Here is a 57,671-nt window from a genome sequence, read left to right on the forward strand (position 1 = left end):
AGCAGGCGGCCAGCGCGCAGTTTGGGTCACCCTCGGGAGCGGCGCCGAGGTCGCCGTCCGCGCCGATGCCGCCCGCGCCGCTCCAGGCGTCCGCGCCGTCCCAGGCCGCGACGCCGTCCATGCCGCCGCCTGCCGCGATGTCGTCGGCGGGGATGCCGGGTCCGCCTCTGCCCGGGCCGCCGCCGCCCGTGTCGCTGTGGGGAGCGGGGCCGGGGTCGGCTCCGCATCCCGGGCTGGGGGGGGCCGGCTGGGTCGCGGGGCCCGGCGGCGCCCGCCCGGGCCGCTGCCGCCGATGGTGAACCCGCCGACCGCGGGCGCCGGGCTACCCGTCGTGCCGAGGCCGGGGGCACAGACCCAGCCCGGCCAGGAGCCCCCCCGGCCACCGGCACCGTCGCCCCAGTCGCCCCCGCCCTCGTCAACGCCCGAGGCGGGCGGGTGGCCGGGCGCGGCGGGCTGGGCGAGCCCGCCAGCTCCGGCTCAGGGCCCGCCAGCCTCGGCTCAGGGCCCGGCGGGCCCGGCCACCCTTCCGCCGTGGATTCCCGCGGCTCCGGCGGACACGGCTGGCCTGGACGGGCACTTTCCGGCGCTCGCCCTGCCCGCCTGGCATCCGCCCGCGAACGGCCCGGCGCCGGGCCCGCGGCCCGGGTGGACGTTGCCGGCGATGCACGGCGGCCTGTTCGCCCCGGCCGGCCCGGACGGCCAGCAAGGTGACGGTGCCGGGTCGTCGAGTCGCGGCGAGTACCAGGACAATCTGGCCGTCTCGCCGCCGGCCGAGCTCACGGACCCCGCCACCGCGCCGCCGGCCGCCGGCCATCCCGGCGACGAGTTCGACGACGGTGTGGAGATGGCCGCGGAACCCGACGAGGACGCGGACGACGATCTGGCCGACGAGCCGCCCGAGGGCGGCTCGGGGGAGCCCTGGGTCGCCTACTCGGTGGCGCGGGCCGGCTGGCGGCGGCGCGTCCTGCGGGTCAGGGTCCGCAGCGGGGGCGCCGTGCCCGAGCTGGTGCTCGTCGCCCGCCCCGGGACCCTTCCGCCAGCCGAGCTCGCCGAGGGTCAGGCGCTCGCCCGGCTCGCGCCGTCGACCGAGCGGGGCACCCGGACGATGGAGGTCCGTCTCGACGGTGCTCTGTTGCCCTGGGGCATCAGGGTGCTGCCTGTGACCGACGGCACGGAGGACCCGGTCGTGGTGGAGCATCCAGCGGACGACGCGCTCGTGGTGGGCTAAGGGCCTTCACCGCGTCAGCGTCGACGCGCTGGCCGAGGACCGCTGGCCGAGGACCGCTGGTCCGTGTCCCCTGCCAGCAGAGCCCGCCGGCAGGGGCCGCCGACCAGCGGGCCGGTCGGCGGGCGTGCTCCTTGAGTGGGGGTACCAACGGCCTAGTCGTTGTGTCCTGGTAGATCGAATGTAGGTCGCGCGGCGTTCTCTGGCGGCGGTTGGCGCCTATTTGTCGGAATCGCGACGCACATGCGGACAGGCGTCCCAGAATGTCCGGAAGTGTTTCCCGGTGGGCGCTGTCGCTGGCCTCGGCGCGGCGATTACCATGCATCTGATCAAGTAATGCCGTGTATCCGAGGGTGCGCCGGTATTCGGCACGTCGTCCAGGGCACGGTGGCGGGCGCCGTTTGGGAGGGCCGTTACGGCCACTCCGGAGGGGACGGAGCCGCGCGCCGCCGCCCCCGACGTGCGCCGACACCTCCCGGATGCTTCACGCCCACGGCGGAAGGACGGGCCGGCCCACGCGGTCGCCGACTCGCCCGCCACAACCGAAAGGCAGCGCGTCCGCATGGCCTTGGCAGACAACGGCCGCCCGTCCCCTCCGGCGAGCCGTCCGGTTCAGCGAGCCGTCGATTTCATGCCCGCCGTGTCGGCGGGCGGACCCATCCGGCGTCCCTACCGTCGGCGGCGCTCCCGCCGACGCGCGCTCGCCGCGCTGGCGAGCCTGTTCGCCGTCGCGTTGCTGGCGGTGCTGGTGCCCGGCGTGACGGCCGCCTCGGCGGCCACCACGCCGGCGGAGACCACGCCGGCGGCCACGCCGTCAGCGGCCGCGACGCCGCTCGACCAGGGCGGGCAGAGCAGCGCCGTGCCCGGCGTGCCGGCGCTGGCGATCGTGCTGTTCGACACCGACATCGTGCTCGTCGGGGGTCGGGGCTTCCTGCCCTCCCAAGACGTGAAGATCGACGCCGTCACCGACCAGCTCGGCGGCTCCGCCACCATGAAGACCGGCGGCGAGGGTCGTTTCCTGCTCGGGTTCCAGGTGCCGGCCGGCTTCGCCGGAAACGTGTCGGTGACCGCCTCGCAGGGCGAGCGGAAGGCCACCGGCCAGCTGGCCGTGGGTGAGCCGGTGCCGGCTCCGACGGTCACGCCATCGACCGCTCCCGCCCCCCAGGCGCCGGCGGACACGAGCAAGCTGGACACCGCCGGCAAGCTGTCCGGCCTTCCGTGGATGTCGGGCGTCCACCCGGCGAACGAGATGCAGCCCTACCTGGACTTTGGCAGCTGGCGAGGCCGGCAGGTCGACCTCGCCCATGTGTTCACGGTCCGTGAGCAGGGTTGGGACCCGATCGTCGAGCCGAGCTGGCCGGTCAACGACTTCGCCAACTTCCCCGGCAAGCTGGTGATCAGCCAGCCGTTGTACCCGGAGGGGGTCGGCAACAACGCGGAGTGCGCGACCGGGGCCTACAACGATCAGTGGAAGCGGTTCGGCACCTTCCTGGTGAACCACAACCGTGGCGACTCGATCGTGCGGATCGGCTGGGAGTTCAACGGCGACTTCATGTACTGGCACGTCGACGCCGACCCGACGAACTGGGTGAAGTGCTTCCAGAACGTCGCCACCGCGATCCGGTCCACCGACCCGAACATAAAGATCGACTGGACCTTCAACGCGCACAACTCGCCGGTCCCGAACGGGGGCACGCCCTGGCCGGCCTACCCGGGTGACGAGTACGTCGACTACATCGGGATCGACCCGTACGACATGTTCCCGCCGTCGCCCGACGAGGCCACGTTCGACCGGCAGTGCAACGACCCGAACGGGCTCTGCTACGCGGCCAAGATGGCCAGGGACCACGGCAAGAAGCTCTCCGTCGGTGAGTGGGGCGTCACGTCCTGCTCCGGTAACCCCGGCGGCGACAACCCGCTCTACATCAAGAAGATGTGGGAGACGTTCGTCGCGAACAAGGACGTCATGGGCTACGAGTCCTACTACGACGACCCGATGCCGGGGAACGTCTGCTCCACGATCCTGAACGGTGGGCAGAACCCCAACTCGGCCGCCGAGTACAAGAAGCTCTGGGACGGCGGGGTCTAGCCGCCGTTCCGCTCCGCGAGCCGGCCCGTCCGCGACGGGCCGGCTCGCGGGGTTCTGGCGGAGGCGCGGGGGGCTGTGACGGGATCGCGCCGTCGCGGAAAGTAGCCATTGATGATCGATGTGTTGTGGCGGAGGGCGGCTGGGCGCATGCCGATCGGGTCCGTAACCGGTTGAACCGGCCCGGTATGGAACGTGGGCATTACGGACAAATGTCTGAAAGGCGTCAGTAGGACGTTTCCCAGCGATCTACCCCTTCTGGAAGGTACGGTCCGACGCGTCGGACGTTCTCGCAGGTCCGGCGGCGCGTGAGCGCGTCCCGGCGGGCAGTCGCCGAGCCGCGCGCCCAGAGGCGAGGCCCGTCGAGATAGAAGGAGCCGCTGCGGTGCGACACTTCGCCTTCCTCGACTCGGCGGTCAGTGGTGCGTTGTTCCATCTGCCGCCGACCGAGATCGCCCGGGACGGCGACCGCCGGATGGTCGCGACGGCGCTCGGCGCGACGCTGTACGCCCCCGGGACCCGGCCGCGGCTCGCGGACGACGTGCGCCGGCAGGCGGCGGCCGGCGTCGCCTCGATGGTGCTCTGCCTCGAGGACGCGGTGGCCGACCACGAGGTGGCGGCGGCGCAGGCCAACGTGGTGCGCGCCCTCAACGAGCTGGGCGACGAGCCGCCGAGCGTCGGTGGCGACTCCGGCCTGCTGTTCGTGCGGGTGCGCGCGGCCGAGCAGATCCCCGCGCTGGTGGCCGGGCTCTCACCGGCGGCGGCGGACGTGCTCGCCGGCTTCGTGCTGCCGAAGTTCGTCGAGGACAGCGGCGAGCTGGCGCTCGAGGCGGTGCTGCGGGCCGGCGACACGATCGGCCGTCCCCTGTGGGCCATGCCCGTGCTGGAAAGCCCCGAGGTCATCTACCGGGAGACCCGGCTGGACACGCTGCGTGGGGTGCGCCGTCTCGTCGACAAGCACGCCGACCATGTGCTGGCGGTGCGGCTGGGCGCCACCGACCTGTCCGGGCTCTACGGGCTGCGCCGCGACCGCGACCTGACCATCTACGACATAGCCGTGGTGCGGGACTGCATCGCCGACATCGTCAACGTCTGCGCGCGCGGTGGTGACCACGTCGTCACCGGGCCGGTCTGGGAGTACTTCGCCCAGCCCGAGCGGCTGTTCCTCAGCACCCTGCGGGTCACCCCGTTCGCCACGGCGGACCTCGCGGACTCGGACGTCCAGGGCCCCGCGCTGCGCCAGGATCTCGTCTCCGCCGACCTCGACCGCCTGATCAAGGAAGTCGTGCTGGACAAGGCGAACGGCCTGATCGGCAAGACCGTCATCCATCCCAGTCACGTCTCCGCCGTCCACGCCCTCTACGTCGTCACCCACGAGGAGTACGAGGACGCGCAGATAGTGCTCGCCGGCGATGCGGGCGGCGTCCAGCCCAGCCGTTACGCGAACAAGATGAACGAGCTGCGCCCGCACCGGATCTGGGCGCAGACGGTGACCAGGCGCGCCGCCGCCTTCGGAGTGCTTCGCGAGGGTCACACCTTCGTCGACGTGCTCGCGGCCAGCCAGACGGTCGCGGCTTGATGCCGCCGGTACCCGCCGACCTGGCGGCCGGGTCTCCCGTGGAGGAGTGGCTGCCGGCCGGGGGCGGCGGGGACGACGACGGCTGGCTGTGGGAGGCGCTGGGCCTCGCGGCCGAGGTGACCGAGGACGTCACCGGCGCCGGGCTGCGCGCCGTCGTGGGCCTGGCGCTGCGGCGCAACCCGCGCCGGGCGCACCTGCTGGTAAGCCGGGTGCTCGGCAAGCACCTGCCGGTCCCGGCCGAGGTCGCCCTCGGCGCCGCCGCCGCGCTCGCCGCCAGGGCGCGCGACATCTCGGCCGTCGGCCGCGCCGGCGACGCGCCGTTCGTCCTCGGCTACTGCGAGACGGCGACCGCCCTCGGGCACGCGGTGGCCGACGGCTTCGCCGGCGCCGACTACCTGCACACCACGCGCCGCGCGGTCGCCGGGATGCGCTCCGAGCTGGAGCTCGCCGAGGCGCACTCGCACGCCGTGCACCACTGGCTGCTGCCCGCCGACCCGCGGCTGCTGACCGACCCCCGCCCGCTGCTGCTCGTCGACGACGAGCTGTCCACCGGCAACACGGCGCTCGGCACCATCCGGGCGATGCACGCGCTCGCCTGGCGCCCCGCCTACACGGTGGCCACGCTGCTGGACGCGCGGCCGGCGGCGGCGCGGGCGCGCTTCGACGAGCTGGCGGCCGAGCTGGGCGTGCCCGTCGACGTGGTCTCGCTCGTGTCCGCGACCGTCGCGGTGCCGCCCGACGTGGCAGACCGGGCCCGGGCGCTGCGCGAACGCCATGGCGCGCCTGAGCGCGGTGAGCCTGAACGCGGTGGGCCTGAGCGTGACGCGCCTGGACACCTCGCGGCGGCACCGCCGGGCCCGCCAGGACCGGTGACGTGGCTGCGCCCGCCTTGGCCGGCCCAGCTGCCCGACGGCGGGCGGCATGGCTGGGCGCCGCGCCATCGGGGACTGCTCGACCAGACGGTCGGAGAGGTGGCCGCCGCGATCGCGGACCGGCTGGCAGAGCCGGGCGGGCGGACGCTCGTGCTGGGGACGGAGGAGCTCATGTACACCCCGATGCGGCTTGCCGCGGCGCTCGGCCGGGCGACCGGCGGCGACGTGCGCTACCAGTCGACCACCCGCTCACCGGTGCACCCGCTCGACGTGCCCGGCTACGCGATCCGGTGCGCGCTGGAGTTCCCGGCGCCGGACGACCCCGGCCGCGTCAGCCAGGTCTACAACGTCGCGCCCGGCCGCTACGACGACATCGTCGTGGTCGTCGACGACGGCACCGACGACGGCGCCGGCGCGCAGGGGGCGGCACGGCCCGCCGGCCTGGTCGAGGCGCTGCGGCGCTGCGCGCCGGTCACCGTCGTCACGCTGCCGTCCTTCGTACCGGCGGCCGCCCGATGACCGCCAGCACCTCGACGACGCCCGCCGCCGGCTGGCCCGCGGCCGGCCCGGTCCCACCGGACGCGCTGCCCGGCGCCGGCCTGCCCGGCACGATCGGCTCCGGCTCCTACCACCCCGCGGACGTCACGTTCCTGCTCAAGGACCTCTCCGCCGTCGCCCTCGAGCGGCCCACCGAGGACCGTGAGGAGGACATGCAGCGCGGCCGGCACTACTCGGAGGACCTGCCGGTCGAGTACCAGCCGGACGAGGGCTACCTGGCGCTCTACCGCCAGGCCCTGGAGCGCTCGGCGACCCGGGTGGCGCTCGCCGCCGGCCTGGTCTCCGAGCTGGTCCGGGTCGCCAAGCCCGCGCCGGTGCTGGTCTCGATCGCCCGGGCCGGCACGCCGATCGGCATCCTGATGCGCCGCTGGTACGCCTTCCGCTACGGCCTCGACGTGCCGCACTACGCGATTTCGGTGATCAAGGACAGGGGGGTCGACCTCAACGCGGTCCGCCACCTCACCGACCGCCACGACCCGGCCGCGCTGCAGTTCGTCGACGGCTGGACGGGCAAGGGCGTGATGACCCGGGTGCTCACCGAGACAGTCGTCCCGCTAGGCCTCGACGACACCCTGGCGGTGCTCGCGGACCCCGCCAGGTGCGTGCCGCTCTACGGCACCCGCGACGACTTCCTCATCCCCAGCGCCTGCCTGAACTCCACGGTCAGTGGGCTGGTCAGCCGGACGGTGCTGAACGCCGAGCACATCGGCCCCGACGACTTCCACGGCGCGAAGTACTACCGCGAGCTGGAACCGCACGATCTGTCCCGCCACTTCGTCGAGACGGTCGTCGCCCGGTTCGCCGACGTCGCCGACGAGGTCGCCGAGACCTGGCCGCGGCTGTGGGCCGGCGACCGGACGCCGACCTGGGAGGGCTGGGCCGCCGTCGAGCGGATCGCGCAGCGGTACGACATCCCCGACGTGGCGATGGTGAAGCCGGGCGTCGGCGAGGCGACCCGGGTGCTGCTGCGCCGGGTGCCGTGGCGGGTGCTGATCGCCCCGGGCCGGGCCGACGAGCTCGCGCACGTGCTGGCCCTCGCCGAGGCGCGCGGGGTGCCGGTCGAGGAGATGCCCGGCCTGCCGTTCTCCTGCGTCGGCCTCGTCCGCCCGGTACGCGCCGACGGGGAGACCCCGGAGTTCCACACCCCGCAGTCCCGGTACCGCCCGGCCACCGAAGCTGGCCAGTGACGCTCCCGGAGGCCGCGGCCGGCGAGGCCGCGCCGGCGCCGCGGTGGCTGGTGGCGTGCGACCTCGACCAGACGCTGATCTTCTCGCGGCGCTCGTTCCGGCTGCCCGAGGGCGCCGCCGAGCCGCCCCTGGTCACCGTCGAGCACCTCGACGGCGAACCGGCGGCGTTCATGACCGAGGCGGCGTTCGCCAGCGTCGCCGAGCTCGCCGGCCGCGCCGTGCTGGTGCCGGTGACGACCCGCACGCTCGGCCAGTACCGCCGGGTCGACCTCGGGGTCGCGCCGGCCTACGCCGTCGCGGCGAACGGCGGTCACCTGCTCGTCGACGGCGAACCCGACCCGGCCTGGGCCGCCACGGTGGCGGAGAGGCTGCGCGCCGGGGCGCCGCTCGCCGCGATGCTCGACGTCGCCGGGCGGCTCGCCACCGGTGGCTGGTGCCGGCTGACCAGGGTCGCCGACGACGTGTTCGTCTACCTGGTCGCCTACGACCGCGACGGCATCCCCGACCTCACCGAGGTGACCGCCGAGGTCGAGGCCGAAGGCTGGACCGTCTCCGTGCAGGGCCGCAAGGTCTACCTCGTCCCGGCCGCGCTCACCAAGCAGGCCGCGCTCGCCGAGGTGGCCCGCCGCGCCGGCGCCGACCGGGTCGCCGCCGCCGGCGACTCGCTGCTGGACGCCCCGATGCTGCTCGCGGCCGACACCGCCGTCCGCCCCGCCCACGGCGAGCTCCACGACCGCGACTGGACCGCCCCCAACCTGCACGTCACGGCGGCGCCCGGTCTCCTCGCCGGCGAGGAGCTGCTCGCCCACCTCGCTGGCCTCGTCGACGGTCTCCCCGCCCTACCCGTGCCCCAGCCATGACCGCTTGCCGCGCGGGTGGTACCGCCTGGCACCGTGTTGGTCCGCCGTCGACCGGACCTGTGCCGCTGGCCGCCTGGCCCGTGCCGCCCGGCGCACTGGCGATCGACGCGACGTTCACCGCCGTGGTAGAGACGGACCGGGCCGGAACGGGCGGTCCGACTCCCTCGACGACGTAGGAGGACGCGTGAGCACCACCGACGAGACCGACACCAGGCCGGCGAGGGTCGCGGGCACGCTCGAGGCGGAGCTGGAGCGGCTGCTCGCGGTGGAGAACTTCGATCCGCCGGCCGGCTTCACCCGTCGCCATCCGGTCGGCGCCGACGTGGCCGCCGCCGCGGATGACCCGGTCGCCTTCTGGGCCACCAAGGCGCGCGAGCTGCTGAACTGGGACCGGCCGTTCACCGAGGTCCTCGACGACACGAACCCGCCGTTCTACAAGTGGTTCGAGGACGGGGAGCTCAACGTCTCGGCGAACTGCCTGGACCGGCACGTCGCCGCGGGCCACGGCGGCCGGGTCGCGTTCCACTGGGCCGGCGAGGAGGGCGAGCGGCGCGCGATCACCTACGCCGACCTGCTCGACGAGACGCAGCGGGTCGCGAACGGGCTGCGCTCGCTCGGCGTCGGCCGGGGCGACGTCGTCGGCATCTTCCTGCCGATGATCCCGCAGGTCGCCGCGGCGATGCTCGCCTGCGCCCGGATCGGCGCGGTGCACAACGTCGTCTTCGGCGGGTTCGCCCCGTCGGCGGTGAAGGAGCGGATGGAGGTCTCCGACGCGAAGGTGCTCATCACCGTCGACGGCGCGCGCCGCAAGGGCCGCACCGCGCCGGTGAAGGCGGGCGTCGACGCGGAGATGGGCGACCTGGCGAGCCTGGAGCACATCATCGTCGTGGAGGCGGTGGGCGCGGCGGGCCTCGGTGGCGAGCGCGCGCCGATGACGCCCGGCCGGGACGTCTGGTATGAGGAGCTGGTCGCCGCGGCGGACCCGGTCTGCCCGCCGGAGCCGATGCCGGCCGAGGCGCCGTTGTTCATCCTCTACAGCTCGGGCTCGACGGCGAAGCCGAAGGGCATCCTGCACAGCACGGCCGGCTACCTGCTCGGCGCGACCTACACGTACCGCACGGTCTTCGACATCGACCCGGCGACCGAGATCTACTGGTGCTCCGCCGACGTCGGCTGGATCACCGGCCACTCCTACATCGTCTACGGCCCGCTGTCGAACGGCGCTACCAGCGTGATGTATGAGGGCGCGCCGGACTACCCGGACTTCGATGTCTGGTGGAAGCTGATCGACGAATACAAGGTGACCGTCTTCTATACGGCGCCGACCGCGATCCGCGCGTGCATGAAATGGGGCGCCGAGTACCCCGACCGGCACGACCTGAGCTCGCTGCGCCTGCTCGGCACCGTCGGCGAGCCGATCAACCCGAAGGCGTGGCTCTGGTATCACAAGGTGATCGGTGGCGGGCGCTGCCCGGTCGTCGACACGTGGTGGCAGACCGAGACAGGCGCCATCATGATCTCCCCGGTCCCGGGCGTCACCCCGACGAAGCCGGGCTCCGCGACCAGGCCGCTGCCCGGCTACAGCCCGGCGTTGCTGTCCGAGGACGGCCGGCCCATCTCCGAGGGCACCGGGGTCCTGGTCGTCACCAAACCGTGGCCGTCGATGCTGCGCACCCTCTACAAGGACGACGAGCGATTCGTCGAGACGTACTTCTCCCGGTTCGGCCCGACCGTCTACCTCGTCGGCGACGCGGCTCGGCTCGACCAGGACGGCTATTTCTGGATCATCGGCCGGATCGACGACGTCATCAACGTCTCCGGGCACCGGCTGTCCACCGCCGAGGTCGAGTCGGCGATCGTGGCGCACGAGGCGGTCGCCGAGTCGGCGGTCGTCGCCCAGGCCGACGAGCAGACCGGCCAGGCGATCGTGGCGTTCGTGACGCTCGCCGGCGACCGGGTCGGCGACGACGCCATGGTCGCCGAGCTGCGTGACCACGTCGCCACCCGGATCGGCAAGCTCGCCCGGCCGAAGCGGATCATCTGGGCCGACGACCTGCCGAAGACCCGGTCCGGAAAGATCATGCGTCGGCTCCTCCGGGACGTCGCGGAGGGCCGTGCGCTCGGTGACGTGACGACGCTGCGTGACCCCGCCGTGATGGCGGCCCTCGCGACGAAGGTCGCCGAGGCCGACGCGGACGAGAAGTAGGACGGGAGCGGGTCGAGGCGAGCGGCGCCTCGGCCCGCTCCCCGCCGCGCCCCCGCTCCGCCGCTGACACGCGTCGCCGCGAGCGGCGACGGGCCGGCGGTGCCGCGCGATGGCTCGAAGGTGTAAATGTCAACACGGTCTGGAATGGGGCACTATCGGAGCATCGGTGTCCCATTTCACCCGTGATGTCGAAGGGTTTTCTTGTTGGTAACCCAAGGGTGAGACCCGGGCGTGGCCAGTTCACGAGCACTGTCTAGGCTGACGTCTTCGTGAGAGCACTCCGACGGTTCACCGTCCGCGCGCAGCTTCCCGAGCAGCTGGCTCCGCTCGCCGACCTTGTCATGAACCTCCGCTGGTCGTGGCACCCGGAGACGCTTGACCTTTTCGAGTCTGTTGATCCCGAGCTATGGCGGGCTACGAAGGGTGACCCGGTCCGCCTGCTCGGCGAGGTCGACCACGGCCGACTGGTCGCGCTCGCCGGTGACCGCCGCTTCCTGCGCCGGCTCACCGACGCCTTCGACGAGCTTCAGGAGTACCTGAACGCTCGGCTGTGGTACCAGGAGCGGAATCTTCCCGGCGCCCCGTCGGCGATCGGTTACTTCTCGCCGGAGTTCGGCATCACCGAGGTGCTGCCGCAGTACTCCGGCGGCCTGGGCATCCTCGCCGGCGACCACCTCAAGACCGCGAGCGACCTCGGCGTGCCGATCATCGGCGTCGGGCTGCTCTACCGCGCCGGCTACTTCGTCCAGTCGTTGTCCCGGGACGGCTGGCAGCAGGAGCGCTACCCGGGCATCGACCCGCACGGCCTGCCGCTCACCCAGCTCACCGACGCCGACGGCGTCCCGCAGAAGGTGGCCGTCGGGCTGCCCGAGGGCCGCACCCTGCACGCCCAGATCTGGAAGGCGCAGGTCGGCCGGGTCCCGCTGCTGCTGCTCGACTCGGACGTCGAGGACAACCAGCCAGCCGAGCGGGGCGTCACCGACCGGCTCTACGGCGGTGGCACCGACCACCGGCTGCTGCAGGAGATGCTGCTCGGCATCGGTGGGGTCCGGGCGCTGCGGGTGTTCTCCGAGGTCACCGGCGCGCCGACGCCCGACGTCTACCACACCAACGAGGGCCACGCGGGCTTCCTGGGGCTGGAGCGGATCCGCGAGCTGGCCGCCGGCGGGCTGAGCTTCGACGAGGCCCTGGAGGCCACCCGCGCGGGCACGCTCTTCACGACGCACACGCCGGTCCCGGCTGGCATCGACCGGTTCCCGAAGGACATGGTCGCCCGGCACTTCGGCGGCGACAACGCCTGGGACGGCGTGCCCGTCGAGCGGGTGCTCGCGCTGGGCGCCGAGCCCGACCCGAACATGTTCAACATGGCGCACATGGGCCTGCGCCTCGCGCAGCGCTCCAACGGCGTGAGCGCGCTGCACGGCATCGTCAGCCGGGAGATGTTCAACGGCCTGTGGTCCGGGTTCGACCCGGCCGCCGTGCCGATCGGCTCGGTCACCAACGGCGTGCACGCGCCGACCTGGGTCTCGCGGACGCTCATCGAGCTGGCCGACCGCGACTCGGAGCCGCCGCTGCTCTCCCCGGACGGCCAGGGCTTCGCGAAGATCGACAAGATCTCCGACGAGGTGCTGTGGTCGACGCGCCGGGAGCTGCGCGAGGGGCTGGTCGCCGAGGTGCGCCGCCGGCTGCGTGCCTCGTGGCTCGCCCGCGGCGCCGCCGCCGGCGAGCTCGACTGGGTGGACAACGTCTTCGACCCGGACATCCTGACCATCGGCTTCGCCCGCCGGGTGCCGTCCTACAAGCGGCTCACGCTCATGCTGCACGACCGCGACCGGCTCACCCGGCTGCTGCTGCACGCCGAGCGGCCGATCCAGATGGTCATCGCGGGCAAGGCCCACCCGGCCGACGACGGCGGCAAGCAGCTCGTCCAGCAGATCGTCCAGTTCACCGACGACCCGGCCGTGCGCCGCCGGATCGTCTTCCTGCCGGACTACGACATCGGCATGGCCCGCTACCTCTACTCGGGCTGTGACGTGTGGCTGAACAACCCGCTGCGCCCGCTGGAGGCCTGCGGCACGTCCGGGATGAAGTCGGCGCTCAACGGCGGCCTGAACCTGTCCATCCGGGACGGCTGGTGGGACGAGATGTTCGACGGCCAGAACGGCTGGGCGATCCCGACCGCCGACGGCGTCGAGGACCCGGACCGGCGCGACAGCATCGAGTCGGCCGCGCTGTACGACCTGCTGGAGAACGCCGTCGCCGCCCGGTTCTACGACCGCGCGGACGGCGTGCCGCGCCGCTGGACCGCCATGGTGCGCCACACCCTGTCGACCCTTGGGCCGAAGGTGCTCGCGACCCGGATGGTCCAGGAGTACGTCGAGAAGTACTACGTCCCCGCCGGGGTGTCCGCGCGAGCGGCGGCGGCCGACGGTTTCGGCGGCGCCAGGGGCCTGTCGGGCTGGAAGGCGAAGGTGCGCTCGGCCTGGTCGGGCGTGCGGGTCGTCAACGTCGACTCGACCGGCCTCGGCGACACCCCGCAGGTCGGCCAGGAGCTCGTCGTGCGCGCCACGGTCGAGCTCGGCCAGCTGGCGGCGTCCGACGTCGTCGTGCGGGCGTCCTACGGCCGCGTCGACGAGACCGACCGGCTGCTCGACCCGGCGACGCTCGACCTGCACCCCGCCGGCGACGCCGAGGGCGGCGGCCACCGCTTCGAGGGCACCATCCCGCTCTCGCGCACCGGCCCGTTCGGCTACACCGTCAACGTCCTGCCCGCCCACCCCCTCCTCGCCAGCTCCGCCGAGGTCGGCCTGATCACCACTCCTTGATCACCGCCACCTGACCGCCGAGTCACGTTCCCGTGCCCGGGCCGACCATGTCGGCCCGGGCACGGTCGTTTCCGCGGGGTGCCCGCCGGATCGGGCACTGCCCGTCGTGCGGCGGACACCGCTCGTCCGGACGCGGCGTCATCTCCACGACTGCGCATGCCCGAGATCCGCGTCGAGAATTCCCGCACGGTGGCTGGGACGTCACAAGGGGCGATGACGTGGATATGCAAGGTGCTGAGCTGTTCGGGCGGGATCTCGCCGGTGTCGACTGGACCGGCGCGGACCTGCGGGACGCGCGGCTGATCCACACGACGCTCGCCGGGGCCACCCTGCGCGGGGCAGTCCTGGCCGGCGCGGTGCTCGACCGCGTCTCTCTCGCCCGCGCGGACCTGACCGGAGCGGACCTGAGCGGGGCGCGGCTGATCCACACCGACCTGACGGGGGCGTCGCTCACCGGGGCGCGGCTCCGCCGGGCGGCGCTGCTGTCGTGCACGCTCGACCCGGCCATGCTGGTCAGCCGCGAGCTGGCCGACGCGGCGGTCGCCGGCCGCGACCAGATCCGGCTCGTCACTGCGGGGGCACCCGCGATGCTGGAGACGGTCGTCTTCTCCCCGGATGGCGCCGTGCTCGCCACCTCCGGTGGCGGGGCGGCACAGCTGTGGGATGTGGCCAGCGGGCGGGAACTGAGCCAGCTCGTCTGCGACGACTCCCTCGCGTGTGGGGTGGCGTTCTCGCCGGACGGTGCGCTGGTCGCCGTGGCGGGGCCCGACGCGACGGTCAGCCTGCGGGACGTGACCAGCGGGCGCGAGATCCGCCGGTTCACCGGTCACCGGCGATCCGTGCAGGCGGTGGTGTTCTCGCCGGATGGCACCCGTCTCGCCTCCGCCGGCGACGACGGCACGGCGCGGCTGTGGGAGGTCGTCAGCGGGTGGCAGGCGCATGAGCTCACCGGCCACACCGGCTCGGTGGTGTCGGTCGCGTTCTCGCCGGACGGGGCCGTGGTCGCGGCCGCCGGGTACGACGGGACGGCGCGGCTGTGGAAGACGGCCGACGGGCGGCGGCTGCACGTGCTCGGTGACGGCGGCTTCGCGGTGCGGTCGGTCGCGTTCTCGCCGGACGGCGCCCAGATCGTCACCGGAGGGGACGAGGGGACGGTTCGGCTGTGGGAGGTCGCAAGCGGCCGCGAGGTCCGCCGGCTGACGGGCCACCCCTCCGGCGTCACCGCTGTCGCGTTCTCGCCGGATGGCACCCTCCTCGCGTCCGCCGGAGACGAGGACGGGACGGCTCGGCTGTGGGACGCGGCCGGCGGACGAGAGATCCGCGAGCTCGCGACCCAGTCCGAGGAGACGTCCGCCGTGGCGTTCTCGCCGGACGGCATGACGATCGCGACCGTCGGGGACGACGGGACGGCTCGGCTGTGGGAGGTGGCCACCGGCCGACTACTGCGTACGTTCACCCCTCACAACGGCGCAGTCCTGGCGGTGTCGCTCTTCCCGCGCGGCGACCGCCTCATCGCCGCCGGGGACGACGGCACCGTGCGGCTGTGGGACCTCGCCAGCGGGCATCAGCTACATCGGCTGGCCGGCCACACAGGCGCCGTGCGCGACGCGGCGTTGTCCTCCGACGGGACCCTGGCCGCCTCCGCCGGATCCGACGGCACGATGCGCGTCTGGGACACGGCGAGCGGCCGGGAGCGGTACCACCTCGACGGTGGCCCCGGCGGGGTCGGCACGCTCGCGTTCTCGCCGGACGGCGCCTGCGTCGCCACGAACGGGTCCGACGCGACGGCGCGGCTGTGGGACGTGGCGAGCGGTCGGCTGCTGCGGACGCTCGTGAGCCGCGGCGATTTCAGTGTGTGGGACGTGGCGTTCTCGCCGGACGGCACCCGCCTCGCCGCCGGGTGCAGCGATGGGAAGGCGCGGCTGTGGGAGGTGGCGAGCGGTCGGCTGCTGCGGAGGCTCAAAGGCTTCGAGTGGCCGGTATGGGCGTTGGCGTTCTCGCCGGACGGAGCTCGCCTCGCCGCCGCGGGCGACAACGGGACCGTGCGGCTGTGGGACACGGCGCGTGGCCGGGCGTTGCGCACCCTCCCGGGCCGGGACGATTCGAGGGTGCGCGCGCTGGCGTTCTCGCCGGACGGCATCCGCCTCGCGACCGCCGGGAGCGACGGTACGGTGCGGCTGTGGGACGCGGCGGACGGGCGGGAACTGCGCCAGCTGTCCGGGCACACCGGCTCGGTGGGGTCGGTCGCCTTCTGCCCCGGCGGCACCCGCGTCGTCTCCGCGGGGGACGACGGGACGATCCGGCTGTGGGACGCCGCGGACGGGCGCGTCCTGGCGACGCTGGTCGGCCTGCCGGAGGGATGGGCGGCCCTGCTGGCTGACGGCTCGTACCTGCTCGCCGGCCCCACGAGCGACGGCGCGTTCTGGTGGCTCATGAACGGTGTCCGCTTCGAGGCCGGCGAGCTCGACGGTCACGTTCCGGCCATCCGCCGCCTCCCGGAGGCGGAACCGGTGCTCCGCGGCTGACCTTCAGGAGTTCGGCCGCTGTGGTGGAGCGGGCGGGGAAACGCTGCTTTCGCCAACGGCGCGCGGCGCCTGGGGATCGACGAGACGCCGCCGCCCGATCCGTCAGCGGTGGGCGCGTAGGACGACGACGGAGGACCAGCTCGCGCGCAGGGTCCCCCCGGCGGAGTAGGTGGCCAGGGGCCAGCGGGGATCCTCGACGGCGGTGCGCAGGCCGGTCAGGTCGGTGGCGGCGCTGTCGAGGATGAGGTCGTAGCGGGACGCCCAGGGGGCGCCGGGGAGGTGGACGTCGACGTCCTCCTCGCCGGAATGCAGGATGAGCAGCAGGCTGTCGCCGGTTGCCGGTGTTCCGTCCGGGCCGAGCCAGGTGAGGCTGTCGCCGGCGATGAACGCGACGACGGTGGCCGGATTGGGCGCGTTCCAGTCGGCGTCGGACATCTGGGTGCCGTCGGCGAGGAACCAGGTCATGTCGGCGCGGTGCGTGTCACTGGACTGGCCGCCGTGGAAGAACTGCCCTCGACACAGCGCGGGTGACGCCCGGCGTAGCGCCAGCAGGCAGGAGACCAGCTCGGGCAGGCCCTGGTCCTCACCGGCCGGGTCGGGCGCCGGTGCCTCCAACGCCAGCGGGCCGGCGCTGGCACCCCTGGGACCAGCACCGTCGTTCCCGTTGCCCGGCCCGCTGTCGGCGCCTTCCCCGCCGCCGTTCGAGTCGTTCGCGCCGTTCGTGCTGTCCGCGCCGGAGGCCCGCTCCGCGCGCCGTGGCCACCAGCCGCCGCCGAATCGGCCGGGCCGCCCGCCAGACCGCGCCGTCGGCCAGGCGAGCCAGGAGACGGGGTTGTCCTGGCAGTAGGCGTTGTTGTTGCCGCCCTGCGAGCGGCCGAGCTCGTCGCCCGCGACCATCATCGGCACCCCGGCGGACAGCAGCAGCGTCGCGAGCATCGCCCGGCGCACCCGTCGGCGGCGCTCCAGCACGACCGGGTCGTCGGTCGGCCCCTCCACGCCGTGGTTACGGGACCGGTTGTTGTTGTCGCCGTCCCGGTTGTCCTCCAGGTTCGCCTCGTTGTGCTTGTGCTCATAGGAGACCAGGTCGGCCAGCGTGAAGCCGTCGTGCGCGGTGACGAAGTTGACCGACGAGCACGGCGGGCGCCCGCCATGGTCGAACAGGTCGGACGACGCGGTGATGCGGTAACCGAGATCGGCGGCGCTGGTCGCCCGCCCGCTCCAGGTCTCGCGCACGGTCGCGCGGAACCGGTCGTTCCACTCCGCCCAGGGCGCGGGGAACGCGCCGACCTGGTAGCCGCCCCAGCCGACGTCCCACGGCTCGGCGATCAGCTTCGCCTGGGCGAGCACCGGGTCCTGCCCGATCGCGGTCAGCAGCGGGGCGTCCGGGTCGAAGCCGTCGGGGTTGCGGGCGAGCGCCGCCGCGAGGTCGAAGCGGAAGCCGTCGACGCCCATCTCGGTGACCCAGTAGCGCAGCGAGTCGCAGACCAGCCGCGCGACGTGCGGCGAGGTGACGTTCAGGGTGTTGCCGCAGCCGGTGACGTCGCGGTAGCGCCGCGGGTCGGTGGGCTCCAGCCGGTAGTAGACGGTGTTGTCCAGGCCGCGCATCGACAGCGTCGGGCCGCGCTCGTCCTGCTCGGCGGTGTGGTTGTAGACGACGTCGAGCAGCACCTCGATGCCGGCGTCGTGCAGCGCGGCCACCATCGCGCGGAACTCGGTGACCGGGTCGTCGGTGGCCGCGTAGCCGGGGTGCGGGGCGAAGAAGCCGACGGTGTTGTAGCCCCAGAAGTTGGTCAGCCCGCGTTCGGCCAGTATCGGTTCCGAGACGTGGGCGTGTACCGGGAGCAGCTCGACGGCGGTGATCCCGAGACCGGTCAGGTGGTCGAGGACGGCGGGGTGGGCGAGGCCGGCGTAGGTGCCGCGCAGGGCGGGCGGCAGCGCCGGGTGCAGCTTGGTGAAGCCCCGGACGTGCAGCTCGTAGATCACGGTGTCCCGCCACGGTGTGCCGGGCCGGTTGGCGGTCGGGTCCGCCGCCGGGAGGCCGCCGATCCCGCCGCGCCGGCCTGGCGCGGGGGAGCGCCCGGTGGCCGTGCTCGGGAGGGCCGTGACCACCCCGACCGGGACGAAGGGCGTCGAGTCCTGGCCGTCGGCCGCGTGGCCGTAGGGGTCGCCGTCCGCGTATCCGAAGATCGCAGGGTTCGGCGTCAGCGTGCCCGTCACCCGCCGGGCGTACGGGTCGAGCAGCAGCTTCGCCGGGTTGTAGCGCAGGCCGCGCTCCGGGTCGTACGGCCCGTGGGTGCGCAGGCCGTAGCGCTGCCCGGGACGCACGCCGGGGACGTAGCCGTGCCAGACGCCGCCGCACCGCTCGGGCAGCCGGTACCGGGTCTCGCCGCGGCCGGGGCCGCCCTCGCCCAGCGGCGAGTCCGAGTCGAGCAGGCAGAACTCGACGGCATCGGCGCCCGGCGCGACCACGGCGACGTTGACCCCGCCGGCGTCGGGCAGCACACCGAGCGGGTACGGCGCGCCGGGTAGCACGTGCAGGCGCGCGGGGTCCTGGCGCGTGAGACCTGGTTCGAACGTGTACGACACATCGGTGACGCTAACGGAACGCACTGATCGCGTCCGGGTGAACGGGACGCCTGTGGACGGGCGGCGGCACGTCGGCCGATCATGCTGACGTTCCCGCAGCCGGCGCGCCGGCACCCGCCTCGGGCGGTCCCGTGAGATGCGTCACCATCGTCGGGCCGGCGCGGGCCGCCGCGCGGTGCGATGGTCGTCGGCACAGGAGGCGCCGCGGCCGGGCCCGCGAGGCCGGGGCGACGGCCGGGGCGCGTGGTGGGCGCCTGGCCCAGGGATGGCGGGACAAGGAGGTCGACCGGTGGCGGTCGTACGACTAGAGGTTGCGGACGGGATAGGGACCATCCGGCTGGACCGGCCGAAGGTGAACGCCCTCAACGCCGAGCTCACGGCCGAGCTGCGGGAGGTGGCGCTGGAGGCATCCCGGCGCGCCGACGTCCGCGCCGTCGTGATCTACGGCGGCGAGCGGGTGTTCGCGGCCGGTGCCGACATCAAGGAGATGGCGGCCCAGGACCGCGCCGCCATGGCGAGCTGGGCGACCGAGCTCACCGAGACGTTCGAGCTCGTCGCCCGGATTCCCAAGCCGGTGTTCGCCGCCGTGACCGGCTACGCGCTCGGCGGTGGTCTCGAGCTGGCGTTGTGCGCCGACTTCCGGATCCTCGCGGACAACGCGAAGGTCGGCCAGCCGGAGATCCTGCTCGGCGTGATCCCGGGCGCCGGCGGCACCCAGCGGCTGCCGCGGCTGGTCGGGCCGGCCAGGGCCAAGGAGCTGGTCTTCTCCGGTCGCCAGATCGGGGCCGAGGAGGCGCTGGCGATCGGGCTCGCCGACGCCGTCGTCCCGGCGGCCGAGGTCTACGCGGAGGCGGTGCGGCGGGCCAAGCAGTACGCCGACGGCCCAGCGCTCGCGCTGGCGGCCGCCAAGCGCGCGATCGACGACGGCCTGGAGACGGGGTTGTCGGAGGCGCTACGGCTGGAGACCGGCCTTTTCGTCGGCCTCTTCGGCACCGAGGACCAGAAGAACGGCATGGAGTCGTTCCAGCAGAACGGTCCGGGCAAGGCCAAGTTCACCGGCCGATAGACCGTCGCCGCCAGCGGCGCCGAGCGTCCGGGAACCGCCAACCCGGGAACTTTCGGCGACCCTCGCCATGTTGTTGCGTAAGAAACTATCTTGGCTACGCGAATCATGGAGGGGGCTGCTGGCGATGAGCGGACCAGTGACCGGCGCGGACGTCGTCCCCGTCGCACGGATGCCGGAAGCCCGGGCCGACGGGCAGGTCGTGGAGATCACCGAGAGCAGGTCGCAGACGGTCGGGGCGGTCCCGGTGCGCCGGGCACTGCCGGTCCGCGCCAGGCGCACCGTCGGCGCCTGGTGCTTCGCCGACCACCTGGGGCCGCTCGCGGTGGCGCCGGACGCGGCCGCCGGCGCGCGCGGCATCGACATCGGCCCGCATCCGCACACCGGCCTGCACACCGTCACCTGGCTGCTCGCGGGCGAGGTGCGCCATCTCGACAGCCTGGGCTCCGAGCAGGTCGTCCGGCCCGGCCAGCTGAACCTGATGACCGCGGGCCACGGCGTCGTCCACGCGGAGGAAGGCACCGACTACCGCGGCGCGCTGCACGGCGTCCAGCTCTGGGTGGCGCAGCCGGAGGCCACCCGCCACGGCCCCGCCGCCTTCGAGCACCACGCCGAGCTGCCGCGCGTCGAGATCGGCGACGCCGTCGCGACGGTGCTGGTCGGGGAGCTCGCCGGGACGGCCTCGCCGGCTCGCCGCGACACCGAGCTGGTGGGCGCGGACCTGGCGTTGCGGCCCGGCCGGGTGGTCCTGCCGCTGCGGCCCGACTTCGAGTACGCGCTGGTGGTCACCGAGGGCGCGGCGCGGGTCGGGAACGGCTCGGCCCCCGCCGCCGGCGCCCAGCCGGTGGCCCGGCCCGGCCAGCTCGCCTACCTCGGCGCGGGCCGCGACGAGCTGGCGCTCGACGCCACCGAACCGACCAGGGTGCTGCTGCTCGGCGGCGTGCCGTTCGAGGAGCCGATCGTCATGTGGTGGAACTTCGTCGGCCGCTCGCGCGCCGAGCTGACCGCGGCGTCCGAGCAGTGGGCGGACCGCGACGGCGCCGGCCGCTTCGGCCCGGTGGCCTCCCGTCTCGGCCGCGTCCCGGCGCCGCCCCCGCCCTGGCGCTGACCGCGCGACGCTCCGGGCTTCCGGTGCGCCGGTCTTCCGCGTTCGCCCTCCGTGGGGTCCCCCGGGGTCCCTGCCGGATCGGTGGAGCTTGCGGAGCCGATCTGGGAGGTCCGGATTGGCTGCCTAGCGATCTGAGGATGGGCCGTGCGGACTAGCCCTGGCCCGGGACGTAGCCAATCGGTGGGGCAGGCCGCAGCGCCAGGTCGGCGATGACCGGGAGATGGTCGCTGCCGTCGTGGCCGCCCCGCTGGTAGCCGGTGACCGCGAACGCCGGCGAGGCGAGCACATGGTCGATGCGCAGCACCGGCGGCAGGAGGGTGGTCGCGGGCCAGGTCGGGCTCCAGCTCGTGCCGGCGGCGTCGTGCGCGTCCCGGACGCCGGAGCTCAGCAGCCGCCGGAACGGGCGATGGTCGCGGGTCGCGTTGAAGTCGCCGGCCAGCACGACCGGAAGCCGGGAGCCGCGCACCTCGGTGGCCAGCTGGTCGAGCTGGGCGCGCCACTGCTGGGTGTCCCCGGCGCTCGTCGGGGCGATCGTGTGGACCGGATAGATCACGAAGCGCCGGCCGCCGCCGAGGGTGACGGTCATCCGGGGGAGCGGCTTACCGCCGACCGTGGGCGCGGCCCAGTCGGACAGCGGGTAACGGGAGTAGACGGCATAGCCGAACGCGCCCTCGGCCGACTTGTCCAGCTGATAGCGATAGTTGGCGAGCGCCCCCGACTTCCGCACCTCGCCGAGGGTGAGTCGTGAGGCCTCCACGAGCACGACGATGTCGGGGTGCGTCGCCTCGATCTGAGTGCCCAGCCGCCCGGCGGACGTGTTGTGGTAGAGCAGGTTCGCCGAGAGCACCCGGACCTGCTGGGCGCCGTCTGGCGCCTTCTCCGCCGCACCGGGCCAGAGCTCCGGAACCGTCCAGAACAGGTGCAGCCCGATCAGCGGCACCGTCGCCAGCATCAGCGCGTTGCGCCTCAGCCCGAAACCGACGATCAGCGCGGCGTAGACCGGCAGGTACAGCAGTGGCGTCAGCGCGTTCAACGCCGAGTACGGCCAGCTCAGCGCGTCGTCGAGGTACACCAGCCGGCCCAGCGCCAGCACGCTCAGCACGCCCACGACCAGCCAGGCCGCCGCCGCGAGCAGCGTGCGCCCGAGGTCGGCCGGGTACCACCCCGGCTTCGCGGTCTCGATGTCCGACCGGGTCGTGGCTGGTTTCGCGCCGGTGCCGACGCCGGTCGGGCCCCCGATGGCGCCTTCCCCCGTGTTGCTCACCCCATCAGGGTGCCGGTTACGCACGCCCGCCCCATACCCGGCCTACCCGAGCGTGATCCACGTGAGACGACCATCACAGCCCGCCGTCGCCTGTCGCTCGTCGCCGTCGCCTGTCGTCCGTCGCTCGCGGGTCGTCGTCCGTGTTCGGGCGAGACGGCCACAGGTGGCGCCGGAAGCGGGCGTGGGGACGAGCCGCTCGGAAGGGCGACGGCTACCGGGCGGTGTCGGGGCCGCCGACGGGCGGAAAACGCCGCAGGACGGTGGCGGCGCTGGTGCGCCATTCCTGCACGGTCACCGAGCCGCTGTAGGGGTCGAACGCGGTGTCGAGCTCGCGCAGCTTGTCCGTGACCCGGACCGAGGACACCGGCCCGGCGTAGTCGACGGCGCGCTGGCCGGCGTCGAGGGCGGCCTCCAGGTCGGGTGAGCGCCCGCGCAGGTAGGCGATGGCGAGGTCGGCCTCCGCGTAGCTGCGGGTCCTGGCTCGGGAGCTGACCTGCAGGCCGCGCGCCTCGACCAGGTGCTCGGTGGCCTGCTCCGGCCGGTCCAGCAGCAGGTAGCAGTGGCCCACGCACTCGGCGACGTCACCCGCGTTGTAGTGGGACGCCCACGCCGGCTCGTCGCCGGGCGAGCCGCGCTCGATCGCGCGCTCCATGGCGGTGAGCGCCTCCACGCAGCCGGACTCGTCCTTTGCCCGGGCCAACGCCCAGGCGTGTTTGTCGTGGAGCATCGCCTCGACTGTGGGCGCGGCCAGGCGATGTGCCCGGTCCACCGCGGCGCGCGCCATCGACAGGCTTTGCCGGTTGTATCCCAGCCGGGCGGCCTGGTCGCTCATGGCGGCGAGCACCCGGCCGGCGAGCTGGACGTCGTCGGCGTGCTCGGCGAGGCTGAGCGCCTGGATGTAGTAGCGCTGCGCGAGTGCCTGCCGGTCGCTGTCCTGCGCGAGCCAGCCGCCGAACTGGGTGAGCTCCGCGAGCGCGCTGCACAGCTCGGTGTCGGGTTCGTCGCTCATCGCCGCCCGGGTGCGGTCATGCAGAAAGGTGATCACCTGGTTGCGGATCTCCCCGCTGCCGAACCGCGCGTCCAGCCGGCGGAAGGTCTCCGTCATGTCCCTGATCATGGCGGCGTTGCTGCCGCCCGCGGCCTCGGTGCTGGCGCGCAGCGCCCGCCGGACGACGCCGGTGATGCTCGACAGCACCGGTTCGGCGAACGCGCTGGCGACGAAGGCCGTCGAGTCTCCGAGCAGCTCGCGACGTCGCATGTCCCGCCCCGTGAGTCCAGCCAGAGTCCTGACGGTCTGGACAGGCGTGTCGGCGACGTGCAGTCCCAGGTCCTCGCGCCCGTAGTGCTCCCCGCGCCAGCCCAGGTCCACGGGCAGGACCGGGTAGCCGACGAGCGCCGACACCTCGGCGGCGGCGAGCTCGGCCACCATCGGGTCGCGGGGCCGCATCCCACGCCGCCAGTGCCCCACGGTCGTGCGCGCCAGCCCGAGCTCGATCCGCCGGTGGTGGCGGGCCCGGCTGTTCACCTGCCTGGCGAACCGGGTGTCGGAGACACCGGACTCGCGCAGCAGGCGGTCGAACACGTTGGGTGAGGTGGGGTCGCTGGCGGGCGTGGAGCTGGACATCGAACCCCCGGGCTCAAATCCTGTTACTTAACGTGGGAGAGTCGTCGCCTGACGCGTATCCAGGGCCAGAAAGTAGCCGACTCGTGACTTCTCACCGAGAGAGTGTGCAGAGTCACGGGCGAATGCACGGTCTCGGGGGGCGGCGTGTCGGGTCTGCCGCTCGGATCCGTGACGATGGGTACCCTCTGTCGGCCCCACAAACGGTCACGGACAGGGGAAAATGACCCCAACTAGCGGTTGGCGGGGTCGTGACGAGTTCGCGCCCTCCCGGGCGAGTCCGTGCGCGGCAAGTGGCACCGACGGGTGATGGACAAACACCGGCCGGCTGGCCGCCGCGGATGAACGGCCGCGAGCCACCCGTCACCGGGTGATGGGCGGTCGCTGGACGGACTGGTTGCCCTGATGCCTCCCCGGGCGGGAAGGCATCAGGTAGAAAGGCCTTAGGAAAAGGCATCAGGTGGACGGCGTCAGCTGGACGCCCTTGGAGCGCCTACCGGCGCGCCCCGCCGGCAGCGGCGATCGACAGTGCGTGAGCGGGTGGACGGACGGGACGAGAACGGCGGCGTGGCCGCCCGCCTCGGCGATCTTGGGTCGGAAGCCGGCCGGGACCACCGGGTTACTCAGTCGCGGGTGACTGCCGGACCGACGGGGAATTGTGACGCAATGCGTCCGGCATCACGCCGCCGATCATCGGGCATGTCGCGGCGACCGATGCCACCATGTCAAGAGCACTGGACACCTGATTATGTTGGCTACGGAGGCCCCTAGGCGTGAACATCGTCGTTACCGTCAAGCAGGTTCCTGATACCTGGGCGGAGAAGAAGCTCGACGCCGCGGACAAGACGGTCGACCGCGTCAGCGTCGACAACGTCATGAACGAGATGGACGAGTACGGAGTCGAAGAGGCCCTCAAGATCAAGGAAGCGCACGGCGGTGAGGTCACCGTCGTCACGATGGGCCCGGCGAAGGCCGTCGAGACGATCCGCAAGGCGCTGTCCATGGGTGCCGACAAGGCGGTGCACCTGACCGACGACGCGCTGCACGGCTCGGACGCGCTGCAGACGTCCGCCGCGCTGGCGAAGGTCATCGCGACGCTGTCCCCGGATCTCGTCATCACGGCGACCGAGGCCTCCGACGCGCGTGGCGGTGTGATGGGCGCGCTGCTGGCCGAGCGGCTGGGGCTTCCCCAGCTCACCCAGGCCCGCAAGGTGACCGTCGACCCGGGCGCGGGCACCGTGTCGATCGAGCGTCTGGCCGACAACGGCTACGCGCTGGTCGAGGCGAGCCTGCCGGCCGTCGTCGGCGTCGTCGAGAAGATCAACCAGCCGCGGTACCCCTCGTTCAAGGGCATCATGGCCGCGAAGAAGAAGCCGCTGACCACGCTGTCCGCCGGCGACGCGGGCCTCGACGCCGGTGCGGTGGGCCTCGCCGCCGCGAGCTCGACGGTCGTCGACTCCCAGCCGGCGCCGCCGCGGCAGAGCGGCACCATCGTCAAGGACGAGGGTGACGGCGGCACGAAGATCGCCGACTTCCTCGCGGCGCAGAAGCTCATCTGAGGGGTAACGATCTATGGCTGAGGTACTCGTTCTCGTCGAGCACGCCGACGGTGAGCCCAAGAAGGTCACCGGCGAGCTGCTGACGCTCGCCCGTTCGCTCGGCGAGCCGTCGGCGGTGTTCACCGGCGCCCCCGGCACCTACGCGAAGGCCAAGCCCTACCTGGCCGAGTACGGCGCCGCGAAGGTCTACGTGGTCGAGTCCGACGACGTCGCCGGTTACGTCGGCGCGCCGGTCGCCGAGGTGCTCGCCAAGCTGGTCGGCGACACGTCGCCGACGGCGGTGCTGGTCGCCGCGACGTCCGACTCGCGGGAGATCGCCGCGCGGACCGCCGCGAAGACCGAATCGGGTCTGATCTGGGACGCCACCGCGGTGAGCGAGGAACTGGTCGCCACGCAGGGCATCTTCGGTGGGTCGACGATCGTCAACTCCAAGGTCACCAAGGGCACACCGGTGATCGTGGTCCGCCCGAACTCGACGGCGCCGGTCGCCGCGCCGGCCTCGCCGGCCGAGGTTCCCGTCGACATCACGATCTCCGACGTCGCCAAGGGCGCGAAGATCGTCGACCGGGTCGCGGAGGCCAAGTCGGGCCGGCCGGACCTCACCGAGGCGCAGGTCGTCGTCTCCGGTGGCCGTGGCCTGGGCGCCGCCGAGCACTTCGCGCTGGTGGAGAAGCTCGCCGACACCCTCGGCGCCGCGGTCGGCGCCTCCCGCGCCGCGACCGACGCCGGCTGGTACCCGCACCAGAACCAGGTCGGCCAGACCGGCAAGACCGTCTCGCCGCAGCTCTACATCGCGGTCGGCATCTCCGGCGCCATCCAGCACCGGGCGGGCATGCAGACCTCGAAGACCATCGTCGCCATCAACAAGGACCCCGAGGCGCCGATCTTCGAGTTCGCCGACTACGGCCTGGTTGGCGACCTGTTCAACGTCGTCCCGCAGCTGACCGATGAGGTCGAAAAGCGCAAGGGCTGAGACGACGCGATAGCTCGCGTCCGGGTAGTACGGACACACGCAAAGACGGCCGGGTCGCCGCCCAAACGGGGCGGAACCCGGCCGTCTCGGCGTTTGGCGGCGCGCCGGTGGTCAATTCGGAATCGGTGGTCTCTGCTCCGGCCTGCGGCGATGATGACTGCACCGGTCGCCACCGGGAGTGACACCGGCGATGCCGAGGTCGCCGGTGGCGCACATCCTCAGCGGAGGTGGGCCGTGCGGACCTTCGACCTCGACGCCTTCGATGCCTACGACCCGCACGACCGTCCCGGCGAGCAGATCCTCCCTTGGGAGATGTGGGAACGCGACCGCCCCTGGCGTGCGGATACCCCCGACCCCGCGCGCGGGATGGAAGCGGCACCAGAAGGGGCACCGGCCGCGCCGGACGGCTTCTCGGACGACCGCCCGCAGGGGTAACCGGGACCGGCCCGCATACGTCCGCGTCCTCACGCCCAGGGCCGCGGCGCCCGGAGAATCCGGTCGACAATGACCTGCTCGGACCCGGCCCGATTGAGTACCTTGGTCGGCGTCGCGCATAGTACTGCGCGCGAGTCCGCGTCGGCGCATTCGCTCGGCTGCCGGTGGTAACGGCAGGAGCCAGTCGGGCGCGGGCGCAGAACAAGACGAGCCCATCTTTGCCGCGACTTCCGCGTGCCTGGCAAAGAACGACGGGACAGCCGCCGCCGGTGCGCGATGATGATCCGGCAAGGTGGCATGCGGCCCCGTCCGTCAGGGCGGTGCCAGCGGGTCGCGGCTGGCGCCGCTGGCAACCGAGGAAGAGGAAAACTGAGCGCGATGGCGACGGGCGATAGTCGGGATACGCACACGGCGACGAGCTCCACCGGGCCGGTCACCGTGACTGCCGGACCGGTGACCACGACGACGACCACGACGGTCACCGTGACCTCGTCGGCGGGGTTCGGCGGCGCGAGTGGCCGGAACCGGACCGCGCTCGCGCTCGATGTCGGCGGGACGAAGCTCGCCGCGGGCGTCGTCGACGCCGACGGCTCGGTCCTCGGCCGCGCGCGCAGGGCGATGCCGAAGACCCTCGATCCCGAGGTCACGTTCGCGGCCGCCGTTGAATGCCTGCACGCGGCCCTTGGCGACGCTGGTCTGGGTGGACGGTATGACTACGCCGGCCTCGCGGGGGTGGGCGTCGGCTGCGGTGGACCGATGATCTGGCCGGCAGGCGAGGTCTCGCCGCTGAACATCCCGTCGTGGCGGGGTTTCCCGCTGCGCGCCCGGCTGCGTGAGGAGTTCGGCGGCCTGGCGGTGCTCGTCCACAACGACGCGGTGGCGCTCGCCGCGGGCGAGCACTGGATGGGCACCGGCCGGGACACGCGCAACCTGCTCGCCGTGACGGTCTCGACCGGGGTGGGCGGCGGCCTGGTCCTCGACGGGCGGCTCTACCACGGGCGGTCCGGCAATGCTGGGCACGTCGGCCACATCGTCGTCGACCCTGCCGGGCCGGACTGCGTCTGCGGCGGTGTCGGCTGCCTGGAGGCGATCGCGTCGGGTCCGCGCACCGTCGCCTGGGCGCTCGACGAGGGCTGGAAGCCCGTCGAAGTCGGCCCGACCGACGGCGGGCCCGGGCCGGCTGAGGAGCCGCAGACCTCCCAGCAGACCTCCCAGCAGACCTCCCAGCAGACCTCCCAGATCGGCTTCGCCGATCCGGCAGGAACCCCGGGCTTCGCCGATCCGGCAGGAACCCCGCCGGACGGGCGGGCGCTCGCCGCCTCGGCGGCGGCGGGCGACGAGATCGCGCGGGCGGCGCTGGCCCGGTCCGGCAACGCGGTGGGCGTCGCGCTGGCATCCTGCGCGGCCACGTTCGACCTCGACCTCGTCACGGTCGCCGGCGGCTTCTCCCAGTCCGGGCCGATGTTCTGGGACGCGCTGCGGGACGCCTACGACCGGCACACCGGCATGGAGTTCGCCCGCGCGGTCCCGGTCGAACCCAGCTCCGCCCCGAACGACGTCGCGCTGCGCGGCGCAGCCGCGTTCATCCTGGTCCCCGACTGCTACGCCTGGGTCGGCTAGGCCGTGTCTGATGGCCTCCGGCCATGCGAGGCTTCGCCATCGTCGCCGCGGGGGTCCCCGGGAGGTCGGCGTCAGCCGATCTTCCGGGGGAGCGACTTTGGCCTAGCGCCGAGCAGATGGCCTCCGGCCACGCGAGGCTTCGCCATCGTCGCGTGGCCTTTGGCCTAGCGCCGATCAGCCGACGCGCGCGGACTGCTCGCCGACGGCGACGACGTCGCCGCGCGCCAGCTGGCGGCCGCGCCGAGTCTCGATCTCGTCGTTCACGCGGACCAGGCCGTCGACGAGGAGCGACTTGACGTCACCGCCCGACTCGACGAGGTCCGCCAGCTTCAGGAACTGGCCGAGCCGGATCATCTCATCCTTGATCTTGATATCTCGCACCGACCCAGCATGCCGGACGCGCGTCCCGCCCCGGTCACGCGTCCCCACCGCTCAGGAGCGGGTCGGGCCGTAGGTCGACAGGTGGCGGAACGGCCAGGCGTGCTCCGGGCGGCGCAGGAGACCTGCCGGCGGCTCGGGCAGCCGTGCAGGGGCGCCGGCGAACCGCGCGATGACGACGACCCTTTCGTCCGCCGCGTCGTACACGTCGACACGCAGGCAGCCGGGCCCCTCGAGCAGCTCCGGCACTGCCGTGTCGCGTACCCACTCCAGCAGGTCCGCCAGCCGTCCCGGCGCTGCCCGTACCTCCCACATCACCGTGTCGTGGCGATGGGCGGCACCCGTCGGGTCACCCGGCGCACCGTTCCCGCTCATCGTCTGGTGATCCTCATCAGCCGGTGAAGCCGCCGTCGACCGGGATGACGGCGCCGGTGAGGGCGCCGGCGGCGGGTGAGCAGAGGAAGGCGACGGCGGCGGCGACCTCGGTGGGGTCCAGAAGCCGGCGCAGGTAGGCGTGCTGGGCGAAGTCGCCCGGGTCGGCTAGGTCGTAGACCTTCGCGGTCTCGGCGAGCATCGTCGTGTCCATCGAGCCCGGGCAGACGACGTTGGCGGTGACGGCCGTACCCGCGAGATCCGCGGCGAGGCTACGGACCAGGCCGACCACCCCGTGCTTGGACGCCGAGTAGGCGGCGAGCCGGGCAAGTGGCCGGGTGCCGGCTGCCGACGACACCGCGACGAACCGGCCGGCAGGCGCCGAGAGCAACGCGGGCAGCGTGGCCCGGGCGGTGATGAGCACGCCGGTCAGGTTGACGTCCAGGAGCAGCCGCCAGGTCTCGTCGTCGGTCTCCCAGCCGGGCGGCCCGCCGGCGATCACTCCGGCGGCCGCGACGACCGCGTCGAGCCGGCCGAAGCGGTCGAGTGCCGTCCGCGCCGCCGCGTCCATGTCGGCCTGGCTCCGGACGTCGGCGCGGACGGGAATCGCCTCCGCCTGGGCGGCGGCCACTGCCTCGAGCTGCGCGCGGGTGGCGAACGGGTAGCCTCCCCCGCCGGCCGACGCGTCGGCGGCGTCCGCCACGGCGATGTCGGTGAGGACCAGCCGGTAACCGGCGGCGCCGAGCGCGCGGGCCACCGCGGCGCCGAGCCCGCGGGCCGCGCCGGTGACCAACGCCACCGGCGCCTCGGTCGCTGCCGCCACCGCGTCCGCTTCTGTCGGCGTGGCGTGGGATGAGGCCATTGTTGGTCGGTCTTCTCCTCGTTCTCAGCGCGGCGGGACTCGGGGCGGAATTCTCACTCGGCGTGGCGGGACTCGCGGCGGGATTCTCAGCGCGGCGGGCCGGCCTCGATACGGCGCAGGGCGGCGTCGTATCCCCCCGGCTCCGGCCGGAAGCCCTCCAGCCACCAGGTCGCCCCGGCCGCCGCGATCGGCTCCACGGCCGCCCGTGCCGCGGCCGGCTGCTCGGCGGTCCGGCCTGTGATCACCACGTCGAACGGGTCCGCGTTGACGCGCTGTTCCCGCAAGGCGGCGACGATCTCGGCCACCGCGGCCGGGGTCGGGTTCCAGGACCCGTCCCGCGGGTCGATCATCATCGGCGCGACGCCGTCCCATCGGGCCGCTCGCCGCAGTGGGGCCCGCGCCGGCCAGTTGCAGCCGATCCAGACGGGCGGTCGCGGCCGCTGCACCGGGGTGGGCGCGAAGGTGACGTCCGCGGCCGTCACCTGCGACCCATGAAAGTCCACCCGCTCCCCGGACCACAGCCCGGCCAGCACCGTCAGGCTCTCGTCCAGCCGCCGGGCGACCACGGGTGGCTCCACCGGCTGGCCCCAGGTGCCGAACTCCGCCTCGAGGGTGAATCCCAGGCCCGCGCCGAACACGAGCCGACCGCCGGAGAGCCGGTCCAGGGAGGTGGTCTGCCGGGCGAGCGTCCCCGGGTGGCGCCGCGCGGGCGCCGTCACCAGCGGCCCGAACCTGATGCGCTCGGTCGCCAGCGCCACCACCGTCAACAGCACCCAGGCGTCGGCTACGTCGAGCGCGCCGCCGTGCGGGAAGACCACGTGGTCCCAGACGAAGAAACCGTCCCAGCCGGCGGCCTCCGCCCGTCGGGCAAGATCACCGACACGGCGGGGGTCGACGAACTCGCCGATGTTCGGCACGCAGATGCCGCAATGCATTTGTTGCTTCTACCACGGGGTATCTGGCCGGGGCCCGGCTACCGCGACCCGGTGGGATCCGCCTGGCCGACGCCGGGCTGGTCGGCGTATCCAGGCCAGGCTCGGATCGCCGCGACGGCATCGGTCACGAACGCGTCCAGCAGCGCGGCGCCCTCGGCGGCGCTCGCGCCGGCCGGGTCGCCGAGCACGCCGGACGGGCTGAGCGGCAGGACGCCATGGCGGACGAGGTCGGCCACCGCCGGGCTGGGGCCTCGGGCCGCCGCGTCGAGCCGGACCAGCTCGGGCGCGAGGTGCAGCAGCAGCGACGTCTCGATCCGTCCGGCATGCAGGTCCCGAGCCACACCGGGGACGCCGGCGGCGGTCGCCACCGCCGTCCGCGGTGCCCAGGCGAGCACCCGCCGTCCTTCGGCCGCGAGCAACCGGGTCGCGTTGTGGATCGCGGCCGCGTTGCCGCCGTGCCCGTTGACGAGGACGACGCCGGCCGCGGTCTCGTCGGCCGACCGCACCAGCTCGACGAGCGCCAGCTCGAGGGCGGCCGTGCCCAGCGAGAGGGTGCCGGGGAAACCGGCGTGCTCACCGCTCGCGCCGTAGCCGAGGGCAGGGGCGACGAGCAGGCCCCGCAGTCGGACCGCCACCGCGGACGCGATCGCCGTGGCGACCCTGGTGTCGGTGTCCAGCGGCAGGTGCGGGCCGTGCTGCTCGGTGCTGCCGAGGGGCAGGAGCAGGATCGGACGAGGGTCGGCCAGCTCGGTCCAACGCAGCCCGCCCAGCTTTGTCCGGCGCGGGCCGCCCGGCCCATCAGGTCGATGCCTGGGAGGCCATGCCGATGAGGGGCTCATATTCCAAGCAGCATGACTCTCGCGGCCGCTCGCGGTCCCACGTCCCGGCAGGCCCGGTGCGCGGGCCGGGCCTCGGGCCGGGCCCCGGGCCGAGCCCCGGGTCCGGCGCGTGGCCGGCTCCGTCGGCGCCGGCCCGGAAGACCGAGGTTTAGCGAGCTCCAGCCCGGGTAGGCCTAGCAGAGTCGACATCGACATGTGTCCACCGTCACAGTCATGCCCTCGACATCCGAGTCGATCGTGTGTACTGTTAGCCTTCTGCTGCTCCGAACCGGCGCCTCGCGCTGGTGGAGTACGGATCCGCACCGCACCAGGGTGGTGACACCCCCCGCCGGTCGGGCCCTGCTCAGGGAGTAAGGTTCTGAACCAGCCCGGTAACGCGACTCGCCTCAGGCGGGTTACGCGCTCAATGGGCGAACTTCAGTACTTGGAGACACCGGCGTCCCCACCCCGCGTGGAGTGACGGTTTCTCCGCGGGTAGTGGGACGTGGCGGTCGCCGACGCAAGTCGGAGCGATTTGACACCAAGCAACAAGGCTGGTTAGCCTCAAAAGCGGAAAGTTCGGACTAGGTGCCTCGAAGGCATCGTCCGCTTCCGCCGAAGAGGCCCACTGGGCCAGGCGAGAGAACGCAAGTTCCTCACACCGAGGCAATTTGACAGGCTCTCGCCGGAAACGGTACGGTAACAACACCGAACAGCAAGTCAGCCGGAAAAATCGGCGGATGAGCGGTTCAAGCGGAACCCGGTGAAGCCGGTAACCCCGTGAAAGTCGCGAGAGCGATGGAAGCGGGCGTGTCCGCTCCTTGAGAACTCAACAGCGTGCCATAGAAGTCAGTGCCATAAATACCCCGTTCCGCGGGTGGCGCTGCTGGTCTGGTTTGATGCCGGGTTGGTGGTGTTGTCTGTGGGGGTTTGTAAGGTTCCTTTGGCATTTGATGGACGATCTACGGATCTGTGTCCATATTTTGCCGGGGTTTCTCCCATCGAGGGAGTTTAAAGCATCGATGGAGAGTTTGATCCTGGCTCAGGACGAACGCTGGCGGCGTGCTTAACACATGCAAGTCGAGCGGACCTTCGGGTCAGCGGCGAACGGGTGAGTAACACGTGGGCAACCTGCCCCAGGCTCTGGAATAACTCCGGGAAACCGGGGCTAATGCCGGATATTCACACCTTCGGGCATCTGGTGGTGTGGAAAGATTTATTGGCTTGGGATGGGCCCGCGGCCTATCAGCTTGTTGGTGGGGTAATGGCCTACCAAGGCGACGACGGGTAGCCGGCCTGAGAGGGCGATCGGCCACACTGGGACTGAGACACGGCCCAGACTCCTACGGGAGGCAGCAGTGGGGAATATTGCGCAATGGGCGAAAGCCTGACGCAGCGACGCCGCGTGAGGGATGACGGCCTTCGGGTTGTAAACCTCTTTCAGCAGGGACGAAGCGCAAGTGACGGTACCTGCAGAAGAAGCACCGGCCAACTACGTGCCAGCAGCCGCGGTAATACGTAGGGTGCAAGCGTTGTCCGGAATTATTGGGCGTAAAGAGCTCGTAGGCGGCCTGTCGCGTCGGCTGTGAAAACCCGGGGCTCAACCCCGGGCCTGCAGTCGATACGGGCAGGCTAGAGTCCGGTAGGGGAGACTGGAATTCCTGGTGTAGCGGTGAAATGCGCAGATATCAGGAGGAACACCGGTGGCGAAGGCGGGTCTCTGGGCCGGAACTGACGCTAAGGAGCGAAAGCGTGGGGAGCGAACAGGATTAGATACCCTGGTAGTCCACGCCGTAAACGTTGGGCGCTAGGTGTGGGGGACCTTCCACGGCCTCCGTGCCGCAGCTAACGCATTAAGCGCCCCGCCTGGGGAGTACGGCCGCAAGGCTAAAACTCAAAGGAATTGACGGGGGCCCGCACAAGCGGCGGAGCATGTGGCTTAATTCGATGCAACGCGAAGAACCTTACCAGGGCTTGACATGCGGGGAAATCCATCAGAGATGGTGGGTCCTTAGGGGTCCCGTACAGGTGGTGCATGGCTGTCGTCAGCTCGTGTCGTGAGATGTTGGGTTAAGTCCCGCAACGAGCGCAACCCTTGTCCTATGTTGCCAGCGCGTTATGGCGGGGACTCATAGGAGACTGCCGGGGTCAACTCGGAGGAAGGTGGGGATGACGTCAAGTCATCATGCCCCTTACGTCCTGGGCTGCACACATGCTACAATGGCCGGTACAATGGGCTGCGATACCGCGAGGTGGAGCGAATCCCAAAAAGCCGGTCTCAGTTCGGATCGGGGTCTGCAACTCGACCCCGTGAAGTCGGAGTCGCTAGTAATCGCAGATCAGCATTGCTGCGGTGAATACGTTCCCGGGCCTTGTACACACCGCCCGTCACGTCATGAAAGTCGGTAACACCCGAAGCCGGTGGCCTAACCCTTGTGGAGGGAGCCGTCGAAGGTGGGACCGGCGATTAGGACGAAGTCGTAACAAGGTAGCCGTACCGGAAGGTGCGGCTGGATCACCTCCTTTCTAAGGAGCTTCTCACGGAGTTGTCCGTGGGGCCGGTTCCCGGCTGTGCATGCCGGGCTGGTTTGCTCAGTGGCGTGGAATGCTGACTTCAGAGGCTGTTTTTCGGCTGGTTCGGTGGCTAGTACTCTCTGCTCTTCGGGGTGGGGGTGGAACGGGCTGGCTGGTCGGGGATGGTTTCGTGTGGCGCGCTGTTGGGTCCTGAGGGAGCGGAAATCGTTTCTTCGGTGGCCATCGACCCCCGGGTCTCCCTTTTGGGGAGGGTCGGGGGTTGGCTGCGGTACGGACCAGTCCTTCTAGACATCGGCCCCTGTGGGGGTGTCGGTCTGGGGTGTGGGTTGGGGTCGTCCGTTCTTTGAGAACTGCACAGTGGACGCGAGCATCTTTGTGGCCAAGTTAGTAAGGGCGCACGGTGGATGCCTTGGCACCAGGAGCCGATGAAGGACGTGGGAGGCTGCGATATGCCTCGGGGAGCTGTCAACCGAGCTGTGATCCGAGGATTTCCGAATGGGGAAACCCGGCAGGATGCTAAGTCCTGTCACCTACACCTGAACTCATAGGGTGTGTGGAGGGAACGCGGGGAAGTGAAACATCTCATTACCCGCAGGAAGAGAAAACAACCGTGATTCCGTGAGTAGTGGTGAGCGAAAGCGGATCTGGGCTAAACCTGTGTCGTGTGATAGCCGGCAGGCGTTGCGGCATGGGGGTTGTGGGAGCTTTCAGATGGTACTGCCGTACTATCAGGGAGTAAGAAAGCGTTGTGTTAGTCGAACGGCATGCGAATGGCCGGCCATAGTGGGTAACAGCCCCGTAGACGAAAACATGGCGCCTCCCGAGAGTTTTCCCAAGTAGCACGGAGCCCGTGAAATTCCGTGTGAATCTGGCGGGACCACCCGCTAAGCCTAAATACTCCCTGGTGACCGATAGCGGACTAGTACCGTGAGGGAAAGGTGAAAAGTACCCCGGGAGGGGAGTGAAATAGTACCTGAAACCGTGTGCCTACGATCCGTCGGAGCTGGACTTCGGTCTGGTGACGGCGTGCCTTTTGAAGAATGAGCCTGCGAGTTTGCGGTGTGTGGCGAGGTTAACCCGTGTGGGGTAGCCGTAGCGAAAGCGAGTCCGAATAGGGCGTCTGAGTCGCATGTCTAAGACCCGAAGCCGGGTGATCTACCCATGGCCAGGTTGAAGCGCGGGTAAGACCGTGTGGAGGACCGAACCCACCAGTGTTGAAAAACTGGGGGATGAGCTGTGGGTAGGGGTGAAAGGCCAATCAAACCCGGTGATAGCTGGTTCTCCCCGAAATGCATTTAGGTGCAGCGTCGCGTGTTTCTTGCCGGAGGTAGAGCACTGGATGGGCTAGGGGGCCTACCAGCTTACTGAACTCAGCCAAACTCCGAATGCCGGTAAGTGAAGCGCGGCAGTGAGACTGCGGGCGATAAGGTTCGTAGTCGAGAGGGAAACAGCCCAGATCGCCAGCTAAGGCCCCTAAGCGTACGCTAAGTGGAAAAGGATGTGGAGTCGCACAGACAACCAGGAGGTTGGCTTAGAAGCAGCCATCCTTGAAAGAGTGCGTAATAGCTCACTGGTCAAGTGATTCCGCGCCGATAATGTAGCGGGGCTCAAGCGTACCGCCGAAGCTGCGGCACTCACATGTTAGCTTAGCTGCCCTGTAGAGGGTGGTTCAGGTGTGTGGGTGGGTAGGGGAGCGTCGTGTGGCGTGTGAAGCGGCGGGGTGACCCAGCCGTGGATGCCACGCGAGTGAGAATGCAGGCATGAGTAGCGAATGACGGGTGAGAATCCCGTCCGCCGGATGACCAAGGGTTCCTGGGGCAGGTTCGTCCGCCCAGGGTGAGTCGGGGCCTAAGACGAGGCCGACAGGCGTAGCCGATGGATAACGGGTTGATATTCCCGTACCGGCGCTGGTGCGCCAATGCTGAATCTCGCTGTACTAACCTTTCGTTTTCTTCGCCTTCGGGTGTTGGGAATGTCTGGGATCTTGGTGGGTAGTAGGCAAGCGATGGGGTGACGCAGGAGGGTAGTCCATCCCGGGCGGTGGTTGTCCCGGGGTAAGCGTGTAGGGCGGTGTGTAGGTAAATCCGCACACCATGTGTCTGAGACGTGATGCCGAGCCGATTGTGGCGAAGTGGATGATCCCATGCTGTCGAGAAAAGCCTCTAGCGAGTGCCAGGGCCGCCCGTACCCGAAACCGACACAGGTGGTCAGGTAGAGAATACCGAGGCGATCGAGTGAACTGTGGTCAAGGAACTCGGCAAAATGCCCCCGTAACTTCGGGAGAAGGGGGGCCACTACCGGTGATGGAACTTGCTTCCTGAGCTGGTGGGGGCCGCAGAGACCAGGGGAAAGCGACTGTTTACTAAAAACACAGCTCCGTGCGAAGCCGTAAGGCGATGTATACGGAGTGACGCCTGCCCGGTGCTGGAACGTTAAGGGGACGGGTTAGCTCTTCGGGGCGAAGCTCAGAACTTAAGCGCCAGTAAACGGCGGTGGTAACTATAACCATCCTAAGGTAGCGAAATTCCTTGTCGGGTAAGTTCCGACCTGCACGAATGGCGTAACGACTTTCCTGCTGTCTCGACCACAGACTCGGCGAAATTGCACTACGAGTAAAGATGCTCGTTACGCGCGGCAGGACGGAAAGACCCCGGGACCTTTACTGCAGCTTGATATTGGTGTTCGGTCCGGCTTGTGTAGGATAGGTGGGAGACTGTGATCCTGGGACGCCAGTTTCAGGGGAGTCATTGTTGAAATACCACTCTGGTCGTGCTGGATGTCTAACCTGGGTCCGTGATCCGGATCAGGGACAGTGTCAGGTGGGTAGTTTAACTGGGGCGGTTGCCTCCTAAAGAGTAACGGAGGCGCCCAAAGGTTCCCTCAGCCTGGTTGGCAATCAGGTGTTGAGTGCAAGTGCACAAGGGAGCTTGACTGTGAGACCGACGGGTCGAGCAGGTGCGAAAGCAGGGACTAGTGATCCGGCGGTGGCTTGTGGAAGCGCCGTCGCTCAACGGATAAAAGGTACCCCGGGGATAACAGGCTGATCTTGCCCAAGAGTCCATATCGACGGCAAGGTTTGGCACCTCGATGTCGGCTCGTCGCATCCTGGGGCTGGAGTAGGTCCCAAGGGTTGGGCTGTTCGCCCATTAAAGCGGTACGCGAGCTGGGTTTAGAACGTCGTGAGACAGTTCGGTCCCTATCCGCCGCGCGCGTAGGAGTCTTGAGAAGGGCTGTCCCTAGTACGAGAGGACCGGGACGGACGAACCTCTGGTGTGCCAGTTGTCCCGCCAGGGGCATGGCTGGTTGGCTACGTTCGGAAGGGATAACCGCTGAAAGCATCTAAGCGGGAAGCTCGCTTCGAGATGAGGTCTCCCACAGGGTTAACCTGGTAAGGCCCCCGAGAGATGATCGGGTTGATAGGCCAGATGTGGAAGCACAGCAATGTGTGGAGCTGACTGGTACTAATAGGCCGAGGGCTTGTCCTACAAAGATGCTACGCGTCCACTGTGCGGTTCCCGAGGAACGGCAGACCACCCCGAACCAGGCCGTCTACGATCTGGTCCGGGGAAGGTGTCGATAACTCGATAGTGTTTCGGTGGTTTTGGCGGAGAGGGTACGCCCGGTCCCATTCCGAACCCGGAAGCTAAGTTCTCCAGCGCCGATGGTACTGCTCGGGAGGCCGGGTGGGAGAGTAGGTCACCGCCGAACATTTTTAGACGGCTGGCCCGTCGTTCCCCCAAACCCTGTTTGGGCGCGGGACGACGGGCCAGCCGCATATCCCGTTCCAGACATCCCGCCCCCCTCACCACGGGCGGCGGGTGTCGGGCGGAGCGGCGACGCAGACCCGCCAGCGGCCAGGGAGCGGAGGGCGCTCAGCGCCTGACCGCGTTCCGCGGCGCGCTCGTGATCTCCGCGTTCCGCGGCGCGTCCTGTCCGCTATTGGACTGGGGCCTTACGTAAGGCCTGCGCGATCCGTTCAGCTGTTGGGCGGCCAGATGGCGGCATGCCAGGTGCCGTCGGCGGACGTCGACACGCCGGCGACCAATCCGTGGGCGGACAACCCCTTCGGGTCGGCCGCGGTGCCGCCGAGCGTTCCGAGTGTGATGAGCTGGCCGTCGTGCCAGAGGCGGCCGCCGGGCGAGGCTGTCGGCCCTGTGAGGGCGGACACGAGCACGTCGCCATGGTCATTGATGGCGACGACATAGTCGGCGTCGGCGATTCCGAGCCGGTTAGGCCTGGCATCCGGCGCCGAGGACCATATGACGACGTCGCGAGAAGCGCCCGACGTGTCCGCGACCACCCCGGTGACCTGGCCGGACCGATTGATCCTTACCGGTCCGGCGCCGCCACCGCCGGTGTCGAGTGTGGTGAGGACGCCGGACCGCCAGCGGAACGCCGGTCGGAAGATGGGATGGGCCCCGGACGGGGAATCCTGGTCGTCCAGCACCAGTCCGGCGACCTGGCCGGCGTCGTTGACTCCCATGACGACCGGATGCGTCGTCGGGCCGGTGTCGAACGTCGTCAGCCTGCCCCGGTCCCACAGAAAGCCACGCGGGCTCGTCCCGGAGCCCTCGAATGTCAGCCCCGCGACCTGCCCGGCCTCGTTCAGGTAGAGGTTGTGCTCGTTGACGTCGGGATCCACGCCGAGATCGACGGTCATGGTCCCGTCGGTCAGGAAGGCCCGGGGGGTCGTCGTGGCGTCGCGGCCCTGGGCGGTGCCGGGCTCGCGGGCCGCGGTGACGGTGACGGCGGTGACCTGGCCGTGGTCGTTGAGATCCTCGGGGATGATCTGGTCGCCGTGTACCGGCAGGACCGTACTGTGCCCGTCCTGCCAGCGCACCAGGCGCGGGGGCTGGTTTCCGGCCGGATCCGTCACGGTCCCGACGACCTGCCCGGCGTTGTTCAGCAGGCTCGGCTCGATCGGCGCGCCGTCGTGCGTCAGCGGGACCGGCTGGGCGCCGTGGGCCAGGTAGTAGAACTCGGCACCGGCCCGGCCTGCGCGGCCGATCACCATGGCCCCGGTGTCGTTGACGGCGCTGACGGACATGATCGCGGCCAGGTCTGGCGCCGCCGCGGCAGCTGGACGCACCGCAGGTGTGGCACGGCTGGGCGACGTGGCCGGTGGCGGCGTCGCCGGACGCGTGTCCGCACCGCAGGCCACCAGGACCATGGCGGCCACCAGCGCCGTGAGCGCCGACGCGGCGCGCCGCCCGTCAAGTGGCGTTTCCTTGGCGGCGCGCGTGGGCCGGTCCCCTGGTCCTGGAATGGTCGCCATGGGCATTGGGTGACCCCTCGTACGGGCGGCAGGCATCGACGTCCTGTAGCACCCCCGACACTCGATGTGTGCCGAACCTGGCCGTGTCCAGCCGGACGCATCCTGATAGACGGCTCTGGAGCCTACTCCGCGAGCGCGTGACGCAGACTTGGATTGGACGCGGAGATGGACCGTTGGAGCCACTTCACGCGACTCAGCCGGCTGTGGCTGGCAGGGACGGCTGCGAGTCGCCCGCGGGCCAGGTCAACCTTTCTTTCAGGTCGTCTCCGTCGAGAAGAGGCGCGTCAGAGCATCCGCTGAAGTCGAAAATTCGGTCCGTAGCGGCTGGATCACGGCTATTTGTGAAAGCACGCAGTTCGCCCCGGCGAAGGGCGCCATACCGTCGTAGGTCGACGTGGTGGTAGGCCCAGGAGAACAGGTTGCCGGGATCGGCTCCGTCGAGCATCGCCACGAGGCCCGACCCGCACAACGTCCATGAGACGCGGTAGCGCTTGCCGCTCAGAGCGCTGCAGACCATGACGCCGATGATCTTCAATCGTTCGTCGCTCAGCGTGAGAACGGCGTCTCGGGCCGTTCCGCAGTCACCGTATGAGCTGACATTCGAGGCATGCCAGTGCATGAATGCTGCGGACTGGTCTCGCGTTGAAACGGTGGCGATCACGAGCTCCATCTCCGATGGGTTGCAGCCAATGGCGACGGGTAGGCCAAACTGTTTTTCGACATCCTTTCTGGGGCCGCACTCCACCAGGTCGACGCCACTACCTGAAAGTCGAGTCACCAGCTCCTTCCGTGCGTTGCCCGCCATGAACCAGGTGGCGACCTCGTGTTCCGCCGCAAAATAGGTGGCGCCAGCAGCGCCAGCGATCGAGAGTATTAGAACCCATATGACGTGGAGTCGCCAGCCGACCCTCTTTCTGTGCCGAGAGGAGGTCGGATTCGGTTCGGTTTCGTCTGGGGACTCGGCGGTGTCGGACGGCGCTCTGTCGACTGTATTGACGCTGCCGGGAGTGTGGTGTGTCTGCACGTCGACGAAGTCGTCCGCTTGTTCCTGGCCGGGGTCGGCGGTCGGCCCGAAGACCTTGTTGGCTGGATACTCGTGGGCAGCGGCGGCGAGCAGCCTCTCCCGGAGATCGAGGGCCACGCCGTTGCCGATCAACATCGAAACTTCGGCCCAGAAACCGAGCGCATCCGACGTTTCCCACGACGGATGTCGGCCCGGGTCGAGCCCTGCCGCGATCAGTAGTTTGCGCGCGGGCCCCGGACGCGTGTAGGCCCGCGCCAGCGCCGCGATCTCCCCAGGTGACAAGCCGCCCACCGACTAGCTCCCCCCGACGTCCTAGGCGCTCACCCGTTACCTAGGACAGCTGAAGACACTCAGCACCCATGATTGTGACGGGTGGGTCGCGGCGGCGGGGCTCGGGGCTATCTGGCGTGGTGAGCCGCCGAATCAGCCAGCGTCGCGACGATGAGCCATCGTCGGTGACCGGCCGTTTCACCATTCTCGGCGGCTGGCGGCTGGCGGGTGGCCGCCGGTGGCTCCATGGCAGAAGGCCCAGATTCGGGGAGCCGGGTTCTTGGCTGTCGGGCTACTGTGGTGACCGTCTTGGCGAGGTCGGCCGGTCAGGCGATGGTGACGACCACCTTGCCGCGGGTGTGGCCGCCTTCGACGTGGCGCAGGGCTTCCGCGGCGTCGGGGAGTGAGTAGGCCCGGTCGATGACCGGGGCGAGTTTCCCGGCCTCGATGAGCTCGGCGAGGGCCTCCAGGTCGGCTCGTCGAGGTTTCCAGATGAACGGCCGGATCCGCTGGCGCACGACGGTGTTGAGCGCGAACCCGCAGGGGAAGTTCGTGACGGCGCCGAACACCTTGCCGGGTTCCCCACCACCGTTGACGACAAGGGTTCCCGTCGACGTCAACGCGCGCCGCAGGTGGCGTAGCGGCCGGTTGCCGACGTTGTCGAGGATCGCGTCGTACCGTTCGGCCCGGTCGAGGAAGTCCTCGGCGGTGTAGTCGATGGCACGCACGGCGCCCAGGGAGCGCACCAGTTCGGCGTTGCGGGCGCTACACACGCCGGTGACCTCGACGCCGAGCGCGGTCGCGATCTGGATCGCGAACGTGCCGATGCCACCCGCGGCGCCGTTCACGAGCAGGCGCTGCCCGGCCCGCAGCCGGGCGATGTCGCGGACCGCCTGCAGGGCCGTCCCGGCGGCCAGCGGGACGGCCGCCGCCTCCTCGAAGGTGAGGCGCGCGGGCTTCGGCACGAGCGCCTCGCGCGGCGCGGCCAGCGCGTACTCGGCGAGCGCGCCGGCGCACAGGCCGAACACCTCGTCGCCGGGCCCTACACCACGCACGTTCGTTCCCACCAGTTCGACGACGCCGGCCGCGTCGATCCCGGGCACCCGGGACTTCGGCCGTCGCAGGCCCACGCCGCCCATCAGGCGCGCGATGTACGGGTCGCCCCGCAGCATGTGCCAGTCGTAGGGGTTGAGCGCCGCGGCGCGAACCCGTACCAGCACGTCGTCGGGGCCGACCCGCGGTATGTCGACGTCGGCGAGCCGTAGGACCTCGGGCGCGCCGAACCGCTCCTGGACGATCGCCTTCATGTGTCCGCCTCCTGAACTTGGCTGGCCGTTCCCGCCTGTGACGATCCCTCATCGGCGTCGAGCCGTCGTCGAAGATCTGTTGAGCTACGGTTGAAGAGCCGGCTTGTTGGCGGGCGGCGGACTCGGTGAGCACGGCGTGCGCCGGAACGGTCGGAACGGTGCGGCGCTCGTGAAGGGGCGGTGAGCGCGGGTGACGGCCCAGGCCGGTGAGAGTTGGCCTGGCGCGCGCATCGAGCTCTTCGGTGGGGTCCGCGCTGTGGCCGGCAGCGGAGAGCCGGTAGTGGTCGGGCCCCCGATGTGCCAGGTGCTGCTCGCCGCGCTCGCGCTGTCGGCGGGCATGGCGGTACCGGTGTCCCGGCTCGTCGACCTGATGTGGGGCGCGCACCGCCCGCGGACCGCCGAGCGGACCTTGCATTCCTACGTCACCCGGCTGCGCCAGGCGCTCGGCGCGGGGGCGATCGCGACCGTCGGCGCGGCCTACCGCCTGGACCTGCCGGCCGACGCGGTCGACGCGCTCCGTTTCCAGCGGCACGCGGACGCCGGCGACGCCGCCGCGGCGCTCGCCGAGTGGACGGGCCCGCCGCTCGCCGGCCTGCACGTCACCCCGGGCCTGGCCGCTGTCCTCGACGGGCTGGAGGAACGCTGGCTCGCGGCCGTAGAGCAGGAGCTCGCGGACCGCGTCGAGACGGACCCGGTGGCGTCGGTCGGCCGGCTGACCGAGCTGACCGCCGGCCACCCCACCCGCGAGGGGCTCTGGGCGCTGCTGATGACGGCGCTGTACCGCGCTGGCCGGCAGACCGACGCGCTCGCCGCCTACCAGACCGCCCGCCGCCACCTCGTCGAGCACCTGGGCGTCGAGCCCGGCCCGAGACTGCGTGAACTCGAGGCGATGGTCCTCGGCCAGGACGACCGGCTGGCCGCGAGCGGATCCCCCGGCGGGCCACGCCCCGCGGCCGAGGATGGCCGGGCCGGGAACCTCCCGCTTCGGCTCGGGCGGCTCATCGGCCGTGACCAGGAGCTCGGGGCCGTCAGCCTGGCTCTGTCCGTCTGGCCGGTCGTTACCCTGATCGGACCGGGAGGCATCGGCAAGACGCGACTGGCGGTCGCCGCCGCCAGCCGGGAGGGCGACGAGGACGGCGTCTGGCTCGTCGACCTGGTCGAGGTCGGCTCGTCGGCCGACGTGCCGCGCGTCGTCGCCGGGACACTCGGGGTCAAGGAGAAGGCCGGGCGAGAGCTGACCGAGGCCATCGTCTCGGCTCTGCGCCCGCGCCGAGCCCTGGTCGTCCTGGACAACTGCGAGCACGTCCTCGACGGCGCCGCGGCCCTCGCCCAGGCCATCGCCGACGGCTGCCCGGGCACGCGGGTGCTCGCGACGTCCCGGGAGCGCCTCGGCCTGCGCGACGGCCACGAGAAGATCGTCCCCGTCGGCCCGCTCGAACCCGACGGCCCGGGCGTCGAACTGTTCCGGGAACGCGCGGCCGCGCTCTCACCGGGTTTTGGCCCGGAGGCCGAGGACGGTGTGGTCACGGCGATCTGCCGGCGCCTGGAGGGGGTGCCGCTCGCCATCGAGCTCGCCGCCGCCCGGACGGCGACGCTCACCCCGACCGAGCTGCTGACCAGGCTCGACGACCAGCTTCGACTGCTCGTCGCGGTCGGCGGCGGTGGGCGCGCCAGCGCGCGTCGGCACCGCGCGATGCGGGCGACCGTCCAGTGGTCGTACGACCTGCTCGCCCCGGCCGAACGGCTGCTGCTGCGCCGCCTGGCGATCTTCGTCGGCGCGTTCGACCTGGCCGCGGCCGCGGCTGTCGCGGCCGGCCCCGGGACGACCGATCCCGCGACGTCGGACTCCGCGACGTCGGCCCCGGCCCCGGCCGAGGAGCTGCTGGCCGGCCTGGTCGCCCGTTCGATGGTCGTGGCGGAGCCGGGTGTGGCCAGCCGACGCTTCCGGTTCCTCGAGCCAATCCGCCAGTTCGCGGCCGAGAAGCTGGCCGAGGCCGGTGAGACCGACCTGATGGCCGCGCGCCACGCGGCCTGGTGCACCGAACGGGTGGGCGGCATCCACCGGTTGCTGACCGGTCGCGGTGAGGCCGCGGGCACCGCCCAGTTGGACGACCTCTGGCCGAACCTGCGCGCGGCGTTCGACTGGGCCAGCGGCCGCGCGGACCGTCACCTCGCGCATGCACTGGTCCGCCCTCTCGTCACCGAGATCCCGCGGCGCAACCGCGCCGAGCTGGGGGACTGGGTCGAACGCCTGCTCGCCATGGCCGCGCCGGGCGAGGCCGACCTCGTCGCGTTCGGGCTGACCTGGGCGGGCCAGCGCCACAAGCTCGCCCAGGACCCGGCGGCGTTCGAGCGGCTTGTCACCCGCCACGGCCCCGCGGGCACCGGCGCCGCGTCCGGCGGCGGCTCCGCCATCGCCCTCGCCACCGCCTGGGCTCTCGTCCCCGACGTCGACAAGGCCGTCGTCGACGGGTTCCTCGACGTCGCGGTCCGGCATGCGCAGGCATCCGTCCACCAGGACTTTCCCGCGCTCGGGGAGCTGGCCCCGTTGATGATCTCCCGGCTGCGGGCGCGCGGCGAGGACGACCTCGCCGAACACTTCGAGCTCGACGTCGGCGCATCGATGATCTTCGGTGGTCGGTTCGAGGACGGCGACGCGTTCGTCGACGCCCTCGCGGGGCGATACCGGGCAGACGGCCCGCCGACGCTCCTGAACATGGCGCTCGTGCTGCTCGGCTACTCCGCCCTGCTACAGGGCCGGCAGGAACGCGCCGAGGCGCTGCTCGCCGCGGCCATCGCCGTCGAGGTGCCCGAACGCACCCATTCACCGAACCGGTGCGTCGAGGCCCGCGCCTACTTCCGCCGCGGCGAGACGGCCCGGGCGTTCGCCATCCTGCGCGCCCACATCGACGAGCTGCTCGACACCGGCAACATGCAGGGGATCTGCGTCACGGCCGTCGAGTTCGTCAACATGATGGTCCAGGCCGACCGCCTGGCCGACGCCGACCGCGTCCTGCGCCACCTCGACCGCACCGCCCCCTACTGGGCGGGTCTGGTCGCCGACGCCCGCCACGCCATCGGCACCACACCCCGGCTGACCGCGCCGGAGCCCCACCTGCCCACGCCCGACCTCGACGACCACCAGACCCTCGAGTACATGCGCTCGGTCCTCGCCGAACTCATTCCGGCTGCCCGTGGCTGACGGAAGCGCCCACGTCCGGCCCGGCGGCTTCGGTCAGGGGACCTGGCGAACCCTGGCGTAGTGGCGGGCGGCCCGGGCCCGGTTGCCGCAACCGGCCGAGCAGTACTCCCGCCGGGGCACGCCGTGGACGAAGTAGAGAACGCAGCCAGGCCCGTGGCAGGCTCGCACGTCGGCGCCGGCGGGCCCACCGAACAGGCCGACCGCGTCGTCGGCCAGCGTGGTGAGCGCGAGTGCGACGGGTCGCCCCGTGGAGCTCACCACCACCCGCGGTTCCGGGTCGACGCGCAGCTCGCGCCACGACGGGGTTCGTCGGGCGAGCCGGTTGAGGGCAGCCACCGCGTCCGGATCCGGCTCGCGGCCGTCGGTCGCCGCGCCGGCGAGCGCCCGGATGGTGTCGCGCAGCTCGCGGGCCGTCCACAGGTCCTCCTCGCCGACGTCGCGCAGGTCGTCGTCGGTCAGTGCGACCGTGAGCCGCGGGCGCATCGCGCGCAGCCAGTCGGCCAGGTCCGGCACCGTCCGCAGGGCGTCCCTCGGGCGGCCCCGCATGGCGTAGGTCGTGTTGCCCAGCTCGATCGCCGGCGGTTCGCCGAGCATCGGAGCGCCGCTGCGCTCAGGGCTGGCGTGTTCCATCAATCTAACGCTACCTCCGGGTTGACACCGTTAGAAGGATCGGCCATCTTCTAACGGTAGGAGAACGGTGATGCCGTGAGAACGTCTGATCCACGAGTCGGAGGTACACATGGGCAACCCTGGGCCGCGCACCGGTCATGTCGGTCTGAACGTGACCGACCTGGCCCGCTCTACCGCCTTCTACCAGCGGGTTCTCGGACTCGACAAGATGGGTGGGCAGGCTGACGGAGACCGGAGGTTCGCCTTCCTCGGTCAGGACGGCGCGCCTGTCCTCACGCTCTGGGAACAGAGCGCCGGCGCGTTCCCCACGGCGCTGCCCGGGCTGCACCACCTGTCGTTCCAGGTCGCCGACCTCGAGGCGGTCCGCCGGGCGGAGGCGGTGCTGCGCGAGATCGGCGTCGAGCCGCTGTACGACGGTGTCGTCGCGCATGGCGAGGGCGCGTCCTCCGGGGGTGTGTTCTTCGCCGACCCGGATGGCATCCGGCTGGAGATCTTCGCGCCGACCGGTGCCGAGGCCGCTCCCGTGCCCACCCAGGGCGCCCCGACCTGCGGCTTCTTCTAACAGCTGACGGAAGGAACGGAAGGAGCCGGTCATGCTCCACCCCGGTGAACGCGCGGTGCAGGCACGCGCCGGCCTGCCCCCCGAGCCGCGCGGATCGGCCGCCGTCGGCGCCACCATTCCACCCGCGGCCGCGGAGTTCCTCCGACAGCAACGAATGCTCCTGCTCGGAGCCGCCGACGAGGCCGGCGCGGTCTGGGCCAGCCTGCTGACCGGCGCGGCCGGCTTCGTCACGGCGGCGGACGAGGAGACCATCGTCGTCCAGACCCTGCCCGGAGCCGGGGATCCGCTGGAAGACGCCTTCGCCGCCGAACGCGACGTCGGCCTGCTCGCCCTCGACCCAGCCAGCCGCCGACGGATGCGGGCCAACGGGAAGGCCCGCCGTGACGGCGGTCGGCTGGTCGTCCACACCGAGCAGGTCTACGCGAACTGTCCGAAGTACATCCAGCTCCGCCATCTCGCGGGCGACGACGCCGAGGCGACGCGCGGACCCGTCTCGGTGACCACCGCGCTCACCGCCGGCCAGCGCCGCTGGATCGCCGAGGCCGACACCTTCTTCGTCGCGACCCAGGCCGCCGGCCTTGGCGCGGACATCTCGCACCGGGGCGGCAACCCGGGCTTCGTCGCGGTCGCCGCCGACCAGCGGCTGACCTGGCCCGACTACCGCGGCAACTCGATGTACATGACGCTCGGCAACCTTGACCTCGACCCGCGCTGCGGCCTGCTCTTCCTCGACTGGGACCACGGCCATACCCTGCACCTCACCGGCCGCGCCCGGGTCGACTGGAGCCCCACGCGGGCCGAGACGCTGCCCGGGGCGCAGCGTCTCGTCGACTTCGAGGTGGAACGAGTCGTGCAGATCGTGGCGGCCAGCCCGCAGCGCTGGTCGTTCGACGGCTACTTCCGGCTCAACCCGGCCTGATGCCCATCCCGGCCGAGCGCGGCACCATCCTCCGTGCGAGCACAGAGGCTCGAAATCGAGCCGACGATCGAGCCGACGTCATCGTCCGCCGAGCATTCGGACGACCCGGGGCAGGACGACGGCATTCCAACCCATCATGTCGATGGACATCTTTGGCTTCTTGTCGGTGACGCCGTTCGTGGCGGTCCACACCCGGGCCTGGCCTTCCCGCAGGTCGGCTCCCACGATCTGGCTCCACGGGACCGTCTTCGCGAACGGCTGACGCGGCCGAAGACCCTGGGCGTCCGCGGTGATCCGGGCCGCCGGGCTGCTGCCGAAGGCGACCGGGTGGCCGGCGGTGACGGCGTGCGCGGCCCGCTGCGCGATGGCCGGGCACGCCGTGGCCTCCAGCAGCTGGACGACCTGCTCGAACAGGCGTCGGCTGTCCTCGAGCTCCGTGCCCCGCTTGTAGGCGTCGAACGTGAAGATGGCTGTCACGTCGCCGTGGGCCAGGCCGATCCGGTAGCTGGCCTGGTTTATCCGGGCGGCGGCCCGATAGATCACGCGGTCGACCGTCGACAGGTCGAAATACTGCTCACCGATCGTGATCGCCTGAGCGGTGGCGACGAGGTCCTGCTTCTTTCGGTGAATCCGGACCTCGCCAGGCGAACTGGAGTTCGCCGCATCGACGGGGAAGGTGCCCATGATGTCTCCGCGTTCGGCCGCTGGGGAGCCCTGCTAACTCCGGCAAGGCTGGCGAACGGCTGACGATTGCGGTGCGAGGAGTCTTTCAGCCGACACCTCGCCGGCAGGGCCGAGCCGCGGCGGCGGTCGTGGGGACGAGGGCAAGCAGCAGGCAATGCGGACGAGGCGGGCACGGCGTCGACGAGTGCCGTTCCGACTCGCGGTCCTCAACCTTCCGTCCCGGCCTCCGAGCAAACACGACGCGCGTCATAGGGCGACGCCGGGTGCGCCGCGTAGCCGGGCCGCGGCCGGTCCGGCTCGCCGTCGTCGCCGGCTGGCTCGCCGATCGCGGCGGCACGGCCGGCCGTCAGGACCCGGGTGAGCGCCTCGACGTCGTCGGGACCCGAGCGGCTGGCCACCCAGGTGACACCGGCGATCACGTAGGTGTCGGGGGTGAAGAAGGCGTGCCCGCCGCGGGCAAGCTCGCCGACGCGGCGGCTTACCCGTTTGTCGTGGGTGTACGCGCCGAAGGCGATCGGTCTGGCCATCCAGTCCGAGACGCGGTAGCCGGCCGCCCGGGCGTGGTCGAGCAGGCCGACCGGGTCGGAGATGGAGGAGATGAGCAGCAGGACCGTCTCGAAGCCCTCGGACAGGACCCGCCGGGAGATCTCGGCGCCGGTGTCGCCGCCCCACAGCTCTGGCGCGTCGCCGGGAGCCGGCAGGTAGGGCGGGTTGCCGACCGCGCACCGCTCGTTCCCCTCACGGGCGCCGGCGAAGAAGTCCCCCTGGATGATCTGGTAATTAGCCAGCCCCGCCTTCTCGACGATGCGCGCCGCCACGCGGCTGGAGCGCACGTCCTGCTCGAAGCCGCGCACCGGCACCGTCGACTCCTGACGCCGCAGCGCCTCGACCATCGGGATGCCGGTGCCCGCGCCCAGCTCCACCAAGCCGTCCGCCAGGATTGGCCCGAGCCTGGTGTCCGCCAACAGGTTCTCCAGGCACGACGCGTAGAACCCCGACTCGATCGGATCAAAGAACGGCATATCTGGCTCCTGACCTTCTGCGGCGGAATGACGCACAGCACCCGGGGTGCCGCGGAGTCGACCCGCCAGATACCCGCCCACGTGCCCACCCATCCCGCCGCCGGGACGCGGGCGCGCGGCCGCGCCTCACCAACGGTTCCTCCGCGTGTCAGGCGTCCCTCCGCGCGTCACGCACATCCGATATGGGGGTTGAGCCGTCGCCCGCCGGGCATCTCCCGCCCCGTGTACACGGGGATTCACGGCCATGGCCGTTGAGCTGTCGACGGCCGCCGGACCGGCCACCGGCAGGCAGACGGCGGTGCCGGCGGCCCGGTACGGCACCGTGCTCGGGCCACGGGAACTGGCACCGAGCGCCCTGCCGCCCGCCCGCGGGACGCTGAGCGAGTACCTGCTGCGCCAACTGGCCGGCCCCGCGCGGCCGCTGTCCGGATGGCCGGTTCCCGACGACGACCCGCTGTTCGGCGAGGACGGCGCCCTCGCGCTCTACTGCCTGTACGAGCTGCACTACCGGGGCTTCGCCGGGGTCGACGACCGCTGGGAGTGGGAGCCGATGCTGCTCGCGCTGCGGGCGGAACTGGAGGACGACCTGGAGGCGCGGCTGCGGAAGCTGGCCGCCGGGGTCGATGCTCCCACGGCCGACGCGACCCCCGCGGGCGAGGCACGGGACGGCCGCGATGGGGCGGGCCCGGCTGTGCCTGACAGGACCGGGCCGGCTGACGCCCTCGCCCCGGAGGTCCCCGCGGCCCTCCGGGAGATCATCGGCTGCTCGACGGGCCCGTCGCTGTCGGCCTACCTCGCCGAGGAGGGCTCGCTGACGCAGTTCCGCGAGTTCGCCGTCCACCGCTCGCTGCTGCAGCTCAAGGAGGCCGACCCGCACTCCTGGGCGATCCCCCGGCTGTCCGGCCCGGCCAAGGCCGCGCTGATGGAGATCCAGGCCGACGAGTACGGCAGCGGCCGGGCGCGCGACGCCCACCAGAACCTCTTCGGCCTGACGATGCTGGCGCTCGGCCTCGACCCCGGCTATGGCCGCTACCTCGACCAGGTTCCGGGCGCGACGCTCGCGACGGTGAACCTCCCGACGTTCCTCGGCCTGCACCGCCGTCTGCGTGGGGCGCTCGTCGGCCACCTCGCCGTCTTCGAGATGACCTCGGTGGAGCCGATGGGCGCCTATGCCGCCGCGCTACGCCGCCACGGCCTTGGCGCGGGCGCCCGGCACTTCTTCGAGGTGCACGTCGTCGCCGACGCCCACCACCAGAACGTGGCCGCCGATCAGCTGGCCGGGGGCCTGGCCCTCGCCGAGCCGGCCCTCGCCGACGACATCCTGTTCGGCGCGCGGGCCGTCATGGCCGTGGAGGGCCGGTGTTCGTCGGCGATCCTCGCCGCCTGGCGCGCCGGCCGCTCCTCGCTGCGCGGCGGCTGAGGTGGGGCACCGGGCAGCCGCGCCCGCCGTCTCAGGCGTGCTGGTGGGGCCGGCGCCCGTCGCCGCCGACGGCGTCGTGGCCGGCATCGGGACGAGCGCCGCTACCGGCCCGCTCAGGTGATCCGGGCGCGGTCACGCCAGAGGGCGAGAACGGAGTCGTCGCCGACGACCTCGATCCCGCCGGCGTCCCGGCGGTTCCACAGGAACAGGTAGAGGTCGGAGGCGGTGCCGCGGATCGTGCAGTCGGCGTCGGCGTCGGCGTCGGCGTCGGTGGCGATGGTGGTGGTGGCGACGGTCTGTCGGCTCACCTCGCGCGCGTCGGGCCCGATCCGGATCGTCCAACCGGCTTCGGTGTCGGCGCAGCGCACCACCAGCGCGACGGGCTCGGGCGAGACCAGTCCCCGGTGCCGCCGCGCGTAGAACCCGGTCAGCAGCTCGTCGATCCCGTCCGCCCCGAAGCCCGGCCGCACCGACGGCGGCCGACCCACCGGCGCGGTGCCCTCGGCGCCCGCTGCGCCTGCCCGCCGGGAAGCCGCGAGCGCCAGCTCGGCGTCGACCCGGTGCACGGCCGTCTCATGGGCCTGTCGGCGCGCCCAGAAAGCCAGCGGTGACGGCGCGCCCGACCACAGCGTCCAGCAGGACACGCCGGGGTCGGCGCCGTCGAGAGCGTCCACGAGCGCCGCGTGGCCGTGGCGGAACCAGCCCAGCAGGGCGTCGTCCGGCACCGCCGGCAACCCGTCACCCTCGATGTCGACGGGTGACGGGTTGCCGGTGCGCACGTAGGACGCCGCCCAGCGGTGCACGCGGCCGGTGTGGGTCACCAGGTCACGCACCCGCCAGCCGGGTGCCGACGGCACCTCGGCGTCGAGCCCGGCGGCCGTCGCAGTGGCGGCCATCCGCTCGCCTTCATGACTCAGCGCCGCGACATGTTCGTTGATCAGCAACACGTGCTCACTTTCGCCGCCCTTCGAGGCGAGCCGCCGGAGTGACCGCGCCGCGTCGGCACGGGTGGGTCAGCCGCTGATCGTGGGGATCATCGTGGGGATCTCGGCGCGCCGGCTGGCCTGCCGCGCCGCGGCCCGCGACACGGCCGCGGTGGCGAAGGCGCGGATCACCGGGTGGACGCGGGAGGTGTCGGCGGCCAGCTCCGGCTGGAACAGGGTCGCGAGGAAGAACGGGTGGTCGGCGAGCTCCAGGACGCGCACCTGGCCGTCGTCGTCGACGCCGGTGAAGCGCAGGCCGCCGGCGCGCAGCCGGTCGAGGTACTCGTCCGCGACGCCGTAGGAGCAGTAGTAGCGCTCCATGCTGCGCTCCACGCCGAGCACCCATTCGGCCAGCGAACCGCGCTCGATCCGGACGCTGCCCTCGTGGCCGCGCAGCGAGCAGGTCAACGGCACGATGACCAGGTCGGTGGCGTTCGGCGTCACCTCGGCGTGGGCGACCTGGCCGAGGCCGCAGACGTTGCGGGCGAACTCCAGCACCGTGTGCTGGAAGCCGCCGCAGGTGCCGAGGAACGGCACACGCCCCTCGCGGGCGACCCGGACCGCCTCGACGGCGCCCTGTTCGCTCGCGTACGGGCTGCCCGGCACCAGCCAGATCGCGTCGAAACCGTCGAGGGTGCCGGGCAGGCACGCGTCGGTGGTGGGAACCCAGTAGGCGTCGAGTGCGAGCCCGTCGCGGGCACGCAGCTGGCGGATGATCGTCGGGATGCGGCCGTGCGCGGCGACGTCGGCGGAGCGGTCGCCGACGAGGGCGACGCGGGCCGAGGCGGCGATGACGCCCGAGGCGACGCCCGAGGCGACGGCCGAGGCGAGGGGCGGGGCGGCTGAGGTCATGTACCGATCGTGGCCAGCCGCCTGATTCAGGTCCAACGATAATTGTTGGTATCTGGATAAGGAATCCTGATACTGACGGCGTAGGGCGTAGGGCGTAGCCGACTGGCGTAGTTGGCTGGCGCGGACGGGCGGGTGTGGATGGACGGCATGGACCTGACACTGCTGCGGACGTTCACCGCGGTGGCCCGCGCCGGCTCGTTCTCCGCGGCGGCGCGCGAGCTCGGCTACACGCAGAGCGCGATCTCCCAGCAGATATCCACACTCGAGGCGTCGCTCGGGGGCGTGCCGCTGCTGACTCGCCGGCCCGTGGCCCCGACCGCCGCGGGCGCGCGCCTGCTCGAGCACGCCGAGCCGCTGCTGCTGCGGGCGTCCGCCGCCCGCGCGGACGTCCTGCGGGCCGCGGGCGGGCCACCGGACCATCTGCGGCTCGTGGCCTGCCCGCTGGCCATGCCGCGACTCGCGGCCGCGTTCGGTGAGATCACCGCGACGATGCCGCGCCTCGACGTCACGATCTCGGTCGCCGACCGCGACGGCGTCGCGACCGAGGTCGCCCGCGGGACCTGCGAGCTCGGCCTCGCGGTAGGCCTCGCCGTCCCCGGCGACCCGCTGCGGCTGCCCGACGTCGGCCCGCTGCGGGCGGCGCTGACCGGTACAGACCCGGTCAGCGTCGTCCTGCCCGCCGACCATCCGCTCGCGAGCCGACCCGGCCTGCGCCTGGCGGACCTGGCCGACGCCCGCTGGCTGGACGCCCCCGCGGCGGCCGCGCCGGCCGCCGACGTGCGCCGCGCCGCCGGCGCCGAGGGCCTGCTGCACTGCGCTCGTTACACCGGCACCGACCTGGCCGGCCTGGCCGCGCTGGTCGCGGCCGGCGCCGGCCTCGCGCTCCTGCCGGCCTGGGCCGTCTCCGGTCACCCGGGCCTCGCGGCTGTCCCGGTCACCGCGCCCCAGCTGGTCTACCGCACCGAGCTCCTGTCCGGCGTCACCGCCGACAACGGCCCCGCGGGCCGTGCCCTGGCCGGCCTCCTCGGCGGCTGACACCCCGCGCCGCTCCTTCGGCCGGTCCCGATCGGGCCTGGTCGGCGGGCACCAACGTGCCTACCGACGAGCCGGCACCCGGCGCGCCGCCCGGCTGTTCGTAGGATCGGGATCCCCGGCGGGGCAACGATGACCGCGGCGACGACAGCAGAGAGGTCCACGGATGTTCGACAACCTCAAGGATCTGGCGGGCAAGGCCGGCGACCTCAAGGAGAAGGCCGAGGACGTCGCCGACAAGCACGGAGACCAGATCGACGACGGGCTGGAGAAGGCCGGGGACTTCATCGACGACAAGACCGGCGGCAAGCACGGCGACAAGATCGACACGGCCGTCGACAAGGCGCAGGACCTCGTCGACAAGCTCGGCGGCCAGGACTGATCTCCCGTCTGGTGACCGCCGCCACGGTCGCCAGGCGGGTTTGGCCGAACGGCTGGCGAACGGCGGGCGGTTCCCTGAACCGCCCGCCGTTCGCCGTCCCCACGGCCCCCCGCGGCGCGTCCACCGGGCCCGACCCGGTGTGGTCCGGGAGCCCGCCGTCGGTTTCCGAACTGTGGTCGATGACGGTGTCCGGGCAGTCGACCATCGGCCACGATCCGGCGGCGGATGGTGATCTGTGGTCGATCGTGGTGTCCCGGAGGTCGACGATCGGCCACAGTTTGGCTTGGGGCGGGTTGCGGCGCTGGGGCGGGCCCAGCCGGTCACCTCGGCGGGCGATGTTCGGGCCTTCAGGGCCCGCTCAGCCGTGTGCGACGGAGCACTCTTCGTGGTGGAGCTCCGAGGAGGTCGCCCGGGTGAAGGTGGTTCGTTAGTCGAACTAATTTGATAGCGTCGGGCGCATGGAGACGCCCACCGACGCCGCGGCGCCGGACGCTGCCGTCGAGCCGGCCGATGTCCGGCGCGCCGACGTTCGGGTACCTGTCGAGGCCATCCGCGCGCTCGTGAGCGTGGCCAGGGTGCTCGAGCGGGCGTCGGACGAGCTGAGCCTGGCGCAGTACCGGGTCCTGGCCGCCGTCGCCGCGGGCGACGAGCGGGCGTCGCGGATCGCCACCCGGCTCGCGCTCGGCAAGCCGGCCATCAGCGCGACCGTCGAGTCGCTGCGCCAGCGCGGCCTGCTCACCCGCGGGACGGTCGATGACGACCAGCGCGCCGCCGCCCTGCGGCTGACCGACCAGGGCCGGGCCGCGCTCGACCTGGCCGAGGGGGCCATGCTCGACCGGCTCGACCGGATCGCCGCCCGTGCCCCCGACCCCGCCGCGATGGCGCGGGCGCTCGCCGAGCTCGACGGGGCGGTCAACGACTACCTCGCCGATCACCTCGCCGCCTACCTCGCCAACCGGGCAGCCGCGAAGGAACGCCGATGACCATGCCCCCGCCTGCCCCGGCGCCATCCCCGGATGACCAGTCTCCGGATGACCGTTCCCCGGACGGCGTGCTCCCGGACGGGCAGGTACCGGACGGGCAGTCGCCAGGTGGGCGGGGCTGGATCCGGCGGCTGGCGGGGTGGCTGCTGCGGCACAAGGGCGCGGTCGTGCTGGCGCTGCTCGGCTCGCTGCTCGGCAGCGCGTCGCAGGCTGTCGTCCCGCTGATCGGGCGTCAGATCGTCGACGGCGTCATCATTCGGCGTGACGCGGCGCTGTGGCCGTGGCTGCTGCTCCTGCTGCTGGCGGCGGTGGCGAGCTTCGGCTTCGCCCACCTGCGCCGCTACCACGGCGGCAGGGCGGCGCTGCTGGTCCAGTACGACCTGCGCAACGCCATGCACGACCACCTGCTGACGATGGACCAGGACAACCTGAGCCGGATGCCGACCGGCCAGCTGGTGGCCAGGGCGAACTCGGACTCGGCGCTGGTGCAGGGGCTGCTGATGTTCCTGCCGCTGCTCACCGGCAACCTGCTGATGATGGTCGCCGCGCTGGTCGTCATGTTCGTGCTGGCCCCGAGCCTGGCGGTCGTCGGCCTGGTGGTCGCGCCGGCGCTGGTCGCCGTCTCCTACCGGCTGCGCGTCCGGGTGTTCCCGGCGAGCTGGGACGCCCAGCAGCGCGAGGGCGACGTGGCGCAGATCGTCGACGAGGATGTCAACGGCGTCCGGGTCGTCAAGGCGTTCGGTCAGGAGGAGCGGGAGCTGCGCCGGCTCGCGGACGCGACCGGCACGCTCTACGGCACGAAGATGCGCGCGGTGCGGCTGCGCTCCCGGTACGGCCCGCTGTTGGAGGCGGTCCCGGCCCTCGCCCAGGTCGCGATCCTCGCCCTGGGCGGCTGGCTGGCCGTCCGCGGCTCGATCACGATCGGCACGTTCCTCGCGTTCTCCACCTACGTCGCCCAGTTCACCGCCCCCGCCCGCCAGCTCGCCGGCGTGCTCACCATGGGCCAGCAGGCCCGCGCCGGCTGCGAGCGGATCTTCCAGCTCCTCGACCTGCCGCCCGCGATCGCCGACAAGCCCGGCGCCGTCGACCTGTCCGCGGACGGCGGCCTGCGCGGCGAGATCGCCTTCGAGGACGTCGACTTCTCCTACCCGGGCGGCGCGCCGGTGCTGCGCGGCTTCGACCTGCGCATCGCCGCCGGCGAGCGGGTGGCGATCATCGGCCCGAGCGGCAGCGGCAAGTCGACGGCGGCGGCCCTGCTCGGCCGCTTCCACGACCCGAGCTCCGGGCGGGTGACCATCGACGGCCACGACCTGCGCGACGTGCGGCTCGCGTCCCTGCGCCGCCAGGTCGGGTTCGCCTTCGAGGAGAGCTTCCTGTTCTCCGACACCGTCCGCGCCAACATCGCCTACGGCCGGGCCGGCCTCGACGCCGGGATGGAGGTCTCCCAGGAGGAGATCGAGGAGGCGGCGCGGGCCGCCGGCGCGCACGAGTTCATTGTCGGCCTTCCGCTCGGCTACGACACCGTCGTCGGCGAGCGCGGGCTTTCGCTGTCCGGGGGGCAGCGCCAGCGGGTCGCGCTCGCCCGCGCGATCCTCGCCGACCCGCGCGTCCTCGTCCTCGACGACGCGACCAGCGCCGTCGACGCCCGCACCGAGGAGGCGATCCACGACGCGCTGCGCGACGTCCTGGCCGGCCGGACGACGCTGCTGGTCGCCCACCGGATGTCCACGCTGCACCTGGCGGATCGGATCGTCGTCCTGGACGAGGGCCGGGTCGTCGAGTCGGGCACCCACGAGGAGCTGACGGAGCGCAGCGCCACCTACCGCGCGTTGCTCTCCGGTCTTGACCCGGCGCTCGCCGCCCAGCTCGGCGACAGCGCCGAGGCCTTCGCCGAGATCGCCGAAGCGGCGGGCGGGCAGCCCGCCACGACGGCCGAGGCGTGGGACGCGGCCAGGGCGAGGCAGGCGGCGGAACGCGCCGGTGGCGGCCAGGCTCAGGGAGTGGGCGTGGCCACCCTCGGCGCTGGGCTCGGCGGTGGGGCCGCGCGTGGCGGCGGGGTCGGCGGTGGCACCTGGCGGCTGAACCTGGCGCCCACCCCTGAGCTGCTGGCGCGGGTCGCCGCGCTACCGCCGGTCCGCGACAAGGCGGACATCGACCTTGCCGTCGAGAGCCGGCCCGAGCCGCGGTTCAGCCTGCCGGGGCTCCTGCGCCGCTTCCGCCGGCCGCTGTCCTTCGGCCTGCTGCTGGTCGTCATCGACGCGGCCGTGGGGCTGGCCGGCCCGACGCTGGTGAAGACCGGCATCGACCGGGGCGTCACCGACGGGACGACCGCGGTGGTGTGGGTGGCGTCCCTGGTGTTCCTGGCGCTGACGCTCGTCGACTGGGTCAACCAGGTGGGCGAGACGTTCGTGACCGGGAGGGTCGCCGAGCGCATCATGCTCTCGCTGCGGATCCGGATCTTCGCGCAGCTGCAGCGGCTCTCGCTCGACTACTACGAACGCGAGATGTCCGGCCGGATCATGACCAGGATGACGACCGACGTCGACCAGTTCGAGTCGCTCATCGAGAACGGCCTGCTCTCGGCACTGGTCGCGTTCGTGACCTTCGTCGGCGTCGGCGTCGCGCTGCTGCTGATAAACCTCGAGCTCGGCCTGCTGACGCTGACGGTGGTGGTCCCGCTGGTGGTGGCGACCGTGCCGTTCCGCAGCCGGGCGGCGAAGCTGTACGAGCTGTCCCGGGAACGGATCGCGATCGTCAACGCGGACTTCCAGGAGAGCATCTCCGGGGTGCGCGAGGCGCAGGCGTTCGTCCACGAGGCCCGCACCGCCCGGCACTTCCACGACCTCGGCCGGGCGTACCTGGACTCCCGGGTCGCCGCGCAGCGGGTGGTCGCGACCTACTTCCCGTTCGTGCAGTTCCTGTCGGCGGTCGCGGACGCGATCGTGCTCGGCGCGGGCTCGGCGCTGATCGCGCACGGCCAGCTGACCGCCGGCGCGCTTATCGCGTTCCTCCTCTACATCGACATGTTCTTCTCGCCGATCCAGCAGCTGTCCCAGGTGTTCGACGCCTGGC

At 71.7% G+C, this 57,671-nt stretch carries 39 protein-coding genes and 3 rRNA genes (1 of these 42 running past the window's edge); 26 read left to right on the forward strand and 16 right to left on the reverse strand.

Annotated features, from left to right (window positions below):
- The first annotated feature begins 661 nt into the window (after nt 1-661).
- From FRCN3DRAFT_RS0211270 to FRCN3DRAFT_RS43965, 9 genes are all read left to right on the forward strand, one after another.
- Entirely contained in the window at nt 662-1,228 is a 567-nt protein-coding gene (locus FRCN3DRAFT_RS0211270) for a hypothetical protein (protein ID WP_007517936.1), read from the forward strand.
- Nucleotides 1,229-1,865: 637 nt separating this feature from the next.
- Nucleotides 1,866-3,314 carry a glycoside hydrolase family 26 protein gene (locus FRCN3DRAFT_RS43950; protein WP_425343321.1) on the forward strand — a complete coding sequence of 483 codons (1,449 nt, stop codon included), beginning with the start codon at nt 1,866-1,868 and terminating at the stop codon, nt 3,312-3,314.
- 382 nt (nt 3,315-3,696) lie between these two features.
- Nucleotides 3,697-4,890 carry an HpcH/HpaI aldolase/citrate lyase family protein gene (locus FRCN3DRAFT_RS0211280; RefSeq protein WP_007517934.1) on the forward strand — a complete coding sequence of 398 codons (1,194 nt, stop codon included), beginning with the start codon at nt 3,697-3,699 and terminating at the stop codon, nt 4,888-4,890.
- Entirely contained in the window at nt 4,890-6,281 is a 1,392-nt protein-coding gene (locus FRCN3DRAFT_RS0211285) for a phosphoribosyltransferase family protein (RefSeq protein ID WP_007517933.1), read from the forward strand. Before FRCN3DRAFT_RS0211280 ends, FRCN3DRAFT_RS0211285 begins: the two co-directional genes overlap by 1 nt.
- The gene (locus tag FRCN3DRAFT_RS0211290) at nt 6,278-7,507 is read left to right on the forward strand and encodes a cysteine protease StiP family protein (protein WP_007517932.1); all 1,230 of its coding nucleotides are present in this window, start codon (nt 6,278-6,280) and stop codon (nt 7,505-7,507) included. Before FRCN3DRAFT_RS0211285 ends, FRCN3DRAFT_RS0211290 begins: the two co-directional genes overlap by 4 nt.
- On the forward strand, nt 7,504-8,367 hold the full coding sequence (locus tag FRCN3DRAFT_RS43955; RefSeq protein WP_007517931.1) for an HAD family hydrolase: 864 nt from the start codon (nt 7,504-7,506) through the stop codon (nt 8,365-8,367). The genes FRCN3DRAFT_RS0211290 and FRCN3DRAFT_RS43955 overlap by 4 nt, the downstream gene beginning before the upstream one ends.
- Nucleotides 8,368-8,551: 184 nt before the next feature.
- Nucleotides 8,552-10,573, forward strand: a complete 2,022-nt coding sequence (acs, locus tag FRCN3DRAFT_RS0211305; protein WP_007517930.1) for an acetate--CoA ligase — start codon at nt 8,552-8,554, stop codon at nt 10,571-10,573.
- A 269-nt stretch (nt 10,574-10,842) separates the two neighbouring features.
- Nucleotides 10,843-13,398 carry an alpha-glucan family phosphorylase gene (glgP, locus tag FRCN3DRAFT_RS0211310; RefSeq protein ID WP_007517929.1) on the forward strand — a complete coding sequence of 852 codons (2,556 nt, stop codon included), beginning with the start codon at nt 10,843-10,845 and terminating at the stop codon, nt 13,396-13,398.
- A gap of 224 nt (nt 13,399-13,622) precedes the next feature.
- Entirely contained in the window at nt 13,623-15,923 is a 2,301-nt protein-coding gene (locus tag FRCN3DRAFT_RS43965; RefSeq protein WP_051466228.1) for a WD40 domain-containing protein, read from the forward strand.
- 102 nt (nt 15,924-16,025) lie between these two features.
- On the opposite strand, the gene glgX is transcribed toward FRCN3DRAFT_RS43965, so the two are convergent.
- Nucleotides 16,026-18,509 carry a glycogen debranching protein GlgX gene (gene glgX, locus FRCN3DRAFT_RS43970; RefSeq protein WP_051466229.1) on the reverse strand — a complete coding sequence of 828 codons (2,484 nt, stop codon included), beginning with the start codon at nt 18,507-18,509 and terminating at the stop codon, nt 16,026-16,028.
- Nucleotides 18,510-18,798: 289 nt separating this feature from the next.
- On the opposite strand from glgX, the gene FRCN3DRAFT_RS0211325 reads away from it, so the two are divergent.
- Both FRCN3DRAFT_RS0211325 and FRCN3DRAFT_RS0211330 read left to right on the forward strand, forming a co-directional pair.
- A complete protein-coding gene (locus FRCN3DRAFT_RS0211325; RefSeq protein ID WP_007517926.1) occupies nt 18,799-19,575 on the forward strand; it encodes an enoyl-CoA hydratase/isomerase family protein in 777 nt (258 codons plus the stop codon).
- 124 nt (nt 19,576-19,699) lie between these two features.
- Nucleotides 19,700-20,680 (forward strand): pirin family protein, encoded by a 981-nt coding sequence (locus FRCN3DRAFT_RS0211330; protein ID WP_007517925.1) that lies wholly within the window; start codon nt 19,700-19,702, stop codon nt 20,678-20,680.
- Between the two features lie 151 nt (nt 20,681-20,831).
- Here FRCN3DRAFT_RS0211330 and FRCN3DRAFT_RS0211335 read toward each other — a convergent pair whose 3' ends face one another.
- Complete coding sequence (locus FRCN3DRAFT_RS0211335) at nt 20,832-21,944, reverse strand: endonuclease/exonuclease/phosphatase family protein (protein WP_007517924.1); 1,113 nt, start codon at nt 21,942-21,944, stop codon at nt 20,832-20,834.
- 211 nt (nt 21,945-22,155) lie between these two features.
- Complete coding sequence (locus FRCN3DRAFT_RS0211340) at nt 22,156-23,568, reverse strand: NsdA family TPR-like regulatory protein (RefSeq protein WP_007517922.1); 1,413 nt, start codon at nt 23,566-23,568, stop codon at nt 22,156-22,158.
- 770 nt (nt 23,569-24,338) lie between these two features.
- On the opposite strand from FRCN3DRAFT_RS0211340, the gene FRCN3DRAFT_RS0211345 reads away from it, so the two are divergent.
- From FRCN3DRAFT_RS0211345 to FRCN3DRAFT_RS0211365, 4 genes are all read left to right on the forward strand, one after another.
- A complete protein-coding gene (locus FRCN3DRAFT_RS0211345; RefSeq protein ID WP_007517918.1) occupies nt 24,339-25,124 on the forward strand; it encodes an electron transfer flavoprotein subunit beta/FixA family protein in 786 nt (261 codons plus the stop codon).
- 13 nt (nt 25,125-25,137) lie between these two features.
- Nucleotides 25,138-26,097 carry an electron transfer flavoprotein subunit alpha/FixB family protein gene (locus FRCN3DRAFT_RS0211350; protein ID WP_007517917.1) on the forward strand — a complete coding sequence of 320 codons (960 nt, stop codon included), beginning with the start codon at nt 25,138-25,140 and terminating at the stop codon, nt 26,095-26,097.
- A 234-nt stretch (nt 26,098-26,331) separates the two neighbouring features.
- Complete coding sequence (locus FRCN3DRAFT_RS43975; protein ID WP_007517915.1) at nt 26,332-26,532, forward strand: hypothetical protein; 201 nt, start codon at nt 26,332-26,334, stop codon at nt 26,530-26,532.
- A gap of 378 nt (nt 26,533-26,910) precedes the next feature.
- Nucleotides 26,911-28,152 (forward strand): ROK family protein, encoded by a 1,242-nt coding sequence (locus FRCN3DRAFT_RS0211365; RefSeq protein WP_007517914.1) that lies wholly within the window; start codon nt 26,911-26,913, stop codon nt 28,150-28,152.
- A 174-nt stretch (nt 28,153-28,326) separates the two neighbouring features.
- Here the strand turns inward: FRCN3DRAFT_RS0211365 and FRCN3DRAFT_RS0211370 are convergent, their stop codons facing one another.
- The 5 genes from FRCN3DRAFT_RS0211370 to mftE form a co-directional block, all read right to left on the reverse strand.
- On the reverse strand, nt 28,327-28,533 hold the full coding sequence (locus FRCN3DRAFT_RS0211370; protein ID WP_027140473.1) for an RNA-binding S4 domain-containing protein: 207 nt from the start codon (nt 28,531-28,533) through the stop codon (nt 28,327-28,329).
- 51 nt (nt 28,534-28,584) lie between these two features.
- Entirely contained in the window at nt 28,585-28,905 is a 321-nt protein-coding gene (locus tag FRCN3DRAFT_RS43980; RefSeq protein WP_007517911.1) for a hypothetical protein, read from the reverse strand.
- Nucleotides 28,906-28,921: 16 nt separating this feature from the next.
- Nucleotides 28,922-29,764, reverse strand: a complete 843-nt coding sequence (locus tag FRCN3DRAFT_RS0211380; protein ID WP_007517909.1) for a mycofactocin-coupled SDR family oxidoreductase — start codon at nt 29,762-29,764, stop codon at nt 28,922-28,924.
- An 86-nt stretch (nt 29,765-29,850) separates the two neighbouring features.
- Complete coding sequence (locus FRCN3DRAFT_RS0211385; protein ID WP_007517907.1) at nt 29,851-30,699, reverse strand: LLM class flavin-dependent oxidoreductase; 849 nt, start codon at nt 30,697-30,699, stop codon at nt 29,851-29,853.
- A 38-nt stretch (nt 30,700-30,737) separates the two neighbouring features.
- The gene (gene mftE / locus FRCN3DRAFT_RS43985; RefSeq protein ID WP_007517905.1) at nt 30,738-31,538 is read right to left on the reverse strand and encodes a mycofactocin biosynthesis peptidyl-dipeptidase MftE; all 801 of its coding nucleotides are present in this window, start codon (nt 31,536-31,538) and stop codon (nt 30,738-30,740) included.
- A gap of 998 nt (nt 31,539-32,536) precedes the next feature.
- Here mftE and FRCN3DRAFT_RS0211395 point away from each other — a divergent pair.
- From FRCN3DRAFT_RS0211395 to rrf, 3 genes are all read left to right on the forward strand, one after another.
- A 16S ribosomal RNA gene (locus FRCN3DRAFT_RS0211395) occupies nt 32,537-34,043 on the forward strand.
- 386 nt (nt 34,044-34,429) lie between these two features.
- Nucleotides 34,430-37,537, forward strand: a 23S ribosomal RNA gene (locus FRCN3DRAFT_RS0211400).
- A 106-nt stretch (nt 37,538-37,643) separates the two neighbouring features.
- Nucleotides 37,644-37,760, forward strand: a 5S ribosomal RNA gene (rrf, locus tag FRCN3DRAFT_RS0211405).
- The 16S, 23S and 5S rRNA genes sit together here, the layout of an rRNA operon.
- A gap of 268 nt (nt 37,761-38,028) precedes the next feature.
- Here the strand turns inward: rrf and FRCN3DRAFT_RS0211410 are convergent.
- The 3 genes from FRCN3DRAFT_RS0211410 to FRCN3DRAFT_RS0211420 form a co-directional block, all read right to left on the reverse strand.
- Nucleotides 38,029-39,099: a hypothetical protein gene (locus FRCN3DRAFT_RS0211410; RefSeq protein WP_157845203.1), complete on the reverse strand. Its 1,071-nt coding sequence runs from the start codon at nt 39,097-39,099 to the stop codon at nt 38,029-38,031.
- Between the two features lie 421 nt (nt 39,100-39,520).
- Nucleotides 39,521-40,642: an effector-associated domain EAD1-containing protein gene (locus tag FRCN3DRAFT_RS0211415; RefSeq protein WP_007515505.1), complete on the reverse strand. Its 1,122-nt coding sequence runs from the start codon at nt 40,640-40,642 to the stop codon at nt 39,521-39,523.
- Nucleotides 40,643-40,947: 305 nt separating this feature from the next.
- Nucleotides 40,948-41,928 carry an NAD(P)-dependent alcohol dehydrogenase gene (locus FRCN3DRAFT_RS0211420; protein ID WP_007515504.1) on the reverse strand — a complete coding sequence of 327 codons (981 nt, stop codon included), beginning with the start codon at nt 41,926-41,928 and terminating at the stop codon, nt 40,948-40,950.
- Between the two features lie 280 nt (nt 41,929-42,208).
- Here FRCN3DRAFT_RS0211420 and FRCN3DRAFT_RS0211425 point away from each other — a divergent pair, with 280 nt between their 5' ends.
- Nucleotides 42,209-45,130 carry an AfsR/SARP family transcriptional regulator gene (locus FRCN3DRAFT_RS0211425; RefSeq protein ID WP_232794008.1) on the forward strand — a complete coding sequence of 974 codons (2,922 nt, stop codon included), beginning with the start codon at nt 42,209-42,211 and terminating at the stop codon, nt 45,128-45,130.
- A gap of 33 nt (nt 45,131-45,163) precedes the next feature.
- Here FRCN3DRAFT_RS0211425 and FRCN3DRAFT_RS0211430 read toward each other — a convergent pair whose 3' ends face one another.
- Nucleotides 45,164-45,760 (reverse strand): CGNR zinc finger domain-containing protein, encoded by a 597-nt coding sequence (locus FRCN3DRAFT_RS0211430; RefSeq protein WP_106410181.1) that lies wholly within the window; start codon nt 45,758-45,760, stop codon nt 45,164-45,166.
- Between the two features lie 109 nt (nt 45,761-45,869).
- Here FRCN3DRAFT_RS0211430 and FRCN3DRAFT_RS0211435 point away from each other — a divergent pair, with 109 nt between their 5' ends.
- Complete coding sequence (locus FRCN3DRAFT_RS0211435) at nt 45,870-46,322, forward strand: VOC family protein (RefSeq protein WP_007515500.1); 453 nt, start codon at nt 45,870-45,872, stop codon at nt 46,320-46,322.
- A gap of 31 nt (nt 46,323-46,353) precedes the next feature.
- On the forward strand, nt 46,354-47,241 hold the full coding sequence (locus tag FRCN3DRAFT_RS0211440) for a pyridoxamine 5'-phosphate oxidase family protein (RefSeq protein WP_007515499.1): 888 nt from the start codon (nt 46,354-46,356) through the stop codon (nt 47,239-47,241).
- A 78-nt stretch (nt 47,242-47,319) separates the two neighbouring features.
- Here FRCN3DRAFT_RS0211440 and FRCN3DRAFT_RS0211445 read toward each other — a convergent pair whose 3' ends face one another.
- Both FRCN3DRAFT_RS0211445 and FRCN3DRAFT_RS0211450 read right to left on the reverse strand, forming a co-directional pair.
- Nucleotides 47,320-47,925, reverse strand: a complete 606-nt coding sequence (locus FRCN3DRAFT_RS0211445) for a hypothetical protein (protein ID WP_007515498.1) — start codon at nt 47,923-47,925, stop codon at nt 47,320-47,322.
- A gap of 206 nt (nt 47,926-48,131) precedes the next feature.
- A complete protein-coding gene (locus FRCN3DRAFT_RS0211450) occupies nt 48,132-48,947 on the reverse strand; it encodes a class I SAM-dependent methyltransferase (RefSeq protein WP_007515497.1) in 816 nt (271 codons plus the stop codon).
- Nucleotides 48,948-49,191: 244 nt separating this feature from the next.
- On the opposite strand from FRCN3DRAFT_RS0211450, the gene FRCN3DRAFT_RS0211455 reads away from it, so the two are divergent.
- Complete coding sequence (locus FRCN3DRAFT_RS0211455; protein WP_007515496.1) at nt 49,192-50,367, forward strand: iron-containing redox enzyme family protein; 1,176 nt, start codon at nt 49,192-49,194, stop codon at nt 50,365-50,367.
- A 113-nt stretch (nt 50,368-50,480) separates the two neighbouring features.
- Here FRCN3DRAFT_RS0211455 and FRCN3DRAFT_RS0211465 read toward each other — a convergent pair whose 3' ends face one another.
- Together FRCN3DRAFT_RS0211465 and FRCN3DRAFT_RS0211470 are read right to left on the reverse strand one after the other, a co-directional pair.
- Nucleotides 50,481-51,314: a maleylpyruvate isomerase N-terminal domain-containing protein gene (locus FRCN3DRAFT_RS0211465; RefSeq protein ID WP_007515495.1), complete on the reverse strand. Its 834-nt coding sequence runs from the start codon at nt 51,312-51,314 to the stop codon at nt 50,481-50,483.
- 66 nt (nt 51,315-51,380) lie between these two features.
- Entirely contained in the window at nt 51,381-52,202 is an 822-nt protein-coding gene (locus FRCN3DRAFT_RS0211470; protein WP_007515494.1) for a CTP synthase C-terminal region-related (seleno)protein, read from the reverse strand.
- A gap of 147 nt (nt 52,203-52,349) precedes the next feature.
- Between FRCN3DRAFT_RS0211470 and FRCN3DRAFT_RS0211475 the strand changes: the two genes are divergently transcribed.
- From FRCN3DRAFT_RS0211475 to FRCN3DRAFT_RS0211490, 4 genes are all read left to right on the forward strand, one after another.
- On the forward strand, nt 52,350-53,237 hold the full coding sequence (locus FRCN3DRAFT_RS0211475; protein ID WP_035924654.1) for a LysR family transcriptional regulator: 888 nt from the start codon (nt 52,350-52,352) through the stop codon (nt 53,235-53,237).
- A 163-nt stretch (nt 53,238-53,400) separates the two neighbouring features.
- Nucleotides 53,401-53,616 (forward strand): antitoxin, encoded by a 216-nt coding sequence (locus FRCN3DRAFT_RS0211480; protein WP_007515492.1) that lies wholly within the window; start codon nt 53,401-53,403, stop codon nt 53,614-53,616.
- A 458-nt stretch (nt 53,617-54,074) separates the two neighbouring features.
- Nucleotides 54,075-54,599, forward strand: a complete 525-nt coding sequence (locus FRCN3DRAFT_RS43990) for a MarR family winged helix-turn-helix transcriptional regulator (RefSeq protein ID WP_007515491.1) — start codon at nt 54,075-54,077, stop codon at nt 54,597-54,599.
- Nucleotides 54,596-57,671, forward strand: partial view of an ABC transporter ATP-binding protein gene (locus FRCN3DRAFT_RS0211490; protein ID WP_007515490.1) — the 5' portion only. The gene runs 1,019 nt beyond the window's last position; 3,076 of the gene's 4,095 nt are visible here — the first part of the coding sequence; it begins with the start codon at nt 54,596-54,598; its stop codon lies beyond the right edge, outside the window. The genes FRCN3DRAFT_RS43990 and FRCN3DRAFT_RS0211490 overlap by 4 nt, the downstream gene beginning before the upstream one ends.

Origin of the sequence: Pseudofrankia saprophytica, from assembly GCF_000235425.2 — a bacterium.
GTDB lineage: Bacteria > Actinomycetota > Actinomycetes > Frankiales > Frankiaceae > Pseudofrankia > Pseudofrankia saprophytica.

Excerpts from the sequence above, each read along its gene's own strand:
- FRCN3DRAFT_RS0211270 (WP_007517936.1), top strand. The coding sequence starts at position 662 with ATGCACGGCGGCCTGTTCGCCCCGGCCGGCCCGGACGGCCAGCAAGGT.
- FRCN3DRAFT_RS0211285 (WP_007517933.1), top strand. The coding sequence starts at position 4,890 with ATGCCGCCGGTACCCGCCGACCTGGCGGCCGGGTCTCCCGTGGAGGAG.
- FRCN3DRAFT_RS0211290 (WP_007517932.1), top strand. The coding sequence starts at position 6,278 with ATGACCGCCAGCACCTCGACGACGCCCGCCGCCGGCTGGCCCGCGGCC.
- FRCN3DRAFT_RS43965 (WP_051466228.1), top strand. The coding sequence starts at position 13,623 with ATGCAAGGTGCTGAGCTGTTCGGGCGGGATCTCGCCGGTGTCGACTGG.
- FRCN3DRAFT_RS0211330 (WP_007517925.1), top strand. The coding sequence starts at position 19,700 with ATGAGCGGACCAGTGACCGGCGCGGACGTCGTCCCCGTCGCACGGATG.
- FRCN3DRAFT_RS0211340 (WP_007517922.1), bottom strand. The coding sequence starts at position 23,568 with ATGTCCAGCTCCACGCCCGCCAGCGACCCCACCTCACCCAACGTGTTC.
- FRCN3DRAFT_RS0211350 (WP_007517917.1), top strand. The coding sequence starts at position 25,138 with ATGGCTGAGGTACTCGTTCTCGTCGAGCACGCCGACGGTGAGCCCAAG.
- FRCN3DRAFT_RS0211365 (WP_007517914.1), top strand. The coding sequence starts at position 26,911 with ATGGCGACGGGCGATAGTCGGGATACGCACACGGCGACGAGCTCCACC.
- FRCN3DRAFT_RS43980 (WP_007517911.1), bottom strand. The coding sequence starts at position 28,905 with ATGAGCGGGAACGGTGCGCCGGGTGACCCGACGGGTGCCGCCCATCGC.
- FRCN3DRAFT_RS0211380 (WP_007517909.1), bottom strand. The coding sequence starts at position 29,764 with ATGGCCTCATCCCACGCCACGCCGACAGAAGCGGACGCGGTGGCGGCA.
- FRCN3DRAFT_RS0211385 (WP_007517907.1), bottom strand. The coding sequence starts at position 30,699 with ATGCATTGCGGCATCTGCGTGCCGAACATCGGCGAGTTCGTCGACCCC.
- mftE (WP_007517905.1), bottom strand. The coding sequence starts at position 31,538 with ATGAGCCCCTCATCGGCATGGCCTCCCAGGCATCGACCTGATGGGCCG.
- FRCN3DRAFT_RS0211410 (WP_157845203.1), bottom strand. The coding sequence starts at position 39,099 with ATGTCCGTCAGCGCCGTCAACGACACCGGGGCCATGGTGATCGGCCGC.
- FRCN3DRAFT_RS0211420 (WP_007515504.1), bottom strand. The coding sequence starts at position 41,928 with ATGAAGGCGATCGTCCAGGAGCGGTTCGGCGCGCCCGAGGTCCTACGG.
- FRCN3DRAFT_RS0211430 (WP_106410181.1), bottom strand. The coding sequence starts at position 45,760 with ATGGAACACGCCAGCCCTGAGCGCAGCGGCGCTCCGATGCTCGGCGAA.
- FRCN3DRAFT_RS0211435 (WP_007515500.1), top strand. The coding sequence starts at position 45,870 with ATGGGCAACCCTGGGCCGCGCACCGGTCATGTCGGTCTGAACGTGACC.
- FRCN3DRAFT_RS0211440 (WP_007515499.1), top strand. The coding sequence starts at position 46,354 with ATGCTCCACCCCGGTGAACGCGCGGTGCAGGCACGCGCCGGCCTGCCC.
- FRCN3DRAFT_RS0211445 (WP_007515498.1), bottom strand. The coding sequence starts at position 47,925 with ATGGGCACCTTCCCCGTCGATGCGGCGAACTCCAGTTCGCCTGGCGAG.
- FRCN3DRAFT_RS0211450 (WP_007515497.1), bottom strand. The coding sequence starts at position 48,947 with ATGCCGTTCTTTGATCCGATCGAGTCGGGGTTCTACGCGTCGTGCCTG.
- FRCN3DRAFT_RS0211455 (WP_007515496.1), top strand. The coding sequence starts at position 49,192 with ATGGCCGTTGAGCTGTCGACGGCCGCCGGACCGGCCACCGGCAGGCAG.
- FRCN3DRAFT_RS0211470 (WP_007515494.1), bottom strand. The coding sequence starts at position 52,202 with ATGACCTCAGCCGCCCCGCCCCTCGCCTCGGCCGTCGCCTCGGGCGTC.
- FRCN3DRAFT_RS0211475 (WP_035924654.1), top strand. The coding sequence starts at position 52,350 with ATGGACCTGACACTGCTGCGGACGTTCACCGCGGTGGCCCGCGCCGGC.
- FRCN3DRAFT_RS0211480 (WP_007515492.1), top strand. The coding sequence starts at position 53,401 with ATGTTCGACAACCTCAAGGATCTGGCGGGCAAGGCCGGCGACCTCAAG.
- FRCN3DRAFT_RS43990 (WP_007515491.1), top strand. The coding sequence starts at position 54,075 with ATGGAGACGCCCACCGACGCCGCGGCGCCGGACGCTGCCGTCGAGCCG.